At 69.5% G+C, this 55,741-nt stretch carries 56 protein-coding genes and 2 tRNA genes (2 of these 58 cut by a window edge); 31 read left to right on the top strand and 27 right to left on the bottom strand.

Annotated elements, in window-relative coordinates:
• Positions 1-907: the start of a lipopolysaccharide assembly protein LapB gene (locus LMI96_RS11270; RefSeq protein ID WP_228361525.1), read on the bottom strand. It extends 2,600 nt beyond the left edge of the window; 907 of the gene's 3,507 nt are visible here — the first part of the coding sequence; it begins with the start codon at positions 905-907; its stop codon lies beyond the left edge, outside the window.
• 594 nt (positions 908-1,501) lie between these two features.
• Here LMI96_RS11270 and LMI96_RS16425 point away from each other — a divergent pair.
• Entirely contained in the window at positions 1,502-1,753 is a 252-nt protein-coding gene (locus tag LMI96_RS16425) for an addiction module protein (RefSeq protein WP_374197923.1), read from the top strand.
• A 570-nt stretch (positions 1,754-2,323) separates the two neighbouring features.
• Here the strand turns inward: LMI96_RS16425 and LMI96_RS11260 are convergent.
• Positions 2,324-2,399 (bottom strand) — tRNA-Lys (locus LMI96_RS11260).
• Between the two features lie 118 nt (positions 2,400-2,517).
• Positions 2,518-3,177, bottom strand: a complete 660-nt coding sequence (locus LMI96_RS11255) for a fasciclin domain-containing protein (RefSeq protein WP_223722944.1) — start codon at positions 3,175-3,177, stop codon at positions 2,518-2,520.
• 53 nt (positions 3,178-3,230) lie between these two features.
• On the opposite strand from LMI96_RS11255, the gene LMI96_RS11250 reads away from it, so the two are divergent.
• The 6 genes from LMI96_RS11250 to LMI96_RS11225 all read left to right on the top strand — a co-directional run bounded on the left by LMI96_RS11250 (position 3,231) and on the right by LMI96_RS11225 (position 8,022).
• On the top strand, positions 3,231-3,446 hold the full coding sequence (locus LMI96_RS11250; RefSeq protein ID WP_228361523.1) for a hypothetical protein: 216 nt from the start codon (positions 3,231-3,233) through the stop codon (positions 3,444-3,446).
• A complete protein-coding gene (gene sigK, locus LMI96_RS11245) occupies positions 3,427-4,017 on the top strand; it encodes an ECF RNA polymerase sigma factor SigK (protein WP_223722945.1) in 591 nt (196 codons plus the stop codon). The genes LMI96_RS11250 and sigK overlap by 20 nt, the downstream gene beginning before the upstream one ends.
• A complete protein-coding gene (locus LMI96_RS11240) occupies positions 4,014-4,778 on the top strand; it encodes an anti-sigma factor domain-containing protein (RefSeq protein ID WP_228361522.1) in 765 nt (254 codons plus the stop codon). The genes sigK and LMI96_RS11240 overlap by 4 nt, the downstream gene beginning before the upstream one ends.
• Positions 4,779-4,821: 43 nt before the next feature.
• Positions 4,822-5,460, top strand: a complete 639-nt coding sequence (locus tag LMI96_RS11235; RefSeq protein WP_223722947.1) for a DNA-directed RNA polymerase subunit beta — start codon at positions 4,822-4,824, stop codon at positions 5,458-5,460.
• A gap of 176 nt (positions 5,461-5,636) precedes the next feature.
• Positions 5,637-6,521 (top strand): aminotransferase class IV, encoded by an 885-nt coding sequence (locus LMI96_RS11230; protein ID WP_228361521.1) that lies wholly within the window; start codon positions 5,637-5,639, stop codon positions 6,519-6,521.
• Between the two features lie 79 nt (positions 6,522-6,600).
• Positions 6,601-8,022 (top strand): amidase, encoded by a 1,422-nt coding sequence (locus LMI96_RS11225; protein WP_228361520.1) that lies wholly within the window; start codon positions 6,601-6,603, stop codon positions 8,020-8,022.
• A 75-nt stretch (positions 8,023-8,097) separates the two neighbouring features.
• On the opposite strand, the gene pstB is transcribed toward LMI96_RS11225, so the two are convergent.
• The 4 genes from pstB to LMI96_RS11205 all read right to left on the bottom strand — a co-directional run bounded on the left by pstB (position 8,098) and on the right by LMI96_RS11205 (position 12,140).
• Positions 8,098-8,877, bottom strand: a complete 780-nt coding sequence (gene pstB / locus LMI96_RS11220; protein ID WP_223722950.1) for a phosphate ABC transporter ATP-binding protein PstB — start codon at positions 8,875-8,877, stop codon at positions 8,098-8,100.
• Between the two features lie 22 nt (positions 8,878-8,899).
• Complete coding sequence (gene pstA, locus LMI96_RS11215; RefSeq protein WP_228361519.1) at positions 8,900-10,000, bottom strand: phosphate ABC transporter permease PstA; 1,101 nt, start codon at positions 9,998-10,000, stop codon at positions 8,900-8,902.
• A gap of 1 nt (position 10,001) precedes the next feature.
• Positions 10,002-10,955 (bottom strand): phosphate ABC transporter permease subunit PstC, encoded by a 954-nt coding sequence (gene pstC / locus LMI96_RS11210; protein WP_223722952.1) that lies wholly within the window; start codon positions 10,953-10,955, stop codon positions 10,002-10,004.
• 84 nt (positions 10,956-11,039) lie between these two features.
• Positions 11,040-12,140 carry a phosphate ABC transporter substrate-binding protein PstS gene (locus tag LMI96_RS11205; RefSeq protein ID WP_223722953.1) on the bottom strand — a complete coding sequence of 367 codons (1,101 nt, stop codon included), beginning with the start codon at positions 12,138-12,140 and terminating at the stop codon, positions 11,040-11,042.
• A 180-nt stretch (positions 12,141-12,320) separates the two neighbouring features.
• Between LMI96_RS11205 and LMI96_RS11200 the strand changes: the two genes are divergently transcribed.
• Together LMI96_RS11200 and LMI96_RS11195 are read left to right on the top strand one after the other, a co-directional pair.
• Entirely contained in the window at positions 12,321-16,304 is a 3,984-nt protein-coding gene (locus LMI96_RS11200) for a Pls/PosA family non-ribosomal peptide synthetase (protein ID WP_228361518.1), read from the top strand.
• Positions 16,301-17,602, top strand: a complete 1,302-nt coding sequence (locus LMI96_RS11195) for a M1 family metallopeptidase (protein WP_228361517.1) — start codon at positions 16,301-16,303, stop codon at positions 17,600-17,602. Before LMI96_RS11200 ends, LMI96_RS11195 begins: the two co-directional genes overlap by 4 nt.
• On the opposite strand, the gene LMI96_RS11190 is transcribed toward LMI96_RS11195, so the two are convergent.
• The 4 genes from LMI96_RS11190 to LMI96_RS11175 form a co-directional block, all read right to left on the bottom strand.
• Positions 17,547-18,092: a 4-phosphopantetheinyl transferase gene (locus LMI96_RS11190; RefSeq protein WP_228361516.1), complete on the bottom strand. Its 546-nt coding sequence runs from the start codon at positions 18,090-18,092 to the stop codon at positions 17,547-17,549. The genes LMI96_RS11195 and LMI96_RS11190 overlap by 56 nt on opposite strands.
• A 1-nt stretch (position 18,093) precedes the next feature.
• Entirely contained in the window at positions 18,094-19,032 is a 939-nt protein-coding gene (locus LMI96_RS11185; RefSeq protein ID WP_228361515.1) for an NUDIX domain-containing protein, read from the bottom strand.
• Complete coding sequence (locus tag LMI96_RS11180) at positions 19,029-21,197, bottom strand: RNA degradosome polyphosphate kinase (RefSeq protein WP_223722958.1); 2,169 nt, start codon at positions 21,195-21,197, stop codon at positions 19,029-19,031. The genes LMI96_RS11185 and LMI96_RS11180 overlap by 4 nt, the downstream gene beginning before the upstream one ends.
• Positions 21,198-21,266: 69 nt before the next feature.
• A complete protein-coding gene (locus tag LMI96_RS11175; protein WP_223722959.1) occupies positions 21,267-21,962 on the bottom strand; it encodes a response regulator transcription factor in 696 nt (231 codons plus the stop codon).
• A gap of 124 nt (positions 21,963-22,086) precedes the next feature.
• Between LMI96_RS11175 and LMI96_RS11170 the strand changes: the two genes are divergently transcribed.
• From LMI96_RS11170 to LMI96_RS11155, 4 genes are all read left to right on the top strand, one after another.
• Positions 22,087-22,383 (top strand): hypothetical protein, encoded by a 297-nt coding sequence (locus LMI96_RS11170; RefSeq protein WP_223722960.1) that lies wholly within the window; start codon positions 22,087-22,089, stop codon positions 22,381-22,383.
• Between the two features lie 158 nt (positions 22,384-22,541).
• Positions 22,542-23,141 carry an FABP family protein gene (locus LMI96_RS11165; RefSeq protein ID WP_228361514.1) on the top strand — a complete coding sequence of 200 codons (600 nt, stop codon included), beginning with the start codon at positions 22,542-22,544 and terminating at the stop codon, positions 23,139-23,141.
• Entirely contained in the window at positions 23,141-24,238 is a 1,098-nt protein-coding gene (locus tag LMI96_RS11160) for a folate-binding protein YgfZ (protein ID WP_228361513.1), read from the top strand. The genes LMI96_RS11165 and LMI96_RS11160 overlap by 1 nt, the downstream gene beginning before the upstream one ends.
• 5 nt (positions 24,239-24,243) lie before the next feature.
• Positions 24,244-25,356: an aromatic acid exporter family protein gene (locus LMI96_RS11155; RefSeq protein WP_228361512.1), complete on the top strand. Its 1,113-nt coding sequence runs from the start codon at positions 24,244-24,246 to the stop codon at positions 25,354-25,356.
• A 15-nt stretch (positions 25,357-25,371) separates the two neighbouring features.
• Here LMI96_RS11155 and LMI96_RS11150 read toward each other — a convergent pair whose 3' ends face one another.
• Positions 25,372-26,190: a class I SAM-dependent methyltransferase gene (locus LMI96_RS11150; protein ID WP_228361511.1), complete on the bottom strand. Its 819-nt coding sequence runs from the start codon at positions 26,188-26,190 to the stop codon at positions 25,372-25,374.
• Between the two features lie 49 nt (positions 26,191-26,239).
• Between LMI96_RS11150 and LMI96_RS11145 the strand changes: the two genes are divergently transcribed.
• On the top strand, positions 26,240-26,989 hold the full coding sequence (locus LMI96_RS11145; protein WP_223722965.1) for a phosphoglyceromutase: 750 nt from the start codon (positions 26,240-26,242) through the stop codon (positions 26,987-26,989).
• Between the two features lie 66 nt (positions 26,990-27,055).
• Here LMI96_RS11145 and phoU read toward each other — a convergent pair whose 3' ends face one another.
• Entirely contained in the window at positions 27,056-27,718 is a 663-nt protein-coding gene (gene phoU, locus LMI96_RS11140) for a phosphate signaling complex protein PhoU (protein ID WP_223722966.1), read from the bottom strand.
• Positions 27,719-27,884: 166 nt separating this feature from the next.
• Between phoU and LMI96_RS11135 the strand changes: the two genes are divergently transcribed.
• Positions 27,885-29,171 carry a cell wall metabolism sensor histidine kinase WalK gene (locus LMI96_RS11135; protein ID WP_228361510.1) on the top strand — a complete coding sequence of 429 codons (1,287 nt, stop codon included), beginning with the start codon at positions 27,885-27,887 and terminating at the stop codon, positions 29,169-29,171.
• Positions 29,168-29,851, top strand: coding sequence for a response regulator transcription factor (locus tag LMI96_RS11130; protein WP_223722968.1), 684 nt, complete (start codon positions 29,168-29,170; stop codon positions 29,849-29,851). The genes LMI96_RS11135 and LMI96_RS11130 overlap by 4 nt, the downstream gene beginning before the upstream one ends.
• A 59-nt stretch (positions 29,852-29,910) precedes the next feature.
• Here the strand turns inward: LMI96_RS11130 and LMI96_RS11125 are convergent, their stop codons facing one another.
• Positions 29,911-30,387 carry a DNA modification methylase gene (locus LMI96_RS11125; protein ID WP_223722969.1) on the bottom strand — a complete coding sequence of 159 codons (477 nt, stop codon included), beginning with the start codon at positions 30,385-30,387 and terminating at the stop codon, positions 29,911-29,913.
• 176 nt (positions 30,388-30,563) lie between these two features.
• On the opposite strand from LMI96_RS11125, the gene LMI96_RS11120 reads away from it, so the two are divergent.
• Both LMI96_RS11120 and ispD read left to right on the top strand, forming a co-directional pair.
• Positions 30,564-31,046, top strand: coding sequence for a CarD family transcriptional regulator (locus LMI96_RS11120; protein WP_047547577.1), 483 nt, complete (start codon positions 30,564-30,566; stop codon positions 31,044-31,046).
• A gap of 15 nt (positions 31,047-31,061) precedes the next feature.
• Positions 31,062-32,279, top strand: a complete 1,218-nt coding sequence (gene ispD / locus LMI96_RS11115; RefSeq protein WP_228361509.1) for a 2-C-methyl-D-erythritol 4-phosphate cytidylyltransferase — start codon at positions 31,062-31,064, stop codon at positions 32,277-32,279.
• A 213-nt stretch (positions 32,280-32,492) separates the two neighbouring features.
• On the opposite strand, the gene LMI96_RS11110 is transcribed toward ispD, so the two are convergent.
• Both LMI96_RS11110 and LMI96_RS11105 read right to left on the bottom strand, forming a co-directional pair.
• Complete coding sequence (locus tag LMI96_RS11110; RefSeq protein WP_228361508.1) at positions 32,493-32,951, bottom strand: GNAT family N-acetyltransferase; 459 nt, start codon at positions 32,949-32,951, stop codon at positions 32,493-32,495.
• Between the two features lie 3 nt (positions 32,952-32,954).
• On the bottom strand, positions 32,955-33,878 hold the full coding sequence (locus tag LMI96_RS11105; protein WP_228361507.1) for a DMT family transporter: 924 nt from the start codon (positions 33,876-33,878) through the stop codon (positions 32,955-32,957).
• Positions 33,879-33,940: 62 nt separating this feature from the next.
• On the opposite strand from LMI96_RS11105, the gene cysS reads away from it, so the two are divergent.
• From cysS to LMI96_RS11090, 3 genes are read left to right on the top strand one after another with little or no spacing between them, the layout of a single operon-like run.
• Positions 33,941-35,353 (top strand): cysteine--tRNA ligase, encoded by a 1,413-nt coding sequence (cysS, locus tag LMI96_RS11100; RefSeq protein ID WP_228361506.1) that lies wholly within the window; start codon positions 33,941-33,943, stop codon positions 35,351-35,353.
• Positions 35,343-36,347 (top strand): 23S rRNA (guanosine(2251)-2'-O)-methyltransferase RlmB, encoded by a 1,005-nt coding sequence (gene rlmB / locus LMI96_RS11095; RefSeq protein WP_228361505.1) that lies wholly within the window; start codon positions 35,343-35,345, stop codon positions 36,345-36,347. The genes cysS and rlmB overlap by 11 nt, the downstream gene beginning before the upstream one ends.
• Positions 36,348-36,362: 15 nt before the next feature.
• The gene (locus tag LMI96_RS11090) at positions 36,363-37,004 is read left to right on the top strand and encodes an NAD(P)-dependent oxidoreductase (protein ID WP_223722975.1); all 642 of its coding nucleotides are present in this window, start codon (positions 36,363-36,365) and stop codon (positions 37,002-37,004) included.
• A gap of 69 nt (positions 37,005-37,073) precedes the next feature.
• Here LMI96_RS11090 and LMI96_RS11085 read toward each other — a convergent pair whose 3' ends face one another.
• Positions 37,074-38,390, bottom strand: coding sequence for a DUF4032 domain-containing protein (locus LMI96_RS11085; RefSeq protein ID WP_223722976.1), 1,317 nt, complete (start codon positions 38,388-38,390; stop codon positions 37,074-37,076).
• 67 nt (positions 38,391-38,457) lie between these two features.
• Positions 38,458-39,561: an ABC transporter ATP-binding protein gene (locus tag LMI96_RS11080; protein ID WP_223722977.1), complete on the bottom strand. Its 1,104-nt coding sequence runs from the start codon at positions 39,559-39,561 to the stop codon at positions 38,458-38,460.
• 209 nt (positions 39,562-39,770) lie between these two features.
• Between LMI96_RS11080 and LMI96_RS11075 the strand changes: the two genes are divergently transcribed.
• The 3 genes from LMI96_RS11075 (at position 39,771) to LMI96_RS11065 (ending at position 41,878) form a co-directional block, all read left to right on the top strand.
• Complete coding sequence (locus LMI96_RS11075) at positions 39,771-40,706, top strand: thioredoxin domain-containing protein (protein WP_223722978.1); 936 nt, start codon at positions 39,771-39,773, stop codon at positions 40,704-40,706.
• A gap of 80 nt (positions 40,707-40,786) precedes the next feature.
• A tRNA-Thr gene (locus tag LMI96_RS11070) sits at positions 40,787-40,859 on the top strand.
• A 56-nt stretch (positions 40,860-40,915) separates the two neighbouring features.
• The gene (locus LMI96_RS11065) at positions 40,916-41,878 is read left to right on the top strand and encodes a DMT family transporter (RefSeq protein WP_228361504.1); all 963 of its coding nucleotides are present in this window, start codon (positions 40,916-40,918) and stop codon (positions 41,876-41,878) included.
• A gap of 113 nt (positions 41,879-41,991) precedes the next feature.
• Here LMI96_RS11065 and LMI96_RS11060 read toward each other — a convergent pair whose 3' ends face one another.
• Positions 41,992-42,510 (bottom strand): nitroreductase family protein, encoded by a 519-nt coding sequence (locus LMI96_RS11060; protein WP_228361670.1) that lies wholly within the window; start codon positions 42,508-42,510, stop codon positions 41,992-41,994.
• A gap of 20 nt (positions 42,511-42,530) precedes the next feature.
• On the bottom strand, positions 42,531-42,941 hold the full coding sequence (msrB, locus tag LMI96_RS11055; protein ID WP_223722980.1) for a peptide-methionine (R)-S-oxide reductase MsrB: 411 nt from the start codon (positions 42,939-42,941) through the stop codon (positions 42,531-42,533).
• 96 nt (positions 42,942-43,037) lie between these two features.
• Between msrB and LMI96_RS11050 the strand changes: the two genes are divergently transcribed.
• The 5 genes from LMI96_RS11050 (at position 43,038) to groL (ending at position 47,424) form a co-directional block, all read left to right on the top strand.
• The gene (locus LMI96_RS11050) at positions 43,038-44,057 is read left to right on the top strand and encodes a DUF2332 family protein (protein WP_228361503.1); all 1,020 of its coding nucleotides are present in this window, start codon (positions 43,038-43,040) and stop codon (positions 44,055-44,057) included.
• A 9-nt stretch (positions 44,058-44,066) separates the two neighbouring features.
• Positions 44,067-44,384, top strand: coding sequence for a DUF3263 domain-containing protein (locus LMI96_RS11045; protein ID WP_374197922.1), 318 nt, complete (start codon positions 44,067-44,069; stop codon positions 44,382-44,384).
• A gap of 107 nt (positions 44,385-44,491) precedes the next feature.
• Complete coding sequence (locus LMI96_RS11040; protein WP_228361502.1) at positions 44,492-45,037, top strand: LytR C-terminal domain-containing protein; 546 nt, start codon at positions 44,492-44,494, stop codon at positions 45,035-45,037.
• A gap of 192 nt (positions 45,038-45,229) precedes the next feature.
• Positions 45,230-45,433 carry a cold-shock protein gene (locus LMI96_RS11035; protein WP_223722983.1) on the top strand — a complete coding sequence of 68 codons (204 nt, stop codon included), beginning with the start codon at positions 45,230-45,232 and terminating at the stop codon, positions 45,431-45,433.
• 371 nt (positions 45,434-45,804) lie between these two features.
• Entirely contained in the window at positions 45,805-47,424 is a 1,620-nt protein-coding gene (gene groL, locus LMI96_RS11030) for a chaperonin GroEL (RefSeq protein ID WP_223722984.1), read from the top strand.
• Positions 47,425-47,484: 60 nt separating this feature from the next.
• On the opposite strand, the gene LMI96_RS11025 is transcribed toward groL, so the two are convergent.
• From LMI96_RS11025 to LMI96_RS11000, 6 genes are all read right to left on the bottom strand, one after another.
• Positions 47,485-47,772 carry a WXG100 family type VII secretion target gene (locus LMI96_RS11025; RefSeq protein WP_223722985.1) on the bottom strand — a complete coding sequence of 96 codons (288 nt, stop codon included), beginning with the start codon at positions 47,770-47,772 and terminating at the stop codon, positions 47,485-47,487.
• A gap of 114 nt (positions 47,773-47,886) precedes the next feature.
• Positions 47,887-49,521 carry a cell wall metabolism sensor histidine kinase WalK gene (locus tag LMI96_RS11020; RefSeq protein WP_228361501.1) on the bottom strand — a complete coding sequence of 545 codons (1,635 nt, stop codon included), beginning with the start codon at positions 49,519-49,521 and terminating at the stop codon, positions 47,887-47,889.
• A gap of 131 nt (positions 49,522-49,652) precedes the next feature.
• Positions 49,653-50,345 (bottom strand): response regulator transcription factor, encoded by a 693-nt coding sequence (locus LMI96_RS11015; RefSeq protein WP_223722986.1) that lies wholly within the window; start codon positions 50,343-50,345, stop codon positions 49,653-49,655.
• Positions 50,346-50,482: 137 nt separating this feature from the next.
• Entirely contained in the window at positions 50,483-52,138 is a 1,656-nt protein-coding gene (locus tag LMI96_RS11010; protein ID WP_223722987.1) for a DNA repair helicase XPB, read from the bottom strand.
• Between the two features lie 55 nt (positions 52,139-52,193).
• Positions 52,194-53,921, bottom strand: coding sequence for a helicase-associated domain-containing protein (locus tag LMI96_RS11005; RefSeq protein ID WP_228361500.1), 1,728 nt, complete (start codon positions 53,919-53,921; stop codon positions 52,194-52,196).
• 3 nt (positions 53,922-53,924) lie between these two features.
• Positions 53,925-54,200 (bottom strand): multidrug ABC transporter ATPase, encoded by a 276-nt coding sequence (locus tag LMI96_RS11000; RefSeq protein ID WP_223722989.1) that lies wholly within the window; start codon positions 54,198-54,200, stop codon positions 53,925-53,927.
• 109 nt (positions 54,201-54,309) lie between these two features.
• Here LMI96_RS11000 and LMI96_RS10995 point away from each other — a divergent pair, with 109 nt between their 5' ends.
• Together LMI96_RS10995 and LMI96_RS10990 are read left to right on the top strand one after the other, a co-directional pair.
• Positions 54,310-54,693 (top strand): cold-shock protein, encoded by a 384-nt coding sequence (locus tag LMI96_RS10995; RefSeq protein WP_223722990.1) that lies wholly within the window; start codon positions 54,310-54,312, stop codon positions 54,691-54,693.
• Entirely contained in the window at positions 54,677-55,459 is a 783-nt protein-coding gene (locus LMI96_RS10990; protein ID WP_267059705.1) for a DUF3027 domain-containing protein, read from the top strand. Before LMI96_RS10995 ends, LMI96_RS10990 begins: the two co-directional genes overlap by 17 nt.
• A 102-nt stretch (positions 55,460-55,561) precedes the next feature.
• On the opposite strand, the gene serC is transcribed toward LMI96_RS10990, so the two are convergent.
• Positions 55,562-55,741, bottom strand: partial view of a phosphoserine transaminase gene (gene serC / locus LMI96_RS10985; protein ID WP_228361499.1) — the final stretch only. 933 nt of this gene lie beyond the right edge of the window; only the last 180 of its 1,113 coding nucleotides appear in the window; its start codon lies beyond the right edge, outside the window — the gene reads right to left on this strand; the stop codon is at positions 55,562-55,564.

Raw genomic sequence — 55,741 nt, 5'->3', positions numbered from 1 at the left:
TCGCGATAGCGCCGTCCAGGTCGCGGGCCTCCAGCAGCTGCTGGGCATTGATGTTCGCTTTGAGTGATCGCTGCAAATCGGAGGAGGGGGTCCACTCGCTCAGGAATTTCCGCCGAGCGGCGAGATCATGCTCCGACAGCACCGATTCCACGAGCGGATGGCCACGGACATCGCTCAACGCTGCGAGCCCTTCGTCGTCCCGGCGACTGGTAACGATCCTCACTTTCAGGTACGGGCGAGGCGTCGCCCCTCCCCCCAGTGCTCGATGCAGCCAGGAACGGCCAAGGTCACCGAGATCGCTGTCGAGAGCAAGCTCGCCAAGCCATGCATCTACGAGCTCACTTTCGGCGAGCCACGACGGTCGCGACGACAGCCAATCCTCGAGCGTGTGTGCCCGGCTCGTTGCCGGGGCCACGGACCGAATCAGCCGCGCAATCGTCTGCTGGCCCACTATGTCAGCGATCCTCTGCGAGTCCTGAAATAACGGGGGGGACAACGCCGGGGCTTCAGAACCCGCTGAATCCAGGAGAGCAGCAATTCTCGCCACCGGTGCTGCCACTTCCCGGTATAGAAAGGCTTGCGATTCGGCGGCGCTCATCTGCCGCGCGACGGCCTCCCTCAGTAACGGCAGCAGGAACCCTGATCCGCCACGGACCCCGTCACACTCGATCTCGTCTAGTCGGGCGCGAACGTGGGAGGCGGGCTCCTGCAAGTTCTGGAGAGCCGATAGTACGTCGGGCATATATAGTGCGAGCTTCAACTGCTTCTGGTTTACATTCACCCCGCGTCGCTTTGCCGACGCGGTGACATTCCTCGCCACACGCCATTCCAAAGTGACTTCTTTTGCCCCGGCGGTCGCCGCGCGACCGCCCAGCGACCATGCCGCCCCTGATATCGGATCTGTCATGTTCCCCACCTCGCTGAGATGGTACCGAGCAGGGCCGACATGAAGTCCCGACGAGGCACCGCTCTGCACATCGATGACGCATCCGCCAGATCGCTCTGAGCGGCACGATAGCGATGAACGGGTCTGGTGAACGGGGATGACAGGAGCAATGCACGCAGGTACTTGCCGTGGGCACTGCGATTCTTGCGCCATTACAGGTCTCGTGTGTAAACCATGTTGCATGGCCAGATCCAGGTGTGGAACCGAGGACAGCCGAGCCAATGCCCACTCTCGTCATCGCGAACGGAACGAGCGGGCGGCGGCAGAATGGGCGGCCGTCGCCGCCCCCTACGCTGCGTCTCAACGCCTCGGCGGCGGCACGATCTCCGGCCGGCAATCGCTGGGCGAGCTCTCGGCCAGGCCTGACAGCTTCACTCCGAGGAGAGCGACATCCTCCGCGAACGCGATCAATTGATCGACGATCTTCGGCTGCTCGATATCTCCTGGAACCTCATCGCCCTCCCGAGCGGCATAAGCCGACAGGCTCTGAGCAAACGCGCCCGGTGAGGGTCTTCGCCACGGTCGGCTCCGGTCGTTGAGTCGTACACTCGGCGCATGGCGCTGGACCTCAACGAGTACATCGCGGCGGGCTTCGCTCTGACGCCCGCCGAACGGCTCGAGGCTGCCCGCGTCCTGCGACTCAGCGTGGACCGGGATACGGATGAGCGTCAGACAGAGATCGACGCGGCTTGGGAAGACGAGATCGATCGACGTCTGGCTGATGTCACGAGCGGCGGCGCCGAGCTGGTCGACGGTCACGAAGGTCTCGCTGCAATCCTCGCTGAGCTGGCGGCGCGCGTTCGGTGATTCGCCGGTGGCGCGAGCACACTCCGTGAAGCGGTCCTGTTCCTTGAAGACCAGCGCGAGGGGTGGGGTGAACGGTTTGCGGATGCTGTCGAGGCAGCCATCGCCAGCATCCTGGAATCCCCGCACAGCGGGGGGTTCCACCGGGGCCGGCCGCGCGTGCCGGCGGTACGTTCTCGAAGCATTGCCGGGTTCCGATACGACATCAAGTACGTCGTTATCGATGATGAGGTGATCGTTCTCGCCCACGCGCACGAGCGCCGCAGGCCCGACTACTGGTCCGACCGGCACTGACTCCCAGCGGGCTTGTCGTATGACGACGGATCACGCCATTTCCCCCTAGGCCCTCCAGGCGGACTTCCGCCGCAACCTCCGCGAGCGATTGAGGACTCTCAAGACTGAAACCAGGTCCGTGGCTTCAGACATGAAGCGCGCCTCTAGACAGCGAACAACGCCGGCTGGCGGACAGGTAAAGCTCCGCTGGTGTTGTCAGATTGTTGTCACGCCGCCCCTTCGGCGAGGCGTGAACCGCTGCGATCCCAGTCGGGAGTAGAGATCGCGCCGGTCAATACCTGGTGGGCCCCGTGGGGCTCGAACCCACGACCCGCGGATTAAAAGTCCGATGCTCTACCGACTGAGCTAGAGGCCCTCGGTGTCCAGCCTAATAGTTCGCGCGGTGCGCGGACGAACGCGCCGGCACCCCGCATCCGGACAGACGGAAAGGCCGCCGACGGGAGAACCCGTCAGCGGCCTTTCGCGAGGCGTGATTACTCAGCCGGCGGCATCAGCACCGTGTCGATGAGGTACACGGTTGCGTTGGCGGTCTGGACGCCACCGCAGATGACTGCGGACTCGCCGTTGACGGTGATCGAGTCGCCGCTGCCCTCGACGGTCAGGTCCTGACCCTCGACGGTGGTGTGGGTTCCGTCGATCTCGTCGGGGGAGAGCTGACCCTGCACCACGTGGTACGTGAGGATCTTGGTCAGCAGAGCCGAGTCGGTCTTCAGGGTGTCGATCGTGGCAGCGTCGATCTTCGCGAAGGCGTCGTCGACCGGGGCGAAGACGGTGAACTCACCGCTGTTGAGCGTGTCGACGAGGTTGACGTCGGGGTTCAGCTGGCCACTGACCGACGCGACGAGCGTGGTGAGGAGCGGGTTGTTCGACGCGGCGGTGGCCACCGGGTCCTGAGCCATTCCCTCAACCGAACCGGCACCGCTCGGCACTGCGGCGGCGTAGTCGGCGCAACCGGGGCCGACGAGGTCGGATGCGGTCTCCATGCTGGGGCTGGCGGACTCCGACGTCATCGGCGCCGACGAGGTCTCCTCCGTCATGGTCGAACCTGAGCCACCGCTACACGCCGAGAGTGCGAATGCACCGACGAAAGCGAGCGAGACGGCTGCCGTGATCTTGGACTTCTTGGTGAGCATGAGTTCCTCCGGTGTGCAGGCCCGGTGCGGGCCGATCCGATAAGGATTCGGCGGTGAGCCTCATCCCCGCCGCGGTGCGACGTCGATATGCATTCGGCCTCGCCCCCGAATCGGATTGGATCGGATCGGGAAATCGGATGCAGACGCATGCGGTTTTCGCCGTCCACGCCCGTGAACTCGCGGAAAATCGGCAGGAAAAACCGCTGTCCATTGACGGCAAGTTCAGGTCGCGTCAGGCATGCTGGAGGGATGGTGATCGACGGCGTTGACGTCCCCGATGAGGGGGGTGCATCCGTCGACCACGCCGGAGAGCTCATTCAGCTCGTGGCGGCAGGTGATCAGGCCGCGTTCGCGCGCCTGTACGACATGCTGTCCTCGCGGGTGTTCGGACTCATCCTTCGCGTTCTGGTCGATCGTTCGCAGAGCGAAGAGGTGCTGCAGGAGGTTTTCCTCGAGGTGTGGCAATCCGCCGCACGGTTCGCTCCGAACAAGGGGCAAGGAAGATCGTGGGTACTGACGATGGCGCATCGGCGAGCGGTAGACCGCGTGCGGTCGTCGCAGTCGAGCACCGATCGTGACGTACGTGCAGGAATCCGCGACCTGGGTGTGCCGTATGACGGCGTCGCCGAGCAGGTTGAGTTGAGAATAGAGGGACAACGGGTAGCCGCAGCCCTTGCGGAACTCCCCGACGCGCAGCGCGAAGCCATCACGCTCGCGTACTTCGGTGGGTATTCGCAGAGCGAGATCGCGGCTCTGGTGGGTGCGCCACTCGGAACAGTGAAGACCAGGATGCGGGACGCCCTGTCCCGCCTACGAGTGAGTATGGGGGTGGCATCATGAACGACCGCGAATTCGACGAACTGTCTGCGGGCGACGCCGTCCACGCGCTCACTCCGGACGACCAGCGGATGTTGGCTCGCGCTCTCGAGGCTGATCCTCAGCGCCGCGCGACACTGGACGAGGATGCGACCATGGCCGCGAGACTTGCGGACGGCGTATCCGAGGTCGTCCCCCCACCCGCCATCCGCGCGGAACTTCTCGCTCGCATCGCCGTGACACCGCAGGTGGCGGCGCCGGCATCCGCAGAGCCGGTCGGGACCCCCGCAGCCGCTGCCCCCGAGCCGGCGCCCGCTGCGCGCGGCGGCTGGGGAATGCGCTCCTGGTTCGCGCTCGCCGCGAGCCTCGTTCTCATCCTCGGCATCGGCGGAGCCGTCGTCGTGGTCTCGCAGCAGGTGACCCCGCCCGCATCCGTCGTGGCGCTCGAACGCATCACGGATGCGCCCGACGCGCAATCCGCAGCCGGCTCTGTGACGGGCGGCGGCGAAGCGACGCTGCACTGGTCGGAGAGCGTCGGTTCGGCCGTGCTGGTGTCCGAGGGCTTGCCGAGCATCGACGAGGGCAAGGAGTTCGAGCTCTGGTACGTCCGCGACGGTCAGCCGATCGCCGCCGGCGTCTTCTCGGCCGACGGCGGCGACGCGACCGCCGTCCTGGACGGATCGATGCAACCCGGCGACGTCATCGCGGTCACCGTCGAAGACGCGGGCGGGTCGCCGAACGGCGTTCCCACGTCCGACGCCGTCCTCGCCATCGCCACCGCCTGACCGACACGCGCCGAAGCCCGCACGCGCCGGTACCCTGGATCGAGTGACGGACGATTCGCGGCACTTCCACAAACCCGTTCGACGCCCGGCGGAGCTGTTCGACCGCCTCTTCTCGGCCGAGGATCCGGCGGAGGTGTCGCGCGTGGCGCACTCGACCGCATCCGCGTTGCTGACGCGTGTGCGCGCGGATCCGGATGCGGGCACGGTCGACCGTCTCGTATCGTTCACCGACCAGCACGGCATCGACGACATCGCCGAACTCTGGTCGCGTTCGCCGGCGCGGTCGCTGCCCGGCGCGCTGTGGCGGCTGTACCTGCTGCAGGTCATGATTCACGACGACCCGCACACGGCCGCGCTCCTGTACGAACGCGGGCGCACCGAGCTCGCGTCTGCCGACGAGATCGTCGCGGGCGCACCTGTGCCCGCAGGACCGGACGAGCTCGTGGCGCTGATCGACACGATCATGCGCGGGCTGTTCCAGGGCGACTTCGCGGTCGCGCTCGAGCGTGCGGCGGCATTCTGTCGTGTCGTCGCCTCCGGGGCGACGCACCTCGCCGATGACTACGACCAGACCGAGCCGGAACGTGCCTCGGGTCTCACCACTCGGGCGCTCCGCCTGTCGACGTATGCCGACGACCTCACCGCGGCGGCCGGACTCTGGCGGCGCGACACCCTCACCTGAGGGCGAGCGGCGGGTGAATCGCCCGCCGCAAAAAGTAAGTGCCAGGCCGCAGAAACGCCTCTCGGCGCAAGGCCGCTCGGAGCGGCAAATTTTGGAGCCCGGGGTTACTGCGGCCCGGCTGTTCCAGTGTAACGGCACTCGCGCGCGGGGTATTCCGCACCGCGTAGGCTGCGGGCATGGCATGGCGTCACGCGCTCATCATCGACCCGGCAGCATCCGATGACCCTCGGACGGACTACGCCTCGACACTTCGGCCGATCGACCCGGCCGCCCCCGCGCTCAGCATCGGCGAACTCAGCACGCAGCGCGGTGACGGCATCTTCGAGTCCATCGGTGTGGTCGACGGGCACCCGCAGGAGGTAGAGGCCCATCTCGAGCGCCTCGCGCACTCGGCGCGGCTCTGCGACCTGCCCGCACCGAACCTCGGTCAGTGGGCGCAGGCGGTAGCCGCCGCATCCGCCGAGTGCCCTCCGGGGGAGAGCGTCATCAAGCTCATCCTCAGCCGGGGCGTCGAGCACGGACCGGCGCCGACCGCCTGGGTGACGGCAGCGACCGCGCCCGACAACACCGCGGTGCGCCGCGACGGCGTGCGCGTCGTGGTGCTCGATCGCGGGTTCGACAGCGGTGCGCCGGCGCGCGCGCCCTGGCTGCTGCTCGGCGCGAAAACCCTGTCGTACGCGACCAACATGGCGGCGATCCGGGAAGCGCGGCGCCGCGGGGCCGACGACGCGGTGTTCGTCGCGAGCGACGGCGTTCTGCTCGAAGGCCCGACGTCGTCTCTCGTCCTGCGCTTCGGCGACCGGTTCGTGACCCCCGCGCCTGGCGCCGGCATCCTGCACGGCACGACCCAGCTGAGCCTGTTCGCCCACCTCGAGGGCCGTGGATTCGAGACCGCGTACGAGACGCTGCCGGCGTCCGCACTCGGTGAGGCGGATGCCGCCTGGCTCGTTTCCAGCGTCCGGCTCGCCGCGGGCATCACCGCTGTCGACGGCTCGCCGCTCGCCTACGACGCAGACGTCACGGCGGAGCTCAACGCGTACCTCCTCTCACCGCGCGACTGATCGGCGCGACGGAGGGCGGAGGAGTGCGGGGCCGGGCGTGTCGCGCGGCCGCTTCGGGGACGACGAAAGGGAGCACCATATGCCGGAACTTCTGTACAGCACCGTCATCGAGCAGGCCGGGTGGGTGGCCGCGGGAGAGATCAGCGCGCGAGAGCTCGTCGAACACTCGATCGCCCGCATCGATGCGCTCAACCCCGTACTGAACGCGTTCGCGCACGTCTTCACCGAGGAGGCCCGCGCGCACGCCGACGCCCTCGACGCGGAGCGCGCCGCCGGGGCGCTCCGCGGCCCCCTGCACGGCGTGCCGATCGCCATCAAGGAGGAGAACGACGTCGCGGGGATCCCGACCCGCTTCGGAAGCTCCGCGTTCACCACCCCGGCGACGGCCGACAGTGCGGTGGTGCAGCGACTGCGGGATGCGGGCGCGATCATCGTCGGCACGACGCGGATGCCGGAATTCGGCATCTGGCCGTTCACGGAGTCCGACTCGTTCGGCTGGACCCGGAACCCGTGGAACACCGGTCGGTCGACGGCGGGCTCCAGCGGCGGCACCGCGGCCGCCATCGCATCCGGCATGGTCGCGGCGGGCATCGGCGGTGACGGCGGCGGCTCCATCCGGCTTCCGGCGAGTTGGTGCGGACTCTTCGGCCTGAAGCCGCAGCGCGGTCGCGTCAGCCTCGCCCCGAACACAGACCTCTGGCGCGCGTTGGGTGTGATCGGCCCGCTCACACGATCGGTCGCCGACAGCGCCCTCATCCACGACGTGATCGGAGGCGCAGCCTCGGCCGACCGATTCTCAGCAGAGGCGTTGCCCGCCCCGATGCTGCGCAGCGCCACGGAACCACTCGACCGGCCCCTGCGGATCATGGTGTCGCTGAAGAACCCGATGGGCGGACAGGCGGCAGACCCCGACACCGCATCGGCCGTGCGGCGTACGGCCGACCTCTTGCGGGGCCTCGGACACGAGGTGATCGAGGCGGACCCGGACTATCCGCGGCTCGCGCTGCCGTTCCAGGTGCAGCTGGCGGCGGGGATCAGCGACGAGGCCGCGCGGGCCGACCATCCCGAGCTCTTGGAGCGGCGCACGAGGGCCATGCTCCGACTCGCTCGACCGCTGTCGCGATTCGGCGCCTGGGCCGAGCGTGCGGCAGCGGAGCGGGGCGAGCCTTTCCTGACGCGACTGTTCGGGGGAGTGGACCTGCTGATCACCCCGACGACACCGACCGCCGCACTGCCGGTCGGCCAGCTCGACGGTGCCGGCGCCATCGCCGCTGTGCAGAAGGCGGGTCCGGTGAGTTCGTTCACGTCGGTCTGGAACGCGCTCGGCAACCCTGCGGCCGCGGTTCCCGCCGGGTTCACGGATGCCGGCCTGCCGCTCAGCGTGCAGGTGATCGGTCCCCGAAACGACGAGCCGACGGTCCTCGCTCTCTCCGCACAGCTCGAGAGCGCGCGTCCGTGGGCCGATCGCCGTCCGCCGCTCGCCGAGGCGAACGCGGGGTGAGGACGAAGAAGGGGGCGGATGCTGTCTGCATCCGCCCCCTTCTTGTACGTTCCCGGCCGGAGCCGGGAGCGCGGGTCACCCGAAGCGGCCGGAGACGTAGTCCTCGGTGGCCTGCACGGTCGGGGTGGTGAAGATCGTCGAGGTGTTGTCGTATTCGATGAGCTTGCCGGGCTTGCCGGTGCCGGCGATGTTGAAGAACGCCGTCTTGTCGCTGACGCGCGATGCCTGCTGCATGTTGTGCGTCACGATCACGATCGTGTACTCGCTCTTCAGCTCGTCGATCAGCTCTTCGATCGCGTAGGTCGAGATCGGGTCGAGGGCCGAGCAGGGCTCGTCCATCAGCAGCACGTCGGGCGACACGGCGATCGCGCGCGCGATGCACAGACGCTGCTGCTGCCCGCCCGACAGGCCGGAGCCGGGCTTGTCGAGGCGGTCCTTGACCTCGTTCCAGAGGTTGGCGCCCTGCAGGGACTGCTCGACGAGCGCGTCGGAGTCGGACTTCGAGATGCGCTTGTTGTTGAGCTTCACGCCCGCCAGCACGTTCTCGCGGATCGACATCGTCGGGAACGGGTTCGGGCGCTGGAACACCATTCCGATCTGGCGACGCACGAGCACCGGGTCGACACCCGGGCCGTACAGGTCGTCGCCATCGAGCAGCACTTCGCCCTCGACGCGGGCGCGGGGGATGACCTCGTGCATGCGGTTCAGGGTGCGCAGGAAGGTGGACTTGCCGCATCCGGACGGGCCGATGAAGGCGGTCACGCTGCGCGGCTCGATCTGGAGGGATACGCCCTCGACGGCGAGGAAGTCGCCGTAGTAGACGTTGAGGTCTTTGACTTCGATGCTCTTGGACACGGAGGTTCTTTCTCTCGGGAGCTCAGCGGCCGGACTTGGGCGCGAAGATCTTCGCGACCGCCCGGGCGACAAGGTTGAGGACCATGACGATGACGATGAGGGTGAGCGCGGACGCCCAGGCCCGTCCGATGTAGGCCTCGGCCGGAATGCCCTGGTTCATGTACTGGGTGTAGGTGAAGACCGGCAGGGTCGCCATCCGGCCGCTGAAGAGGTCGTAGTTCATGGATGCGGTCATACCGGCCGTGATCAGCAGAGGCGCGGTCTCGCCGATGACGCGGGCGATGGCGAGCATGACGCCCGTGGTGATACCCGCGATGGCCGTCGGGAGGACGACCTTCCAGATCGTCAGCCACTTCGGCACGCCGAGCGCGTAGGCGGCTTCCCGCAGCTCGTTCGGCACGAGGCGCAGCATCTCTTCGGAAGATCGGACGACGACCGGCACCATCAGCACCGCGAGCGCGATGGCGCCCACGATTCCGAGGCGGACGCCGGGTCCGAGGAAGATCGCGAACAGGGCGTAAGCGAACAGACCCGCGACGATCGAGGGGATGCCCGTCATGACGTCGACGAGGAACGTGATGCCCCGGGCCAGGCGGTTGTCCTTGCCGTACTCGATCAGGTAGATCGCGGTGAACAGGCCGATCGGGACGGAGATGATCGCCGCGGCGAGCGTGATGAGCAGCGTGCCGATGATGGCGTGCAGCGCACCGCCGCCCTCGCCGACGACGTTGCGCATCGAGCTCGAGAAGAACTCGGCGCTCCAGTTCGGGGCTCCCAAACTGACGACGGTGATCGCCACCGAGATGAGCGGCACCATCGCGAGCACGAACGCCACCGTCACGACGCCCGTGACGAGGCGGTCGACGGCCTTCCGGCGGCCCTCGATGATCGCGGAGATGGCGAAGATCAGCACGAGGTAGAGAAGGGAGCCGGTCACCAGCCAGCCGGCGATGTTGAGTCCTTCGCCGGTGGCGGCAGCCATGACGGCGAAGACCGCGAGCATCACCGCGAGGGAGGCGACGAGCAGGACCCAGGGGGTCCAGCGCGGGAGCCGGCCGGTCGTGAGGCTCGGAGAGGAGGAAGATGCGCTCTGCACGCGCGGGGGAGTGGCCGTAGCGGTCATGTCAGTTGGCCCCCGAGAATTCCTTGCGCCGGCTCACGATGTAGCGGGCGAGTGCGTTGACGGCGAATGTCACGACGAACAGGATGAGGCCGGTGGCGATCAGCACGTTCACGTTCAGCCCGTAGGCCTCGGGGAAGCTCAGTGCGATGTTGGCGGCGATCGTGTTCGGGTTGTCGGACGTGAAGAGGGCGAAGGTCACGCCGCCCGAGACGGAGAGCACCATCGCGACGGCCATGGTCTCGCCGAGTGCACGGCCGAGGCCGAGCATCGAGGCGGAGACGATGCCGCTGCGGGCGAAGGGGAAGACGGCCATCCGCACCATCTCCCAGCGGGTCGACCCGAGGGCGAGCGCCGCTTCTTCGTGGAGGGTCGGGGTCTGCAGGAAGATCTCGCGGCAGATCGCCGTGATGATCGGGGTGACCATGACCGCAAGCACGAGCGAGGCGGTGAAGATCGTGCGGCCGGTGCTCGAGACCGGGCCGGAGAAGAGCGGGAACCAGCTCGCGTTGGTGACGAACCAGTCGTAGATCGGCTGAGCGGCCGGGGCGAGGACGCCGATACCCCAGAGGCCGAAGACGACCGAGGGAACCGCGGCCAGCAGGTCGACGACATAGCCGAGTGCCTGTGCCAGGCGGCGCGGGGCGTAGTGCGAGATGAAGAGCGCGACACCGATCGAGAGCGGAACCGCCATCAGCAGCGCCAGGAACGCGGCCCAGACAGTACCGAACACCAGCGGTCCGACGTAGGACCAGAAGTTGTCGGGCAGGATCGATGCCTGCTCGTTCGTGGCGGTGAGAGCCGGCACCGACTGGACGATCAAGAAGATCGCCACCGCCGCGAGCATGACCAGGATCATGGACCCGGCGAACAGTGCGGCTCCGGAGAACCATCGATCGCCCGGTCGTTGTTTAACCTTCTTCGTCTCCGGAGGAGACACCGCGGGTGTGGTGGTCATGGCTCGATTCTCTCGATGAGAAAGGGTGATGTCACGATGATGCCCGGTTCCGGCGCAAGGCCGGAACCGGGCATCGAAGGGGAATTACTTGATCGCCTCGATGGCGGTCGTGATCTGGTCGCGCAGCGTGTCGGTGATCGGAGCGCTGCCCGAAGCCGCAGCGGCCTCGGCCTGGCCCTCTTCGCTCGCGGCGTACGAGAAGAAGCCCTTCACGTTCGCGGCGACATCGGCGTCCTCGTACTCGGCGCAGCCGATGAGGTAGCTGACGAGAACGAGCGGGTACACGTCCTTCTCGGTGCTGGTGCGGTCGATCGCGATCGCGATGTCGGTCGCAGCGCGGCCTTCTTCTTCGGGAGACGCGTCGACGACCGCGGCGGCAGCCTCGGGCGAGTAGGAGACGAAGTCCTCGCCGACCTGGATGGCGACCGTGCCGAGCTCACCGGCGCGCGAAGCGTCGGCGTAACCGATGGTGCCCTGGCCGCCCTGGACGGCGGAGATGACGCCGGAGGTGCCGTTGGCAGCCTCGCCGCCGGAGACCGGCCACTCCTCGACCGAGCCGTAGGTCCACACGGACTCAGCGGTCTTGGCGAGGTAGTCGGTGAAGTTTCCGGTCGTGCCCGACTTGTCGGAGCGGTGAACCGTGTTGATGGCGGTCGACGGGAGGTCGACGCCGTCGTTGAGGGCGGTGATCGCCGGGTCGTTCCACGTGGTGATCGTGCCCGCGAAGATGCCGGCCAGGGTGGCGGCGTCGAGGTTCAGCGAGTCCACACCGTCGAGGTTGAACACGACAGCGATGGGGGAGATGTAGGTCGGGATCTCGACGATGTCGGAGCCGTCGACGCAACCGGCCCACGGGCCGGCCTCGATCTCGTCGGTCTTGAACGCGCGGTCGGAGCCGGCGAACTGGAAGGCGCCCTCCTGGAAGGAGTCGCGACCGGCACCGGATCCACCGGCGTCGTAGGTGACCGTCAGGTCGGCGTTGGTCTTCTGGATGCCGGCGGTCCACGTCTGGATGGCGACCTCCTGCGAGGTGGCTCCACCGCCGACCAGGTCGCCGGAGAGGTTGCCCGCGGGGGCGTCGCTGGACGACGACGTGGTGCCGCCTTCGTTCGCGGCACAGCCGGCGAGGGCGAGGGCCGCGACAGCGGCGAGGGCGCCCACCTGGGCGATGCGGTTGATCTTCACTGCGGAATCATCCTTCGGGTTGGGGACTCGTGCCCGGTGCGGGGCTCACCCGACGCTAGACATCTGTGTTGACCAGACTGCGCAGTGGCGGTGAACGGAAGGTGAACGACCGTAGGCGAGAACGCGCCGATTCCCGCGCTCCGTCACCGCCCGTTCATGTGTTCTCCCTACCCTGAGGGAATGCACCACGACCCGCAGGCCGCGCTCGATCGCGTCGGGGAGACGCCCGAACCGCGGACTCTCCTCGAGGTATTGCGCCGCACCGCCGCGCTGTTCCCGGAAGCATCCGCGATCGATGACGGCTCCACGGCCCTCAGCTACCGCGAGCTGATGGCGCATGTCGTGCGCACCGCCGCGCGATTGCACGAGGCGGGAGTGCGGCGCGGAGACCGCGTCGGGGTGCGGATGCCGTCGGGGGCGAAAGAGCTGTACATCTCGATCCTCGGCGTGATCGCGGCGGGCGCCGCGTACGTGCCGGTCGACGCGGACGACCCCGATGAGCGAGCGCGACTCGTCTTCGGCGAGGCGGCGGTTCGCGGGGTGATCGGCGCGGGCGGCGTGTACGTGCCGCGCGCCGACGACGGTGTGGACGGCGGCGGCGGCGACGGCGAGCGGGCGGATGCGGATGCCCCGGCGGCCGCATCCGAGCTCTACGTCGGGGCTCCGCCGCATCCGTCGACCCACGCGGTGCTCACGGTGCCGGAGCCGCGCGTCGAGGACGACGCCTGGATCATCTTCACGTCCGGTTCCACGGGGGTGCCCAAGGGCGTCGCGGTGTCGCACCGGTCGGCGGCGGCGTTCGTGGATGCGGAGGCGCGCATGTTCCTGCAGGCCGCGCCGCTCGGCCCCGGCGACCGGGTGTTGGCGGGTCTGTCGGTCGCATTCGACGCCTCGTGCGAAGAGATGTGGCTGGCCTGGCGGCACGGCGCGTGTCTCGTGCCCGCGCCGCGCGCGCTGGTGCGCTCGGGAGAAGATCTGGCGCCGTGGCTCATCCGGCAGGGGATCACGGTCGTCTCGACGGTTCCGACGCTCGCCGCGATGTGGCCGGCGGAGGCGATCGAGAACGTGCGCCTGCTGATCTTCGGCGGAGAGGCGTGCCCGCCCGAGCTCGCGGCGCGTCTGGCCGCCGAGGGGCGCGAGGTGTGGAACACGTACGGCCCCACCGAGGCGACGGTCGTCGCGTGCGGGGCGCTGCTCGATGGAAGCGTGCCCGTGCGGATCGGGCTGCCGCTCGACGGCTGGGCGCTCGCCGTGGTCGACGCCGACGGTTTCCGGGTGCCCGAGGGCGGCACCGGCGAACTCATCATCGGGGGCGTGGGTCTTGCCCGCTACCTCGATCCGGAGAAGGACGCCCAGAAGTACGCGCCCATGCCGACGCTCGGCTGGGAGCGCGCGTACCGGTCGGGCGACCTCGTGCGCTACGACCCCGAGGGTCTCGTCTTCCAGGGCCGTGCCGACGACCAGGTCAAGGTCGGCGGTCGCCGCATCGAGCTCGGCGAGGTCGAGACCGCTCTTCAGAACCTGCCCGGCGTGTCGGCGGCGACCGCCGCAGTGCAGACGACCGAGTCGGGTGTTGCCGTGCTGGTGGGCTACCTCGTCATGGAGCCCGGGATCGAGCTCGACCGGTCTTCTGCCCGTGCGGGGCTGACCCAGAGTCTTCCCGCCGCGATCGTCCCACTGCTCGCCACGGTCGACGAACTGCCCGTCCGCACCTCCGGCAAGGTCGACCGCGCCGCCCTGCCCTGGCCGCTCCCGGGCGTCGAGACGCCGGCCGCCGGCCTCACCCCGACCGAGGCATGGCTCGCCGAGCAATGGCAGGCCGTGCTCGGCATCGCGGTCCCGGGGCCGAAGGTCGACTTCTTCGACCTCGGCGGCGGTTCGCTCTCGGCGGCGCAGCTGGTGTCCCGCATCCGCGCCCGCGTTCCGGAGTTCGCGGTCGCCGACATCTACGACGTGCCGCGCCTGGGCGCGATGGCGAAGGCGATCGGCCCCATGCTCGCGGAGGAGACCCCGGGCGAGTACCGCCGTCCGCGCCCGACTCCGCGCTCGTCGCAGTGGGTGCAGCTGCTCGCGGGAGTGCCCCTGTTCATCCTCACCGGCGTCCGCTGGCTGCTGTACGTGCTGACCGCGGGAACCCTGCTGAACCTGGTGCCGGGATTCGATGCGCTCCCGACGGTCCACCCGCTGCCACTCATCGCCGGCTGGCTGCTGTTCGCGACCCCGTTCGGGCGGATGGCGATCTCGGCGCTCGCCGCCCGGACGCTGCTGTCCGGGGTGCGCCCGGGAGACCACCCGCGGGGCGGCTCGGTGCACCTGCGGCTCTGGCTCGCGGAGCAGATCGCCGATCAGGTCGACGCCGTGGGGCTCGCCGGGGCGCCCTGGGTGACCTACTACGCCCGCGCGCTCGGCGCGAAGATCGGCCGCGACGTCGACCTGCACACCCTGCCCCCGGTGACCGGGATGCTGGAGGTCGGCGACGGCGCGTCCATCGAGCCCGAGGTCGACCTGAAGGGGTACTGGATCGACGGCGACCTGCTGCGCCTGGGCGGCATCCGCATCGGGGCGCAGGCGACGGTCGGTGCGCGCAGCACCCTCGCGCCCGGAACGCACATCGGCCAGCGCGCCGTGGTCGCGGCCGGCTCCGCCGTGTTCGGCCGCGTGCGTGCCGACCAGACGTGGGCGGGATCGCCCGCGGTGCGCGTCGGCGGGGTCGCCCGGGAGTGGCCCGAGGGGCGCCCGGCCGCGCCGCACGGCTGGCTGTGGGCGTACGCCGCATCCGCCCTCGTTCTGGCGCTGCTGCCGGTGACGGCGTTCCTCGTGGGCGCGCTCGTCGTCGCGACCGGCATGCGCGGCGCCCCCGACCTCCTCGCGGCGTTCGGGGCCGCGCTCGTCTGGCTCGTGCCGGGCGTGCTCGTCACCGGCGTCGTCTACGCCGGCTTCGTGGTCGGCGCCGTGCGACTGCTGGCGATCGGGCTCCGCGAGGGCACCTACGGCGTACGTAGCCGGGTGGCCTGGCAGGCCTGGACGACCGAGCGGCTGCTGGACTCGGCGCGCACGGTGCTCTTCCCGCTGTACTCGAGCCTGTTCACCCCGGTGTGGCTCCGGATGCTGGGCGCCCGCGTCGGACACGACGTCGAGGCATCGACCGTGCTGCTGATCCCGTCTATGGCGCGGATCGAGGATGGCGCGTTCCTCGCCGACGACACCATGGTGGCGTCGTACGAACTGCACGCCGGATGGCTGCGGATCGGGCCGGTACGCATCGGTAAGCGCGCGTTCCTCGGCAACTCCGGCATGGCAGCGCCGGGGCACCGCGTGCCGCGCGACGGCCTGGTCGCCGTCCTCTCGGCGGCGCCGCGCAAGGCCAAGGCGGGATCATCCTGGCTCGGTTCGCCGGCGGTGCGTCTGCGCCGCGCGGTGGCGGAGGGTGATGAGAGCCGCACCTACCGCCCGACGCCCGCGCTCCGCCTCGCGCGGACGCTGTGGGAGATCTGCCGCATCCTGCCGGTCTTCGTCACCTGCGCCGTGGGACTCGGGGTGCTCTTCGCGCTCGCCGCCCTGACGGCGGCCTACGGCATGCTCGTCGCCTTCCTGCTCTCCGGGCTCGTGCTGCTCGCAGCCGGGGCGGTCGCGGCCGGCATCACGGTCGTGGCGAAGTGGCTGATCGTCGGCCCGATCCGCGCGGGCGAGCAGCCCCTCTGGTCGAGTTTCGTCTGGCGCACCGAGGTGGTCGATACGTTCACCGAGATGCTCGCCGCCCCGTGGTTCGCCCGCGGCGCGGTCGGCACCCCCGCCCTCGCGGTGTGGCTTCGGGCGATGGGCGCGCGCGTGGGGCGCGGCGTCTGGTGCGACTCCTACTGGTTGCCCGAGCCCGATCTCGTCACTCTCGGCGACGGATCCACCGTCAACCGGGGCTGCGTCGTGCAGACCCACCTCTTCCATGATCGAATCATGAGCATGGATGTCGTCGAACTCGAACCCGGAGCAACCCTGGGGCCGCACAGCGTGGTTCTTCCTGCCGCGGTGATCGGCGCCGACGCCACTGTCGGCCCCGCTTCGCTCGTGATGCGCGGCGAGTCGGTTCCCGTGGGCACGCGATGGAGCGGCAACCCGATCGGCCCGTGGCGCGCGGTCAAGGTGCGCGCGTACCAGTCGACATCGTGACGGGCGGCGACTCCTACGCGCCGCAGAGCGGCGACCCGTCGTACCGCGTCGTGTCCTACGACCTCGACCTCGACTACCGCGTGCGCACGAACCGGCTCGAGGGCAAAGCACTCATCGCGGCGGTCGCGACGCAGCCGATCCGTACCGTGTCGCTCGACCTGATCGGCCTCCGCGCCTCGCGCGTGCGGGTCGATGGCGATGCGCGCACGGTGTTCCGGCAGGTTCAGCGCGCCCTGCAGGTCACTCTTCCGCGTCCGCTCGCGGTCGGCGAGTCCTTCTCCGTCGAGGTCGCCTACGCCGGGTCGCCCGCGCCGCGGCGGTCGCGGTGGGGAACGATCGGCTGGGAAGAACTGACCGACGGCGCGCTCGTCGCGAACCAGCCGACGGGCGCCGCGACGTGGTTCCCCTGCAACGACCGTCCGGCCGATCGTGCGCGGTACCGGATGCGGATCACCACCGACCGCGAGTACGCGGCGGTCGCCACCGGCACGCGGGTCGCCGAACGCACGGAGGGGCGGCGGAGCGTCGCCGAGTACGTCTCCGACGTGCCGACCGCCACGTACCTCGCCGCCGTGCAGATCGGGCGTTACGTCCGCACCGAGCTGCCGCCGCTGGACGGGGCGACCGTCGAGCTCTGGGCGCCGGCTCCGCTTCGCGCCGCATCCGTCCGCGCGTTCGAGAAGGTCGCGGCGATGGGGGCGGTGTTCTCGCGAGCGTTCGGGGAGTACCCGCAGCCGCAGTACACGATCGTGGTGGCCGCGGATGTGCTCGAGATCCCGCTCGAAGCGCAGGGGATGGGCGTCTTCGGGGCCAACCACCTCGCCGCAGACTCCGAACGACTCGTCGCGCACGAACTCGCGCACCAGTGGTTCGGCAACAGTGTCGGCATCTCGCGCTGGTGCGATATCTGGCTGAACGAGGGCTTCGCCTGCTACGCCGAGTGGCTCTGGTCGGAGGCTTCCGGAGGGCCGACGGCGCAGGAATGTGCGTCCGCGCACGAGGCGGTGCTACGCGTCGAACCGCAGGATCTGCTGCTGGCCGACCCGGGCCCGGAGCTGATGTTCGACGACCGCGTCTACAAGCGCGGCGCGCTCACGCTGCATGCCCTCCGCGGGCACCTGGGCGATGACCGGTTCTTCGCGCTGCTGCGGGACTGGGCGACGCGGCACCGGCACGGGCTGGTCACCGGCGACGACTTCCGCGCGATCGTCCGCGAGGTCGATCCGGCAGCGGTCGTGCTTCTCAGCCGGTGGCTCGACGAGCCGCGGCTGCCTCCGCGGGCACGATCGCGACGCTGAGCACGACGCCGGCCGGCCCGTCGAGATCTCGGCCGACGATCGGTGCGCTCCGGCCGGGCACGAATGCGGTCCACCCGTCCGCGGCGGTGCGGATGCGGACGAGCGCGGGGTCGAGCGTCAGGCCGCGACCATCCGCCTTCAGGGCGGCTTCAATGCGCGTCCACTCCCGCAGGGTGGTCTCCGGCCGCATCCGGTCGATCCGCGCCGGTGCATCCGGTGCGCCTGCTTCCGCATCGATGCCCACGGCCGTGGCGACCGAGCGCGAAACGGCGGCGACGAAGGCTCGGCCGGCCGCGTAGGCGACCGACACCTCGTCGAGGCCGCCCTCGACGTGCGGGCGACCGTGCGCTCCGCCGCAGCGCGCGCACGGTCCCGCGCGGACGACGGCGCCCGGCAGCAGGTCGCCGAGCAGGAGGCGCGAGGTGCCGCGCCGGTCACCCGGATCCGCGTCGGCCCACCGGATGCGGACCGCGTCGAGCCCGCTGTGCACGTCAGACCTTCGGCAGATGCGTTTCGATGGCGGCGATCCCCGAACCCGGGTTCGTGCGGGAGAGATGCACCACCGAGAACGCACCCACCTCGAGGGCCGACGCGCTGCCCAGGTACGAACCGCGGAGGGTGCCGGTCGCCAGCGCGAGCTCGTTCATGATGTCGGGGAGCACGGGGCCGTGGCTGCAGATGACCGCGGGCTTGCGCGAGCGCACGCGCTTGCCGACGATCGTGCGGGAGTCGTGCTTTCCCTCTTCCCAGGCATCCTGGCTGATCAGCTCGCTCGTGCGCACGACGCGCCCGAGCGCTTTCGCGAGCGGCTCGACGGTCGAGACGCAGCGCACCGCGTCGCTCGAGATGATGCGGCGTACCCCGAAGGCGCGGAGCGGCGCGACGATCGACGCCGCCTGACGGAACCCGCGGCGCGCCAGCGGGCGCGATGCGTCCGACTTCTCCCAGTCCGTGCGCGACATCGCTTTCGCGTGACGCAGCACGATGATCGGGAACGTCTCGAGCACGCCGTCGTCGACGAACCGCAGGAAGTTCTCGACGATCTCGACGTCGACGGGATAACTCAGGTACGACAGCGCGTGCTTGGGGGTGACCCATTCGAGCGCCGCGATCTCCTTGTTCGGTACGAACTTCGAGTCCCGGACAGCGTCTTCGGTCACCTCGGCCGACCAGTAGTGCACGATCTTCTCGCGCCCCTTCGGCATGTGGTACCGCGAGACGCCGACCGGGAGGCCGAGGGCGACGTGGATGCCGGTCTCCTCGAAGATCTCGCGGATCGCCGTCTCGACGAGGGTCTCGCCGGGGTCGACCTTGCCCTTGGGCAGGGTGACATCGCGGTACTGGGTGCGGTGGATGAGCAGGATGTGCAGCTTTCCGTCCACCTGACGCCAGAGCACACCCCCCGCCGCGTAGACGGCTGTCGCCGTCATCGCACCGCCCGCGAACGTCGGCGCCGCTGGACGGCGGCCATCGTCTTGTCCTGGATGTCGATCAGGGGCTTGCCGTCGGCATCCGTGGAATGCCGGGTCCACACCCCGTCGCCGTCGAGCCACCACGAACTCGTCTCGTCGCTCATCGCGAGCGAGAAGAGGTCGGTGAGCTCGGCGACCTGCGCCGGTGCCACGATGCGCACGAGTGCCTCGACGCGGCGGTCGAGGTTGCGGTGCATCATGTCGGCGCTGCCGATGTACACATCGGGTGCGCCGTCGTTCTGGAACGCGAAGATGCGCGAGTGCTCGAGGTAGCGGCCGAGGATCGACCGCACCGTGATGTTCTCGCTCATGCCGGGCACGCCGGGACGGATGCTGCAGATGCCGCGCACCCAGACCTCGACCGGAACGCCCGCCTGGCTCGCGCGGTACAGCGCGTCGATGATCTGCTCGTCGACCATCGAGTTGACCTTGATCCGGATGCCGGCGGGGCGCCCATCGAGGGCGTGCCGGCGTTCGCGATCGATCAGCCGCAGCAGGCCCTTCCGCAGGTGCAACGGGGCGACGAGCAGACGCTTGAACTTCTTCTCGATCGCGTAACCACTGAGCTCGTTGAATAGGCGGGTGAGGTCTTTGCCGACCTCGGGGTTGACCGTGAACAGGCCGAAGTCCTCGTAGATGCGGCTGGTCTTCGGGTTGTAGTTGCCGGTTCCGACGTGGCTGTAGCTGCGGAGCACGCCGTTCTCCTGGCGGATGACGAGGGCGAGCTTGCAGTGCGTCTTCAGACCGACCAGGCCGTAGACGACGTGCACGCCGGCCTTCTCGAGCTTCCGCGCCCAGACGATGTTGTTCGCCTCGTCGAAGCGCGCCTTGACCTCCACGAGCGCCAGCACCTGCTTGCCCGATTCGGCGGCGTCGATGAGCGCCTGCACGATGGGGCTATCGCCGGAGGTGCGGTACAGCGTCTGCTTGATCGCGAGCACGTGCGGGTCTTTCGCCGCCTGCTCGAGGAACGCCTGCACGCTCGTCGCGAAGGATTCGTACGGGTGGTGCACCAGCACGTCGCCCTTGCGGATGGAGGCGAAGATGTCGGGACGCTCGTTGTTGTCACCCGGCTGGAACGCGGTCGCCGTCGTCGGCACGTGCGGGGGGTAGTGCAGGTCGGGGCGATCGATGCGCGACAGGTCGAACAGGCCGCGGAGGTCGAGGGTTCCGGGCAGCCGGTAGACCTCCTCATCCGTGATGTCGAGCTCCTTGAGGAGCAGATCGAGCGTCAGGTCGTCCATGTCGTCGGTGATCTCGAGGCGGATCGGCGGCCCGAAACGGCGACGCAGCAGCTCGGCCTCGAGGGCCTGGATGAGGTTCTCGGTCTCGTCCTCTTCGATCGCCACGTCTTCGTTGCGGGTGAGGCGGAACGCGTGATGGTCGAGGATCTCCATCCCGGGGAACAGATCGCCGAGGTTGTTGGAGATGAGCTCTTCGAGGGGCAGGTAGCGCACCTGATCGCCCTCGCGCGAGACGCGCACGAACCGGGGGAGCATGGGCGGCACCTTGAGGCGTGCGAACTCCTGGCGTCCGGTCTTGGCGTTTCGCACCCGGATCGCGAGATTCAGCGAGAGGCCGGAGATGTACGGGAACGGATGCGCCGGGTCGACGGCCAGCGGCATGAGCACCGGGAACACCTGGGTCTGGAAGTACTCGTAGAGCCGCGCGCGGTCGTCGTCGGTGAGCTCCGACCATCCCAGCACCTCGATACCGGCGTCGGCGAGGGCGGGGCGCACGAGGTTCTGCCACGCCTGGGCGTGCCGCAGCTGGAGCGCGTGGGCGTCGTGGGAGATGTCGGCGAGGACGTCTTGCGCCGCGCGTCCGACGTTGGTCGGCAGAGCGAGGCCGGTCAGGATGCGGCGCTTGAGCCCGGCGACGCGCACCATGAAGAATTCGTCGAGGTTGCTGCCGAAGATCGCGAGGAAGTTCGCCCGCTCGAGGGTGGGGACATTCGGGTCTTCAGCGAGTTCGAGCACCCTCTGGTTGAACGAGAGCCAGCTGACCTCGCGGTCGAGGTAGCGGTTCTCGGGCAGTTCGCCGTCGGCCGCGCCCGTTCCCGAGTCGAAGTCGTCGTCATCCGCGTCACCCAAACCGGCATCGAGCATCTCGTCTGCGATCATCCCCTCATCATTGCAGGGGGAAGTGACCTGCGTGTGAACGGCCCCTACCGCCTCGCGGACGGCGACGCGTCAGACGCCCGATCGCTCCTTGGCCGGCGGGATCTGCTCGTCCTCGTAGACGTTGAAGCGGTAGCCGACGTTGCGCACCGTGCCGATGAGCTGCTCGAGGTCACCGAGCTTCGCGCGGAGGCGGCGCACGTGCACATCGACCGTGCGGGTGCCGCCGAAGTAGTCGTAGCCCCATACCTCGCTGAGCAGCTGTTCGCGGGTGAACACTCGGGAGGGGTGAGTCGCGAAGAAGTGCAGGAGTTGGAACTCCTTGTACGTGAGGTCGAGCGGCTTGCCGTGCACCTTCGCGGAGTACGAGGACTCGTCGATCGTGATGCCGGAGGTCTGGATGCGGGTGGAAACCTGCTCCTTCGACATGCGTCCGACGGCGAGTCGGATGCGGGCGTCGACCTCCGCCGGACCGGCGGTGACGAGGATGACGTCGTCGACGCCCCAGTCGGTGGAGACGGCGGTGAGGCCGCCCTCCGTGACGATCAGAAGAAGGGGAGCGTCGGCGCCGGTCGTGGTGAGGATCTTGCACAGCGACTTCGCGCCGACGAGGTCGTGGCGGGCGTCGACGAAGATGATGTCGGCGCTCGGGGCGTTCACGAGCTGCGCGGGCTCGGCGGGAATCTGCCGGACACGGTGGCTCAACAGTTCGAGCGCCGGCAGCGCGGGCGCGCCACCAGCGGAGCTCAGAACGAGAAGCTGTGCCAAAAGGACCCTCCCGGGCGAGGTCGGCGGTGTGGGCCTCATCTTATGGGGTGGCGCGCGTCACGCCGACCCCACGGCGCGCGGCGGGGTGCGTGCGCGAGCGCCACGGGTGAGTGAGAATGATCGTATGTCCACCCCGGAACTCGTGCCGCGTCGGTCGATCGGCGGCATCGCCGGCGTCTGGATCGTGGCTCTCGTCGCGGGTATCGCCGTGGCCGTCGCCGTCCCGGAGGAGGGACGAGCGGTGTGGATGGCGTTGACGCTCGGCCTCTGCCTCATCCTCGCGTTCACCGTGCAGCTCTTCTACGGTCGGGCGCAGCGCTTCATCCAGCGGGTCGCGATCAGCACGCTCGGCGCGCTCCTCATCCTCGGCGTCATCAGTGCGGCGTTCGGACTCGGCGCGCTCGCGACGGCGATCGCGTAACGCCGCGCCGGCCGGGGTCGGCACGGTCTAGAGTGTGAGCATGGACCTCGTCGCTCTCGAACTCTTCTTCGTGGGTCTGCTGGCCCTCGCGTCGCTCGCGATCGTGTTCGTCTCCGGAGTCGTGATCAAGAACCTCTACCGCGGCCAGCGCTGAGCCCGTGATTGAGATTCCGACAGACCTGCCCGCCGACCTCGGGCCCCTCTCCTGGTTGCTCGGAGTGTGGGAAGGCAGCGGTGTCATCGATTACACCGCGGGCGATGAACGCTTCACTGGCGAGTTCTCGCAGCGAGTGAGTTTCAGTCACGACGGTGGCGACGCGATGAACTACTCCGCATCCGCGTGGGTCGAAGACGGCGATCGTCGCGTTCCGCTGGTGTCCGAAGTCGGCTTCTGGCGACTCGTCCGACCCGCGACCGACGCCGACGCCGGACCCGCACTTCTTCCCGGGCGGGGCACGGCGCCGCAGCGTACGGCCGACGACGTCGAAGCGCTCCGCACCGCGGAGGGCGGCTTCGAGATCGAAGCGGCGATCGTGCACGCCGACGGCGTCAGCGAGCTCTACCTCGGGCAGATCCGCGGGCCGCGCATCGACCTGGCGACGGATGCGGTCGTCCGCTCCGCGAGCGCCAAGGAGTACACGGCCGCGACGCGCATGTACGGTCTGGTCGACGGCCATCTGCTGTGGGCGTGGGACATCGCCGCCCTCGGCGCCGAACTCGCGTCGCACGCATCCGCTCGACTCGCGAAGGCCTCCTGATGGCGCTCGATCTGGGTCTCGTGCCGGGGGCCGTCGTCGATGACGGCGTGCTGCAGCACACCGGCCAACCCGTGATCGAACAGCGTCGGCTGGTGGCGGGCACCGCCGTCGCACCCCGCGCCGATCGGCGCGTGCTGGCGGTCGCGGGCGAGGACCGCCTCTCCTGGTTGGACTCCGTCAGCTCGCAGGCGCTCACGGCGCTCGAACCGGGACGCGCCACCGAACTCCTCATCCTCGACCCGCAGGGCCGCGTCGAGCACGCCGCGGCGGTGCTCGACGACGGTGAGACGACGTGGCTCATCGTCGATCGTGGCGATGCCGACGCGCTGCTGGCGTGGCTGATGCGGATGCGGTTCCGCCTCCGCGTCGCCCCTCGCGACGCGAGCGATGAACTCACGGTGATCGGGGTGACCGAGGCGGGTCTCTCGAACGTGACGCCCGCCGCGCCGAACGGTGTGCCGCTCGCGTGGCGCGACCCGTGGCCCGAGATCGGGCCGGGCGGCATCGGATACGCGCCGGTCGACGGTCATCCGGGTGCCGAGCGCCGCTGGTCCGAACTGCTCGTCGACGGCGACGAAGCGCAGCGATTGGTGGATGCGGCCGCGGTCGGCGGTCTCACCCTCGCGGGTGCGCTCGCGGTCGATGCGCTGCGTGTCGCGGCCTGGCGGCCCGGGTGGGCCACTGAGGTCGACGAGCGCACCATCCCGCACGAGGTGGACTGGATGCGCACGGCGGTGCACCTCGACAAGGGGTGCTATCGCGGTCAGGAGACCGTCGCGAAGGTGCACAACCTCGGGCATCCTCCCCGTCGCATCGTGGCACTCGACCTCGACGGCAGCGACGATCTGCTGCCGCGACGCGGTGACGTCGTTCGCGTCGGCGACACCGAGGTCGGCCGCATCACCTCGGTCGCCCGTCACCACGAGGACGGCCCCATCGCGCTGGCCGTGGTGAAGCGGTCCGCCGCAACCGACGGCACCCTCATCGTCGTCACCGAGGGCGGCGACATCACCGCGTCGGCCACTCCGATCGTTCCGGCGGATGCCGGCGCGACGGCGGCCATCCCGCGTCTGACGCGCCTGTCCCGCCGCGTTTGACCGCGGTGGAGGAGCCGACGCCGGACACCCGCGCCGTCCCGCTGCGAGTGCGGGACCGCCTGGATCCGCGGCCGCGTCTGGTCCGCGCCGCCGAATCCTGGCCCGCGATCGCCCAGATCGTCGTCGCGTCGGCGGGCGCCTTCGCCTTCGCCCACTTCGTGCTGGGCCACGCCTCGCCCGTGCTGGCCGGAACCGTCGCCGTCTCGAGCCTCGGACTCGTCCGCGACGCCCGCCCGCGGCGCGTGGCGGAGACCGTGGCCGGCATGCTGCTCGGCATTCTCGTCGCCGAGCTTCTGCTGTGGGCGATCGGTCCCGGATGGTGGCAACTCGCGGTCACGCTCGCCGTCGTGCTGTTCTTGGCCCGGGTGTTCTCTCCGCAGGCGAGTTTCGCGATCGCGGCGGCCATCCAGGGCTTGATCGTCCTGCTCTTCCCTCTCGCCAGCACGGACGCCGCGTGGGATCGACTGGTGGACGGCGCGATCGGCGGGATCGCGGCGCTGCTCGTGACCGCGCTGATTCCCCGAAATCCCCGTGCCGAGTTGCTGCGCGACGCGCGTGCACTGTTCGCCGGGGCGGATGCGGCCATCAACGCGATCGTGCAGGGGCTGCGCAGCGGTGATCGGGCTCGAGCCGACCGCGGGTTGGAGAAGGCGCGCGCGCTCGACCCGCTCGTCCGCGCGTGGCAGGAGTCGCTGGATTCCGCATCCGCCGTCGCCCGGATCTCGCCGTTCCTGCGCCGGCGGCGGAGCGAGCTGGATCGCTACCGACGGGTGCTCACCGCGACCGACCTCGCCGTCCGGAACCTTCGCGTGATCGGGCGGCGGGCGGCGTACCTTCTCGACGACGGCGTGCCCCGCCCGGTGTCGGCCGACGTGCTCGCGGGCCTCGGGCGCGGTCTCGCGCTCGTCGGAGAGTCGCTCGAAGACATCGGGCAGGAGTCGGTGGCGCGAGAGGGCGTCCGCGCGATCGCCGCGCACCTGGACCCGGCCGAGATGCTGACCGATGCGACGACCGGCGAGAACAACCTCCTGGTCGCGATGCGTCCGCTCACGGTCGACCTGCTGACCGCCTGCGGTGTCGGCGACGACGATGCACGCGCGGCCATTCCCCGCCTGTGAGGCGATGCGCCGGTATCACGGGGTCGGTGCGACCCGATCCCAGGGCACCGTGATCTCGCCGAGTCGCCACCGAGAGCGCTGACGCAGCGGCCAGCCCGCATCCGCCATCGCCTGCATCGCCCCGCGCCAGCGTTGGACCGGGCCGAACGCCCCGAGCGCCGCGGCGCGCTCCCACTCGCGGTCGAGCGTCCGCAAGAAGTCGTGCACCTGCTCGCCAGGCACATTGCGGTGGATCAGCGCTTTCGGCAGGCGTTCGGCGGCGATCAGCGGCGACTCCAGGTCGGCGAGCCGGAGCGACACCGTGAGCGTCCGGGGGAGGGCGTCCGCGCCCACCTCGACCCAGGTCGCCACCCGCCCGACCTCGTTGCAGGTGCCCTCGACCAGGATGCCGCCGGGCGCGAGCCGAGCCGCCATCCGCTCCCACGCGGCGGTGACCTCGGTCTCGTCGTACTGGCGGAGCACATTGAACGCGCGGATGACGACCGGCCGCCGCGACGCCGGGACCTCGAAGCCGCCGCGCGCGAACGCCACGCGCGCGTCCGGGCGGAAGGGAGACGCGCCCGCCCGCACCTGCGCGAGCTGCGCCGTCGCGGTGGCGACGCGCTCCGGCGCGATCTCGAGTCCGAGCACCGTGACGTCCGGGCGGGTCGTGTGCAGCCGCGCCTCGAGCTCGAGCGCCGTCACCCCGCTCGCGCCGTACCCGAGATCGACGACGAGCGGCTCGCGTTCGGCCCGGCGGAGGACCGGATGGCGAGCGATCCAGCGATCGATCCGGCGGAGCCGGTTCGTGCCGGTGGTGCCGCGTGTCACGCGTCCGAGCGGCACCGAGTTCATACGGCCATGATGCCAGCGCGAGTGAAGAGCCGGTCGATATCATGAAGGCATGACCACCCCTCATACCCTGATCCTGCTCCGCCACGGCCAGAGCCAGTGGAACGAGCTGAACCTGTTCACCGGCTGGGTCGACGTGCGCCTGACCGAGCAGGGCAAAGCCGAAGCCCAGCGCGGTGGCGAGCTTCTCGCCGAGGCCGGCCTGCTGCCGGACGTCGTGCACACCTCGCTCCTCAGCCGGGCGATCCAGACCGCGAACATCGCGCTCGACGCCGCCGACCGCCTGTGGATCCCGGTGACCCGCTCGTGGCGACTCAACGAGCGCCACTACGGCGCCCTGCAGGGCAAGGACAAGGCCGAGACCCTCGCCGAGTTCGGCCAGGAGCAGTTCATGCTGTGGCGCCGTTCGTTCGACGTGCCGCCGCCCGAGCTCGACGACGCGTCGGAGTACAGCCAGATCGGCGACCCGCGCTACGTCGGGATCGACGGCGACGTTCCCCGCACCGAGTCGCTCAAGCTCGTGATCGACCGACTGCTCCCGTACTGGGACGACGCGATCGTGCCCGACCTCACGGCCGGGAAGACCGTTCTCGTGGCCGCCCACGGCAACTCGCTGCGCGGACTCGTGAAGCACCTCGAGGGCATTAGCGACGACGACATCGCCGAGCTGAACATCCCGACGGGCATTCCGCTCGTCTACCGCCTCGACGAGAACCTCGTGCCGCTCGGCCCGGGCGAGTACCTCGACCCCGAGGCCGCCGCGGCCGGTGCGGCCGCGGTCGCGAACCAGGGCAGCAAGTAACTCGAACGAAAGAAGAGGGGCGGATGCAGCTGCATCCGCCCCTCTTCTTCGTTCTGTGCGAGGCGCTCAGGCCTCGTCGGCGTTGACCGGTGCCCAGTCGCCCGTGGCGAGGTACACGATCTTCTTCGCCACCGACACCGCGTGGTCACCGAAGCGCTCGTGGTACCGGCTCGCGAGGGTGGCGTCGACCGTCTGCGATGTCTCGCCCTGCCAGCTGTCGCTGAGCACCTTCTCGAAGACGCTGACGTGGAGTTCGTCGAGGCGGTCGTCGGCGTTGCGGATCTCTTCCGCGAGCTCGAGGTCGCGGGTGCGCAGCAGCTCGGTGAGCTGCCGGGCGAGCTCGACGTCGATCTGGCCCATCTTCGTGAACGTGCTCTTCAGGCCGCGCGGGATGGCGCGGTCGGGGAAGCGCATGCGGGTGAGCTGAGCGATGTGCTCGGCGATGTCACCCATCCGCTCGAGCGACGCGCTGATCCGGAGCGCCGAGACGACCGTCCGCAGGTCGCTCGCGACCGGCTGCTGGCGGGCGAGGATGTCGATCGCGAGCTCGTCGAGGGCGATGGCCTTCTCGTCGATCACGTTGTCATTCTCGATGACCTCCTCCGCGAGCGCGACATCGCTCGTACCGAACGCGGTGGTCGCTTTCTCGATGGCCTCGGTGACGAGCTCGGAGATCTCGACGAGGCGCACGCGCACTTCGTCGAGAGACTGCTGGAATACCTCGCGCATGGACGGGCACCTTCCTGGGGTCGATGAGCAGCACGTGGCCGCAACCTTCGCGATTGTCGCTGCCGAAGGTTAACGAACGGTGCCCCAGGAGTGAATAGTACCTGGGTGGGGCCTGCAGACCCGGGGCTTGAACGGTCCAGGTTCATCATCCATTTACGCTGGAGCCATGAACTCCTCGCAGCTCGCGCTGCTGGCACTGCTCCTCGGTGCTCTGATCGGGGCGGCGGTGTCGATCCTGATCGTGGTGGCATTCCGTGCCCGCGATCGCGCGGTGGCGCGAAACTCGGAGGCCGTTCCCGACGGTGTCAGCGACGTTCTCGCGGCGATGGATGACAGCGCGGTGGTGGTGGATGCATCCGGCACCGTGCGTGCGTCGTCGGCCAGTGGTGAGGCGTTCGGGATGGCGATCGGCGAAGTGCTGCCCGATGACCGGCTGCGCGAACTCGCCCGTTCGGTGCGCGCCGGCGGCGGCATGGGGAGCGCGAGTCTGACGCTTCGCCGGGCGGCGACGCCGGCCGAACCCCGGCTCGTCTCCGCGCGGGCGACGGTGCTCTCGCCCCGGCTCGTGCTGCTCGTCATCCGCGACATCACCGAGCGGGAGCGCGTCGAGCAGATGCGTCGCGACTTCGTTGCGAACACGTCCCACGAGCTGAAGACCCCGGTCGGCGCGATCAGCCTGCTGTCGGAGGCGATCGAGTCGGCTGCCGACGACCCCGCGCAGGTGCGGATCTTCGCGGCGCGGTTGAACGCGGAGGCCGCTCGCCTCGGCTCTCTGACCTCGCGTGTCATGAACCTCTCGCGCCTACAGTCCGCCGATGAGCTCGCCGAGGTGCGCGACATCTCGATCGATGCGGTCGTGACCTCCGCGATCGAGGCGCACGGGCTGGCGGCGGACTCGTCGGGCGTCACCTTGGTTCGCGGCGGCGCGCGCGGCCTGTACGTGCGCGGCGACCAGCAGATCCTGACCGAGGCGGTCGGCAACCTGGTGGCGAACGCCATCGCGTACTCGCCGCGCGCTTCCAGCGTCGGCATCGGGGTCAAGCAGGTGCACAACGCGGTGGAGATCACCGTCACCGACCGCGGGATCGGGATCTCCGAAGAAGATCAGCAGCGCGTGTTCGAGCGTTTCTATCGCTCCGATCAGGCGCGGTCCCGCCGCACCGGCGGCACCGGGCTCGGCCTGGCGATCGTCAAGCACGCCGTGCAGCGGCACGGGGGAGAGGTGCGGATCTGGTCGAAGGTGGGGCGGGGTTCGACCTTCACGATCCAGCTCCCGATCGCCGCCGCGCCCGCTCCGCTCGATAACGTCAAGGATGCGCGTCCCAAGCGTCGAGCCAAGAAGGCCAAGAAGGCCTCCGGCGCCGACGCGATGCCCGCGCCCGCATCTTCTGCCCCCATATCTTCTGCCCCTGCACAGATCAACGCTGAACCGATGAACGGAGTCACCGAATGACCCGAGTCTTGATTGTCGAGGACGAACCCGACCTGGCCGACCCGCTCGCCTACCTGCTGCGGCGGGAAGGATTCGAGGTCGAGATCGCCGAGGACGGACCCACCGCCCTCACCGCGTTCCGGGAGCGGGGTGCCGACATCGTACTGCTCGATCTGATGCTGCCGGGGATGCCGGGCACCGAGGTCTGCCGCCAGATCCGCGCTTCCTCGGCCGTGCCGGTCATCATGCTCACGGCGAAGGACAGCGAGGTGGACATCGTCGTCGGACTCGAACTCGGTGCCGACGACTACGTCACGAAGCCCTATTCGACCCGGGAGCTTCTGGCGCGGATGCGGGCGGTGCTGCGCCGTTTCGCGCAGGTGGAAGCGGACCTCGACGAGCGTGTGCTCGCGGGCGGCCGGGTCGTGCTCGACATCGACCGGCACACGGTCTCGGTCGACAATGCCGAGATCAACATGCCCCTGAAGGAGTTCGAGCTCCTCGAGGTGCTGATGCGCAACGCCGGTCGCGTGCTGACCCGCGGCCAGCTGATCGACCGCGTGTGGGGCACGGACTACTTCGGTGACACGAAGACCCTCGACGTGCACATCAAACGCATCCGCTCACGGATCGAGCAGAACCCCGGCGACCCGGTGATGCTCGTCACCGTTCGGGGTCTCGGGTACCGCTTCGAGGCGTGACGGTCTGAAACGAGAAGAGGGCATCCCGATCGGGATGCCCTCTTCTCGTTCGGTGCGGCTCAGGGAGCGAGCGGCGCCAGGTAGTCGAGCGAACCGTCGAGGACGGGAACGTCGATGCGGACGCCCTCGCTGTCGCCCGACTGGAAGTACAGGGAGACCGTCGAGCCCGGAACGGCGTCGAGGTCTTCGATCAGCAGCGGGTCGGTCTCGCCGTCGCCGAGGCTCTTGGTCGTTGCGGCCGGCATCCGCACGGTCAGCGGGATGGCGGAGCTTCCCTCGCCGACCTGGATGTTCAGCACCTCGGGGCTGTCGCCCGGGTTCACGATCGCGGCGACGAGGTTGCCCTCGGTGCCGTCTTCGTTCGCGACGATGAGCGCGTTCCGCACGGCGACGGGGCCACTGCCGGCCGGCACGTTGATGCCGTCGGACGCGGAGTACTGGATCGTCGTGCTCTGCGGGGCGAGCATCGCGCATCCGCTCGTTCCGAGGACGACGGCAGCGCCCAGGGCGATGGACGCGATTAGGCGCGTTTTCACAGTTCCTCCAGAGAGCAGACGGCTTCGTGAGCATTCTACGGGGTCGGCGTGGCCGCGCCGCTTCGAGCAATTCCGGCGCGGTGTCAGGCGGCGCCCGGCCCCTCCGGGCTGCGGGAGCGAACCTTAGCGCACAATGCCCTGTGGTATCCTAGGGGCTGCCGAAAGGACATAACTCCATGCTTTTTGAGGTTGGCGAAACGGTCGTCTATCCCCACCACGGGGCCGCGACGATTATCGAGGTCAAGGAACGCGTCATCAAGGGCGAGACCAAGAAGTACTTGAAACTCAACGTCACCCAGGGCGATCTGGTGATCGAGGTACCGGCAGACAATGTCGACCTGGTCGGTGTGCGCGACGTGATCGGCAAGGACGGTCTCGAGCGGGTGTTCGAGGTGCTGCGTGCCCCCTTCACCGAAGAGCCCACCAACTGGTCCCGTCGTTACAAGGCGAACCTCGAGAAGCTGGCGTCGGGTGACGTGATCAAGGTCAGCGAGGTCGTGCGCGACCTCTGGCGCCGCGATCAGGATCGCGGCCTCTCGGCCGGCGAGAAGCGCATGCTCGCGAAGGCGAAGCAGATTCTCGTCTCCGAACTCGCGCTCGCAGAGAAGACCGACGAGGAGAAGGCCAGCACCCTCCTCGACGAGGTCCTCGCCAGCTGATCCGCTGACACCGTCATGATCGCGCCCGTCCCGCGCGTCGCCGTCATCGTCGTCGCCGGGGGCTCTGGCACCCGGCTTGGCGAACGCCTGCCCAAGGCGTTCGTCGGGCTCGACACCCATAGCATCCTGCGCCATAGCCTCGACGGCGTTTTCGCGGGTCTCGGCAACGCGCAGGTCGTCGTGGTCGTGCCGCGCGGACGCGAAGGCGAGGCGCTCACCGACGCCTACGCAGCCGCCGGCGACCGGCGGGATCTGATCTCGGTGGTGACCGGGGGCGACACCCGGCAGAAGTCTGTGCGCGCGGGGCTCGCCGGTGTGTGGGCAGACGTCGAGATCGTTCTCGTGCACGATGCTGCCCGCGCCTTGACGCCGCCGGAGCAGTTCACCCGCGTGATCGACGCCATCCGCGAAACCGGATGGGGAGCCGTCCCGGTGCTGCCGGTGATCGACACGATCAAGCGCGTCGACGGCGGCGAGATCGTCGGTGTCGTAGACCGTGCCGAGCTCGGCGCGGCACAGACCCCGCAGGGGTTCCACCGCGACATCCTCGAGTCGGCGTACGCGGTGGCGGACGCCGAGTTCACCGACGATGCGGCACTCGTCGCCGCCGCCGGACACCGGGTCGCCACCGTCGAGGGCGATCCGCTGGCGTTCAAGATCACGACGCCGACCGACCTCGAGCGCGCTCGTTCCCTCGTGGCTTCGCCTCCGGCGCCGCATCCGCTCACCGCTCCGGTCACGCTGGAGCGCCCGGCCGCCGTGCCGCGCGTGGGCGTGGGTACCGACGTGCACGCGTTCTCCGACGCGGGGGAGCTGTGGCTCGCGGGTCTCCGCTGGCCCGGAGAGGCCGCCCTGTCGGGACACTCGGATGGCGACGCCATCGCGCACGCGATCGTCGACGCGCTCCTCGCTGCGGCGGGCCTCGGCGACATCGGGACGCACTTCGGCACGGACCGACCCGAGTACGCCGGGGCGCACGCCGACGCGTTCCTCGCCCGCACGCACGCGCTCATCGGCGAGGCAGGCTGGAGCATCGCGAACGTCTCGGTGCAGGTGCAGGCGGCTCGCCCGCGGTTCGCTCCCCGGCGTGCCGAAGCCGAACAGGTGCTCTCCGCAGCGCTCGGTGGCGCACCGGTGTCGGTATCGGCGACGACGACCGACGGCCTGGGCTTCACCGGCCGCGCCGAGGGCGTGTCGGCCGTCGCCGTGGCCCTCCTCATCCCCGCCCCCTGACGCCCCGTCGGCTCCGCCGCCGGCTCCGCCGCGCCGCCCGCCGCCCGCGCTCGCCGCGCCCCGCTGATTGTGTCGCGGCGCCCGCGCACCTTACGACCGCGAAACGGGATCTGCGCGCCGAAACAGTGGGGTTACCCCTCCGTCTCGGCGCGAAGATCCCGTCTCGCGGATGGTCCGGAGGCGGATGGCGCGGACGGCGCGCGCGGGGGAGGGTCAGAGCGCGCGCGTGAAGTAGAGCGAGAACGGGTCGTCGGTGTAGTCCGCGAACGGGGCGCAGGGCACGAACCCCTCGCTGCGGTAGAGCGCCGCCGCGGGAACGAACTCGGGCGTGCTGCCCGTCTCGAGCCAGAGACTCGCCAGACCCCGCGACTGCGCGTCCGCGACGATGTGTCGGAGCATCAGGCGCCCGATGCCGCGGCCGAGGAACGCATCCGCGACGCGCATCGACTTCAGCTCGCCGCGGTCCTCCTCGAACACCTTCAGCGCACCGATGCCGGCGAGCTCCGCACCATCCCACGCAGACCACAACGTGAGGCCGGGGCCCGCGAGCGCGTCGATCCCGAGGGCGTGCACGCTCTCCGGCGGCGACGAGTCGTGCATGCCCGCCAGGTGCGCGATCACGAGTTCGCGCTCCGGCGAGGTGCGCGGGTCGCTCACGCGGATATCGATCATGGGTCAGCCCTCCAGCGCGAACGGTCGGGGTTCGCGCCGGCCGCGCGCTCCCCAGGTGAGAATTCCGAGGCCCGAGGCGAGCACGATGAGCCCGACCACGGCGAGGGGCGCGAGCTGTTCGCCGAGCACGGCGATCCCGAGGAGTGCCGCGGTGAGCGGCTCCGCGAGGGTGAGCGTGGCGGCGGTGGCCGCCGTCAGTCGTTCGAGGCCCCAGGTGAAGAGCGTGTACGCGACGGCGATCGTCGCGAGACCCAGCCACAGCGCCATCGCCGCCCCGGCGGGTTCGGCCAGCCACTCCAACGACGTGAACGGCAGCATGAACAGCGCGGATGCGGCCGAGCCGAGCCCCATCGCCCCCGCGACGGTGAACGGGTCCCAGCCGTCATCGAGCAGTTGCCGCTGGGCGTTCGCGAAGACCGCGAACGAGGCACCCGCCCCGACCGAGCCGAGGATGCCGAGGGCATCGACGCCCGCCGCACCCCCGCCCGCCGCGGCGAGCAGCGCCACTCCTGCCGTGGAGAGGGTGGTCGCCACCGCCCATGACCGACGCGGGATGCGGCGCGTGCGAGCCCATTCGATGAGTCCCGCGAGCACCGGCGCCGATCCGAGGGCGATCACGGTGCCGACGGCGACGCCCGACCGCGCCGTGCCGAGGAAGAACAGTGGCTGGTACGCCGCGAGGCAGACACCGGTCACGGCCATCAGAAGGACCGCTCGGCGGGAGAGTCGCGGGTTCCGGGGTGCATCCTCACGCCGCTGATGGCGCCGTCCGAGGAGCAGTCCGAGGATGGCCAGGCCGGTCCCGCCGATGAGCAGTCGCGCGGCTCCGACCCCGAGCGGGGTGGTCGAATCGGGGCCGAGTGCCTGCGCGGTGCCGGTCGTGCCGAACAGCACGGCCGCAGCGACGACGGCGAGCACGGGCAGCATCCCTCATTTCTATCGTCACTTCATGACGATGGCGTGACGGGGGCCGCCGGTAGGCTGGGATCGTGATGGTTCGGCTCTACGACACCCAAGCGCAGACGCTGCGCGACTTCGAGCCGACCGATCCCGCGAACGTGACGATGTACGTCTGCGGCCCGACCGTGCAGTCCGGGCCCCACATCGGGCACCTTCGCGCGGCGCTGAGCTTCGACCTGCTGCGTCGCTGGCTCGCCCACCGCTTCGGCCGCGTGACGTTCGTGCGGAACGTGACCGACATCGACGACAAGGTGCTCGCGAACGCCACGGTCGACGAACCGTGGTGGGCCCTCGCGTACCGCATGGAGCTCGAGTTCTCGCACGCCTACACCGCGATCGGCATCGACGCGCCGACCTACGAGCCTCGCGCGACGGGGTCCATCCCGCAGATGATCGAGCTCATCGATGCGCTGATCGAGCGCGGGCACGCGTATGCGGCGCCCGACGGCTCCGGTGACGTGTACTTCGACGTGCGCTCGTGGGCGTCCTACGGCGCGCTCACCCATCAGTCGTTGGACGCGATGGAGCCGGCGGCGGATGCAGACCCCCGCGGCAAACGCGACCCGCACGATTTCGCCCTCTGGAAGGGAGCGAAACCCGGAGAACCGGCGGATGCGGTCTGGACCGCGCCGTGGGGCGCCGGGCGACCGGGATGGCACATCGAGTGCTCCGCGATGTCGCGGCGCTATCTCGGCGGCGAGTTCGACATCCACGGCGGCGGCCTCGATCTGCGCTTCCCCCATCACGAGAACGAGCTCGCGCAGTCCACCGCGGCAGGCGACTCGTTCGCGCGGTACTGGGTGCACAACGGCCTGGTGACGGTCGACGGTCAGAAGATGTCGAAGTCCCTGGGCAATTTCGTGCTCGCGACCGACGCCCTCGCCGTCCGCGACCCGCTCGTGGTCCGTTACGCCCTGGGCGCCGCCCACTACCGGTCGAGCCTCGACATCTCGGAGAAGGCGTTCGACGAAGCGGATGCTGCGCTCGACCGCATCCGCTCGTTCCAGGAGCGGGCGGCACGGGTACTCGACGCCGACCGCGTCCCGGCGACCGATTTGCCGCACGAGTTCGTCGCCGCGATGGACGACGACCTCAACGTGCCCCGCGCGATCGGGGTGATCCACGAGCACGTGCGCTCGGGGAACACGGCACTGGATGCGGGCACCGACCCGACCGAGATCGCGGGCGCGGCCGATGCCGTGGCGGCCATGCTCGACATCCTCGCGCTCAACCCTCGCAGCGAACGGTGGCAGACCGCATCCGCGGGTCCGTCGGCCACCGCGCTCGACACCCTCGTGCAGACGATGATCACGCAGCGCGCCGATGCGCGCGCCGCGAAGGACTGGGCCGCAGCCGACCGCGTCAGAGACGCGATCGCCGCTGCGGGAATCACTCTGGAGGACACTCCGGACGGAACTCATTGGAGTATCGATGGCAAATAAGCCAGGGCGCCCCGGCGCCGGAAAAGGCAAGAAGGGCCCCACCAAGGGCACGGGCGGCAAGAACAAGCGTTCCCTCGAAGGACGCGGCCCGACCCCCAAGGCGGAGGACCGTGCGTGGCACCCCGCGGGCAAGCGGAAGGCGGCGCAGGAGCGCTTCACCGCGGCCGGCGGGCGGCCGTCATCGTCGGGTCCCCGCCCCTCGGGCGGCCTCGCCCGCGGCGGCCGGTCGAAGCAGGCCGACGACACCGAGACGGTCACCGGCCGCAACTCGGTGCTCGAGGCGCTCCGCACCAAGATCCCCGCGACCGCGTTCTACATCGCGCAGCGCGTGGAGATGGACGACCGCGTCAAAGAGATGCTGTCGATCGCGACGAACCGCGGCATCCCGGTGCTCGAGGTCACGCGCCCCGAGCTCGACCGCATGGCCGGCTTCGACGGCGTGCACCAGGGCGTCGCGCTCAAGGTGCCGCCGTACGAGTACGCGCACCCGCAGGACCTGCTCGAGCAGATCATCGACCGCAACGAAGTGCCGCTGCTCGTGGCTCTCGACGGCGTCACCGATCCCCGCAACCTCGGTGCGATCATCCGCTCGACGGCCGCGTTCGGCGGTCACGGCGTGCTGATCCCTCAGCGGCGGAGCGCCGGCGTCAACTCGGCCGCGTGGAAGACGAGCGCCGGTGCGGCGGCCCGTACGCCCGTCGCGATGGCCGTGAACCTGACCGCGACGCTGAAGGACCTGAAGAAGCAGGGTGTGTTCGTGCTGGGCCTGGACGGGGGCGGCGATGTGTCGCTGCCCGCTCTGAAGCTCGCCGACCGACCCGTCGTGATCGTCGTCGGCTCCGAGGGCAAGGGGCTGTCGCGCCTGGTCACCGAGACCTGCGACCAGATCGTGTCGATCCCGATCTCCGGGGCGACCGAATCGCTGAACGCCGGCATCGCGGCATCCGTCGCCCTGTACCAGGTGTCGACGCTCCGCGCGTCGCTCAACGACTGACCGAAGGAGCACATCATGACCCGCATCGTTGTTCTCGGAGGAACGGGCTACGCCGGTAGCCACATCGTCGCGGAGGCGGTGCAGCGCGGTCACACGGTGCTCTCGGTCGCGCGCACGGTGCCGGCCGAGCGCGTGCCGCACGCGACCTACATCGAGGGCACACTGCTCGATGTGCCGAGCCTCGTCACCGAACTGCAGGGCGTCGATGTGCTCGTGTCGGCCGTCGCCGCGCGCGGCGACATGCTCGGGCTCGTGCGCCCCGCGATGGCGCAGCTGAAATCGGTGCTTCCGGATGACGTGCGGATCGGCGTCGTCGGCGGCGCGGGCGGAAGCCGCGTCGCGGAAGGCGGACCGCGCCTCATCGACACCGATGATTTCGCCGATGAGTTCAAGCCCGAGGCCCGCGAGGCTGTCGACATCCTCGAGGACCTGCAGGCCGACACTTCGGGCCGCGACTGGTTCTACGTGCACCCGGCCGGCGGCTTCGGCGCGTGGGCACCGGGGGAGCGCACCGGGTCGTACCGCGACGGCGGCGAGGCGCTCGTCGTGGACGCGGAGGGCGAGTCCTTCATCTCGGGGGCCGACCTCGCGGTCGCCGTGCTCGATGAGATCGAGAACCCCCGCCACTCGCGCGAGAACTTCGCCGTCGGCTACTGACGCCGAGGCCCTCTCGCGGGACCTTCTGGTGGGGTCCCGCGGGAGGGCCGCGGTGATGCCGGTCTGCCGTCAGACGAGGTCGCGCCAGTCGATCTCTTCGTCGACGTCGTCGCTCGTGACGTCGTCATCGGATGCTGTGGTCAGCACGGGAATCGTCATGGTCTCGGTCGTGGGTCCCATGACGGTCGCCTCGTCGCGACGGTGGCGCAGCACGTCGTCGATGTAACTCGTCAGCACCTCGGCGAGCGGCACGGCACGGCCCCGTGCCTGCGACATGTACCAGCGGTGTTCGAGCACCTGGTGGAACACCTCGGCGGGCTCGAGCTTCGCGCGCAGGTCGTAGGGGATCGCCTTCACGACCGGCTCGAACACGCGCGTCAGCCACTCGTGCGCGACCATCTCCTCATCCGACCCGATGCGGGAGATCCGGGCCCGGAACTCGTCGAGGTCGTTAAGCAGACGCCGGGCCTGGTTCTCCTCCACGTCGAGACCGGTCAGGCGCAGCAGACGGCGCTGATGGTGGCCGGCGTCGACGACCTTCGGCTGGATCGACACGCGCGTGCCGTCCGGTGCGGTCTCCATCGACATCTCGCCGATATCGAAGCCCAGCGTGTTCAGACGCTGCACGCGTTCGGTGATGCGCCACGACTCGTCGACCGAGAACGTCTCCTGATCGGTGAGGGCCTTCCAAAGCGAGTAGTACGACGAGACGATGCCGTCGGCAACCTCGAGGGCGTTGACGCCGCCCTCGAGCCGCCCGCCCGCCTCGAGGTCCATGATCTCGCCGGCGATGTTGATGCGGGCGATGTCGAGGTCGTGCTCGCGCTGCCCGCGCGTGAGGCCGCGGTCGTGCAGCTCGCCTGTTTCGGCGTCGACGAGGTACGCGGCGAACGCTCCGGCGTCGCGGCGGAAGAGGGTGTTGGAGAGGGAGACGTCGCCCCAGAAGAATCCGACGTTGTGCAGCCGGACGAGGAGCACCGCGAGCGCATCGACGAGTCGGGCGGCGGTGTTCGGGCGAAGTACCTGAGTGAAGAGCGCGCGGTAGGGGAGCGAGAACTTGAGGTGCGCGGTGACGAGTGCCGCCGGGAGCGGGTTGCCGTCCGCATCCGCTCGCCCGCCGATGACGGCGAAGCGCTCCACGCACGGCACATCGAGCTTCGCGAGGTTGCCGAGCATGTCGTACTCGCGACGCGCCATCTCGGCGGTGGTCTCTTTCACCGCGATCACGCGTCCGGAGAGGGTCGCGAATCGCACGAGGTGGCGGGAGATGCCCTTGGGGAGGTAGACGATGTCTGAGCTCGACCAGTCCGACAGGGGCGTCGACCAGGGCAGCGCGAGCAGTCCGGGGTCGACGGAGCTCGCAGTGATGGTCAGAGATTCAGACATGTTCCTCCGTGGAAAGAAGGGCGGCGCGGAAGATCCGAGGATCCACCGCGCCGCCCCCGAGGTGCGATCAGGCCGAAGCGATGGCCTTGTCGTTCAGGCGCTCGCCCGATTCGATGTCGAACGCGTGCACGTGGCCCGGCTTGGCGGCCAGGGTCACGGTCTCGCCCGCGTTCGGGTGGTTGCGGCCGTCGACGCGGGCCACGATGTCGGAGCGCTTGCCGCCGATCTCGGTGTGACCGTAGAGGTAGCCGTCGGCGCCGAGCTCTTCGACCAGGTCGACCTGAACCGTGAGGCCCTGACCGTCGACCGGTCCGACCTCGATGTCTTCGGGGCGAACGCCCACGGTGACCTGGCTGCCATTGGCGCGGCCGACGGTGTCGCGGTCGAGCGGGACGATTTCGGTGCCGAAGCGGACGCCGCCGTCGGCGAGGTCGGCCGGGAAGAGGTTCATGGCAGGGGAGCCGATGAAGCCGGCGACGAACACGTTGTTCGGCTTCTCGTACAGGTCGCGGGGCGAGCCGACCTGCTGCAGCACGCCGTCCTTCAGAACGGCGATGCGGTCGCCCATCGTGAGGGCCTCGGTCTGGTCGTGCGTGACGTAGACCGTGGTGACACCGAGGCGGCGCTGGAGCGACGCGATCTGGGTACGGGTCTGCACACGGAGCTTCGCGTCGAGGTTCGACAGCGGCTCGTCCATGAGGAACACCTGCGGCTGACGGACGATCGCGCGGCCCATCGCGACACGCTGACGCTGACCACCCGAGAGTGCCTTGGGCTTGCGGGTCAGGTACTGCTCGAGGTCGAGGAGCTTGGCGGCTTCGAGCACGCGGGTGGCGCGCTCATCCTTGCCGACGCCCGCGATCTTCAGCGCGAAGCCCATGTTCTCGGCGACGGTCATATGCGGGTACAGCGCGTAGTTCTGGAAGACCATCGCGATGTCGCGGTCCTTCGGCGGAACGTCGGTGACGTCGCGCTCACCGATGCGGATGTGGCCGGCGTTGACCTCTTCGAGGCCCGCGAGCATGCGGAGCGAGGTGGACTTACCGCAACCGGAGGGGCCGACCAGGACGAGGAACTCGCCATCGCCCACTTCAAGGTTCAGCTTGTCGACGGCGGGGCGGGTGCCTCCGGGGTACAGACGGGTTGCGTTGTCGAACGTGACGGACGCCATTGTTTCTTCTCCTTCACCGGCAGGTACGTGCCGGACGATCCGTAGTGATGGAATATGCGGGGGCTTGGCCCGCACGCCCTTCATTGGGCGCAGTGCCAGTATGGCACGCGCGTCTGGGCATTTCCCAGGTGCGCTGATTAGCATCGACAGGGCCGTTCACCCGTGCGGCCGCGCCGGCGAGGCCGGTCTCGTGCGTTATCAGAGGTTCCATGTCCAACGACGATTCGAACGTTCCGGCTCAGCGCGACCGCCGTGAGGCCGTGCGCGAGAAGGCGCAGCAGGTGCGGGCTCGCCATACGCGGCTCAGCCGCATCCGGCTCGGCGTTCTCGTCATCGGTGCCGTCGTGATGGTCGGTGCCGTCGTCGGAGCCGTCGTTTTCGCGGTGGGCTCGTCCACGGGCCCGTCGCAGGCAGCACCCGTCGGTGAGGACCACGGCGGATTCGCGATCACTTCGGTTGCCGGTGTCGCTCTCGGGTCGGCGACGATTCCGGATGCGGCCGCCACTGCGCAGGGCGAGGATGCCCCCGCGGCCACTCCCACACCCACGGCGTCGGATGCGGCGACCGCCGACATCCGCGTGTACGTCGACTACCTGGCGCCGGGCGCAAAGCAGTTCGAACTCGCCAACGCCCCGCAGCTCTCCGGCTGGGTCACCGAGGGTGCGGCGACTCTCACGTACTACCCGGTCGCGATGCTGACCGCGAAGTCGAACGGCACGAAGTACTCGCTGCGGGCGGCCGGCGCTGCCGCGTGTGTGGCCTCGCACTCACCCGACAAGGTGTTCGCGTTCAACCACGCCCTGCTCGACGCGCAGCCCGACGCCAACTCGGACGGCCTCTCGGACGCCGACCTGGCGACGCTCGCGCAGACCTCCGGTGTCACCGACCCGAAGGGTGTTCGCGCCTGCATCGAGGGCGGTGAGTACATGGCCTGGGCAAAGACAGCGACCGACCAGGCCGTCGCCGGAATCCCCGGCACCGACGGACTCACCCTGACCGGTGCGCCGATGATCCTCGTCAACGGCGAGCCGTACCTCGGCCAGCTCGACGACCCGAAGGAATTCGCGCAGTTCGTGCTGACGACCTCGAGCGAGTCGTACTACAAGAGCCCGACCGCGACGCCGACCCCGACGCCCTCGTCCTGAGCCCTCGCGGCGCAGGGACGGATGCTGTCCCGCGACCGGGGAACGGCCGGTCGGGCGAGCGCCGGTAGACTGGCGGCATTGCCGGCTTGGCGCAATTGGTAGCGCACCGTACTTGTAATACGGGGGTTGCAGGTTCAAGTCCTGTAGCCGGCACCGAATCGGATCCTGCCGCCGCGAGCGGGGCGTTCTGCGCCGCGTAGCATCGTGCGGTGACGTCTCGTTCCGCATCCGCCGCTCCCCGTCGGCTTCCGCTCGCGGTGGCGCTCGGCGGCGCGGTGCTGGTCGGAGTGCTGACGAGCGTGCAGGCGCAGATCAACGGCGCACTCGGTGCGGCGATCGGCGACGGTTTCGTCGCGGCCGTGATCTCGTTCGGTTCGGGCCTGGCGATTCTGATCGTGCTCTCGGCGACCGTGCCGTCCGGCCGAGCAGGGTTCGGCCGTCTGGTGCGCGGGGTGCGCGAGCGGCGCATCCCGTTCTGGATGCTGATCGGCGGACTCGCGGGGGCGTTCACGGTCGCGAGTCAGGGCCTGACCGTCGCGGTCATCGGCGTCGCCACGTTCACGGTCGGCGTCGTGGCGGGTCAGACGGTGAACGGCGTCGTGCTCGACCGCGCCGGATACGGGCCCGCGGGAGTCGTGCCGGTGACCGTCGGACGCCTGCTCGGCGGCGGCTTGGCCGTGGTGGCCGTGGTCATCTCGCTGCTCGGGGAGGGGCCCTCCGGAGTACCGGCGTGGATGCTGTTTCTCCCCTTCCTCGCCGGAGCCGGCATCGCTTGGCAGCAGGCGACGAATGGGCGGCTGCGCCACGTCGTGGAGAGTCCGCTCATTGCGACCCTCGTGAACTTCATCGGGGGAACGCTCGCGCTCCTGGTGGCCGCCGGCATCCGGATCGCCTTCGTGGGTCTGCCCGCCTCACTCCCCGCAGATCCGTGGGTGTACTTCGGCGGCGCGATCGGCGTCGTCTACATCTTCCTGTCGGCGGCGCTCGTGCGGCACACGGGCGTTCTGCAACTCGGGCTCGGCTCCGTCGTCGGCCTGCTGCTGACGTCGGTGGTCATCGACGCGATCTGGCCGGCGCACTCCGGCCCTCCGCTCGCACTGGCGTTGACGGCCGTCGCACTCGCGCTCGTCGGCGTCGTGATCGCCGTCGTGCCGCGCTGGCGTCGCCGCTGAACGCGTCGCCCCGGTCGTGGGGCGCCCGTACTCCGCAGAATCGCGCCGAGGTCGCAGATTTCCGGACGGATTCTGCGCGGATGACGCGATCCTGCGACGGTGGTGCCGCCGCGTCAGCGGGGCATGGCAGAGAGGAACGACTCCGGGTCGATCGTCTTGCGCCGGGTCTCGCGCTCGCGCACCGGCTTGCCGCCGACGTAGAGCCAACCGAGCAGCCGCTCGTTCTTCGCGAGCTTGTGCGCCTTGGCGACAGCCTTGCTGCGCGTGTACTCGCCGGTGCGCCAGAAGACGCCCCAACCCTGCTCGTCGAGCGCGAGGCTGAGCATGTGGGCGACCCCGGAGGCCACGGCCTCCTGCTCCCAGTCGGGCACCTTGCCGCTCTTGCGCACCGAGGCGACAACGGCGATCAGCAGCGGTGCGCGCAGCGGCTTGGTCGACCGACCGCGCTTGTGCTCGGCCTTGTGGATGGCGCGACCCAGGCGTTCGCGGTCGTCGCCGCGCAGTTCGATCAGCCGCCACGGCCGCATCGACGAGTGGTCGGCGACGCGTCCGGCCGCAGCGATCGCGGCGAGCAGCTGCTCGCGGGTGGGGGCCTCGTCGGTCACCCGTGACATCGACCGCCGGGCGAGCATCGCCTCCGCGGCGGTCGCGGTCACTTGTCGTCCGCCTCGGGGGTGAACTCGAGGGCGAGGGAGTTCATGCAGTAGCGGTCACCCGTGGGGGTGCCGAAACCGTCGGGGAACACGTGGCCGAGGTGGGACCCGCAGCTCGCGCAGCGCACCTCGGTGCGCACCATCCCGTGGGCGTTGTCTTCGATGAGCTCGACCGCCTCGGGGCGCACCGACTCGTAGAAGCTCGGCCATCCGCAGTGCGAGTCGAACTTCGTTCCGCTCTGGAAGAGTTCTGCCCCGCAGGCGGCACAGGCGTAGAGGCCGGCGCGGCTCTCATCGAGCAGTTCGCCCGTCCAGGCGCGCTCGGTGGCGGACTCGCGCAGCACGGCGAACTTCTCGTCGCCCAGCTCGTCGCGCCATTGTTCGTCGGACTTGTTCACCGCGTAGCTCACAGTTTTCCCTTCGTCGGTTCTATTCAACCCCGTTCCGCGCGCACCTGTTCCGGGTGTTACCGACGAGTTCGCCCGCACAGCGCCCACAATGGTTCGGTGAGTGCGGCAACCGAGGGCGAGTGGGTCGCCGTGATCGACCGCTACGAGCGGTTCGCCCGTCTCGAAGCTCCGGGCCGTTCGGCGCTGTACGGCGCGTGGGCGGAGACCGTGCGGGATGACGCCGGTGTCGCACGTGTGCTCGCACAGATCCCGGACACGCACCGGCAGCCTCCGCTCGTGTTCGCGGTGAGTCGGATGCTGGGCGCTCCCGAAGATCCGCCGACCGCATGGCGTGCGTGGGTGCTGGCGCACGCGGATGCGCTGGTCGCGGAGTGCCGCATCCGCAGCATCCAGACCAACGAGCCCCTGCGCTGCGCGGCGCTCCTGCCGGCGCTGGATCTCATCGACGGCCCGATCGCTCTTCTCGAAGTGGGGGCGAGCGCCGGCCTGTGCCTTTACCCGGACCGGTTCTCGTACCGGTACCGGATGCCGGACGGTCACGTCCACGCGATCGATCCCGTGAGCGGGCCGAGCACCGTGACGCTCGAATCGACCTGGATCGGCGGTGAACCCCCCACCGGCCTTCCCGAGATCGTCTGGCGTGCGGGCATCGACCTCGCCCCGCTCGATGTGCGCCGACCGGCCGACCGGGCGTGGCTCACGGATCTGGTCTGGCCGGGCGAAACGGGTCGCCGCGAGCGGATCGACGCCGCGGCCGACATCGCTGCGGCGGATCCTCCGCACCTCGAGACGGCCGATGCGACGGATGCCGACGCGCTCGACGCGCTCGCCGCATCCGCTCCCGCCGGCGCCACGCTCGTCGTCACGACCCCGGGCGTCCTCGCGCACGTGCCCGGCCGCCGGCGGCACGCCGCCATCGCCGCCGCACGCGGAGCGGGACGATGGGTGACGCTGGACGCTCCCGCGCTGCACAACGGATGGACGACGCCGATCGACGCGGCGAGCTGGCCCGCATCCCGCTTCGCGCTCGCACTCGACGGCGAAGTCCTGGCCGCCGTGGACCCGCTCGGCGCTTCCGTGGAGTGGCGTCGCGGCATCGACGCCGACCGCGGCTAGCGTGAGATCGTGCCCCTGACCGACTCCGATCCGACGACCGCGCGCCCGGCGCTCGAGGAGTCTGCGGTCGACGTGCAGGGCTTGAGTGATCGGGATGCGGGCATCCTCGCGTTCGAGTCCCGCTGGGGCGCGCACGGGGGAGCGAAGGAAGAGGCGATCCGGTCGGAGCTCGGCCTCGCCCCGGCACGCTACTACCAACTGCTCGGGCGCCTCATCGACACGGAGGCCGCGCTCGCGCACGAGCCCATGCTGGTCGCGCGACTGCGCCGCATCCGGGACGAACGGCGCCGGGAACGATCCACCCGCGGCGTACGCGCTGCCGGCTGACGGCCCGTCGCGTCGGATCCCCACGCTCGCCCGGGTAGCATCGGGGGGTGCCGCGTGAGACCTATTCCCGAGATCGCTTCGACGATCTCCCGGAAGGATCCGGGCGCGTGGGCGCTCACCGGGCCGAGAATCCCCGTCTGCGCTCGGGTGTCATCATCCTCTGGGCGCTCGTGGCGACCATCCTGCTCGTCGGGATCGGAATCTTCGGCAGCCTGATCGTCTCGGGGCGCATCACGCTGGTTCCCGCGTCCACACCGACCCCCACCGCGACGGCCGAGCCGGAGGCGACCATCGACACGTCGTTCGCGGTCAACGTGCTGAACGCCACGGGTGAGTCGGGCCTCGCGACCACCATGAAGGATCAGATCGTCGCCGCCGGCTGGAACGCCGACACGGTGTTGCCGAGCCAGGCCAGCACGTCGGACTTCGCGGAGACGACCGTCTACTACGCGTTCCCCGCCGACGAAGCGGCGGCCCGCGGGCTCGCCGGCGTCATCGGCGGCGCGGCCGTCGCGCTCAGCGAGGTCTATCAGCCGATCGACGACCCCGGAACGGCCGACCTCGACGAGAGCCAGAACAAGCTGCTCACCGTCGTGATCGGCCTGGATCGCACGGCCGCGGGGGCGACTCCGTCCACGACGCCCGCGTCCTGACGGCATCCCGCCGGCTGTCGGCGAATTCGACGCTCGGCCGCGGCGCGGGGCTGTCGGCGCCCCCGCCGAGAGGCCTGTGTTTCGGCCGCGTAAACGTTGTGCGCCACGGGTGTCAACACTGCCGGATCGGGCCTTTCCGGCCATTCCCGGCTCCATACGATGAAGTGGTATTCAACGCTTCAGGAGATTCGCATGGCACAGGGCACCGTCAAATGGTTCAACGCCGAAAAGGGCTTCGGGTTCATCACGTCGGGTGACGGCCAGGACGTCTTCGTGCACTACTCGAACATCGACATGACCGGCTTCCGTGTTCTGGAAGAGGGCCAGGCCGTCGAGTTCACCGTCGGCAGCGGCCAGAAAGGCCCGCAGGCCGAGTCGGTGCGCGTTCTCGCCTGACCCTTCCGCATCCGCGACCCCCGCTGCCCCTCGGGCGCCGGGGGTCGCTGCGCGTCCCCGCCGCGTCCCCACTCCACTCACCCTCCCGCGAGACGGGATCGGGGCGCCGAGACAGCGGGGTAACCCCCCTGTCTCGGCGCGAAGATCCCGTCTCGCGGATGGAAGAGAGGCGGGGGGAGGGGAGCGGGAGAAGGCGGGGCGGATGCGGCGGCGCGGGGGCGACCGCATCCGGAATCGTGTTCGCCGTGGGCGAGGCGGGACGCCCCGCGGCAGCTTGCACTCCCCGGGGGTGAGTGCCAGAATGAGTTAGCACTCACGTTTGATGAGTGCTAACTGACGGTAAGCCCAACGTCCGGGAGGGACGACCACACATGGCAAAAATCATCGCTTTCGATGAGGAGGCCCGTCGCGGCCTCGAGCGCGGCCTCAACATTCTGGCCGACGCGGTCAAGGTGACTCTGGGACCCCGCGGTCGCAACGTCGTTCTCGAGAAGAAGTGGGGCGCCCCCACGATCACGAACGACGGTGTCTCGATCGCCAAGGAGATCGAGCTCGACGACCCGTACGAGAAGATCGGTGCGGAGCTCGTCAAGGAGGTCGCCAAGAAGACCGACGACGTCGCCGGTGACGGCACGACCACCGCGACCGTCCTCGCTCAGGCACTCGTTCGCGAGGGCCTTCGCAACGTCGCCGCAGGCGCCGACCCCATCTCGCTCAAGCGCGGCATCGAGAAAGCCGTCGCGGCCGTGACAGAGGCGCTCCTGTCCGACGCCAAGGAGATCGAGTCCAAGGAGCAGATCGCCGCCACCGCGTCGATCTCCGCCGCAGACCCGGCCATCGGCGCGCTCATCGCCGAGGCGATCGACAAGGTCGGCAAGGAGGGTGTGGTCACCGTTGAGGAGTCCAACACCTTCGGCACCGAGCTCGAGCTCACCGAGGGCATGCGCTTCGACAAGGGTTACCTCAACCCCTACTTCGTGACCGACCCGGAGCGTCAGGAAGCGGTCTTCGAAGACCCGTACATCCTGATCGCGAACCAGAAGATCTCGAACATCAAGGACCTGCTGCCGATCGTCGACAAGGTGATCCAGGACGGCAAGGAACTCCTCATCATCGCCGAGGACGTCGAGGGCGAAGCTCTCGCGACCCTGGTGCTGAACAAGATCCGTGGCATCTTCAAGTCGGTCGCCGTCAAGGCTCCCGGCTTCGGTGACCGTCGCAAGGCGCAGCTGCAGGACATCGCCATCCTCACCGGTGGCCAGGTCATCACCGAGGAAGTCGGTCTCAAGCTCGAGAACGCGACGCTCGACCTGCTCGGCCGCGCACGCAAGGTCATCATCACCAAGGACGAGACCACCATCGTCGAAGGTGCGGGCGACTCGGCTCAGATCGAGGGTCGCGTGACCCAGATCCGTCGCGAGATCGAGAACACCGACAGCGACTACGACCGCGAGAAGCTCCAGGAGCGTCTCGCGAAGCTCGCCGGTGGCGTCGCCGTCATCAAGGCGGGTGCCGCGACCGAGGTCGAGCTCAAGGAGCGCAAGCACCGCATCGAGGACGCCGTTCGCAACGCGAAGGCGGCCGTCGAAGAGGGTGTCGTCCCCGGTGGTGGCGTGGCCCTCATCCAGGCCGGCAAGAAGGCGTTCGCGACCCTCGAGCTCACGGGCGACGAGGCAACCGGTGCGAACATCGTCAAGGTCGCCATCGAGGCCCCACTCAAGCAGATCGCGCTGAACGCCGGTCTCGAGCCCGGTGTCGTCGCGAACAAGGTCGCAGACCTGCCCGTCGGACACGGCCTGAACGCCGCGACCGGCGAGTACGGTGACCTGTTCGCACAGGGCATCATCGACCCCGCCAAGGTGACGCGCTCCGCGCTGCAGAACGCCGCCTCCATCGCGGCGCTCTTCCTCACCACCGAGGTCGTCGTCGCTGACAAGCCCGAGAAGGCGTCGGCTCCGGCCGGCGACCCGACGGGTGGCATGGACTTCTAAAGCCCACAGAACGAAACGGATGCCCCGGTCCTCGGACCGGGGCATCCGTCGTTCGTGCGGTCAGCGGAACAGGCTCATGTTGGCCTGTTCTGCTTCGGCGTACTGCTGGCCGGCGGCCGACAGTGCGAGGTTGATCGACGCCAGGGCATCCTCGACGCCCCGCTGCGCGCCGCGCCACTGCTCGATGCTGCCCTGGAACATGCCGGATGCGGTGCCCGTCCACGACGCCTGCAGCGCGTGCAACTGCGCCATGAGCGACGCGGACTCGCTCTGCAAACGATCGACGGTTCCGCGAATCGCGGTGGTGGCGGTGAGAACGGCGTCGCTGTCGACGGCGAAGACGGCCATGGGTTTCCTCCTCTGCTCGGAAACCCTCACGGTACGGACCCGGATGCGGCGGCCGTTGGCGTTCCGTGCACACCGTGGACAGTCCCGCCCGGGCCGGTGCCTGGGGAGGAACGGTCAGCGGTCGGAGTCGTCGCCCTGTGTGGGACGCAGTGCACTGGGGAGCGGTTCGACCGGCTGCGTCTCGATCAGCAGGTGCGCCGCCGCCTCGCGGTCGGCCGCGAGCGGCAGCGACACCCGGAAGGTCGCGCCGCCGCCGGGCGTGTCCGTCACGGCGACCGATCCGTGCAGCGTCTCCACGATCGAGGCGACGATGGAAAGGCCGAGACCTGACCCGCCGGTCTCGCGCGCACGTGAGGTGTCGGCGCGCCAGAAGCGCTGGAAGATCTGCTCGCGGATCGGTTCGGGAACGCCCTCGCCGTGATCGATGATCTCGATCCACCCGGTACGTGCCGCGTCGTCGGTGCCGACCCGCAGTTCGATGGGGGAGTCGGCGGCGGAGAAGCGCTGCGCGTTGCCGAGCAGATTCGCGACCACCTGCCGGATGCGGTTCTCATCGCCCAGGACCACGGGGGGCATCGTGGCGCGCACCTCTTCGAAGGTCACCGGCAGCGCGGCGATCTCGCCGGTCTCGCCGCGCGGACGGCGCCGGAGCCGCGAGGCCAGCCCGATCGCCGCGGTCGGTACCGATCCCCGACGTTTCTGGGAGGACTCCGCGCCGAGCGCCGTCATCGAGACGGGCGGGGTCTGCAGCGTCCCGTCGCGCTCGCTGTGGGCGTCGAGCACCGTTATCGCGCGCTGAGGAGCAGCGGCGCTGACGTCGAGGGCCGCGTCCCGGGCGATGGGGCGCAGGTCGATCGGGCTGAGCACGACGTCGCGACGCTCGTCGAGTCGCGCCAGGGCGAGCAGATCCTCGACCATCGACGTCATGCGCATGGCCTCCTTCTCGATGCGTCCCATGGCCTGGCCGGTGGCCTCGGCGTCCGGGATCGCCCCGATCCGGTACAGCTCGGCATATCCGCGGACGGTCACGAGCGGAGTGCGCAGTTCGTGGCTCGCGTCGCCGATGAAGCGACGCATCTGGCGCACGGTCGCGTCGCGCTCCGAGAGGGATGCGTCCACGCGCCCCAGCATCGCGTTGATCGCGCGCTTGAGCCGCCCGACCTCGGTGGTCTCGGGCTCGATGTCGGTCATCCGCTGGCTGAAGTCGCCGCCGGCGATCGCCTCGGCGGTGCGTTCGACCTGGCCGAGGCTGCGGAAAGTAAGCGTGACGACCCAGCGCACGAGGAACGCACTCGCGATCACCGTCACGAGCGCGAGCAACGTGTAGATGCCGAGATAGGTTGCGACGACCCGCTCGGTCTGGGTCGTGGGAATGGCGACGAGTTGCGTGAACGACTGCGTGGTACCCGAAACGGGCGTGATCACGTAGGTCGCGTGGAACTCGGTGCCCGCGGCGTTCGTCAACTCGAACACCTGCAGCTGCGTCGCGTACGCGAGGTCGAAGCGTACGGATTCCGGGTAGTCCGGCCCTTCCTCGCCATCGTCTCCGCCGCCGCTGATCAGCGGATTCCCCTCCGCGTCGTAGATCGCGAGGAAGTACTCGGTGCTCGGCGCACCGTCCTTCTCGGTGAACTCCACGTCACCGTCGTCGACGGTCACATCGAACAGGGTGTTCGCGACCGGCCCGCGCGAGAGCTGCGTGAGCGTCGTATCGAGGTTCGCGAGCAGGGTGGTGCGCAGGAACACCATCGTGCCGAGCCCCGCGGCAACGAGGCCGATCGCGAGAACGGCGACAGTGACCCCGGTGACCTTCGCGCGGAGGCTGATGCCGCGCCACCAGCGCGTGAGACCGTCGTTGTCGCCCAGGATGATGCCTCCGCTCAGGCGGACTTGCCGGCCTTGAGCATGTAACCGAAGCCGCGCTTGGTCTGGATGAGCGCGTCGGTGGAGTGCGGGTCGATCTTGCGGCGGAGATACGAGATGTAGCTCTCGACGATGCCGGCGTCGCCGTTGAAGTCGTACTCCCAGACGTGGTCGAGGATCTGCGCCTTCGACAGCACGCGGTTCGGGTTCAGCATGAGGTACCGGAGCAGTTTGAACTCGGTCGGGCTGAGTTCGATCTGCGCGTCGCCGACGAAGACGTCGTGCGTGTCCTGGTCCATCGTGAGCTCACCGGCGCGGATGACGGACTCTTCGTCGGCCTGCATGGTGCGGCGGAGGATGGCCTGGATGCGGGCGACGATCTCGTCGAGCGAGAACGGCTTGGTCACGTAGTCGTCGCCGCCGGCGTTCAGTCCGGTGATCTTGTCTTCCGTGTCGTCCTTCGCCGTCAGGAAGAGGATCGGCGCCGTGTAGCCGGCCTCTCGCAGGCGCTTGGTGACGCTGAACCCGTTCATGTCGGGCAGCATCACATCGAGCACGATGAGGTCGGGCTCTTCTTCCAGGACGGCCGAGATCGTCTGTGCGCCGTTCGAGACGGCGCGGACCTGGAACCCGGCGAACTTCAGGCTCGTGATGAGCAGGTCGCGGATGTTCGGTTCGTCGTCGACGACGAGGATGCGCGGTGCGGTCATGTGTTCATTATGGTGACCTCGTCGATGCGCTGGCTGGAGAATCGCCCGCACGAGGGGTCTGTCCGCTGATGGTGAACATGAGAATTGCCGTGCCACCGGCGCATTCGAGAGTCGCCGAGGGCGCCGTCACGTGCCTCTCATGCGGCGGCGAGGGCGTCCGCATCCAGGATCGTGTAGCTGTATCCCTGTTCGGCGAGGAATCGCTGCCGGTTCTGCGCGAAGTCCTGATCGACCGTGTCGCGGGCGATGAGCGTGTAGAAACTCGCCGTGTGGCCGTTCGTCTTCGGGCGGAGCAGCCGCCCGAGGCGCTGGGCCTCCTCTTGTCGGGAGCCGAACGATCCCGACACCTGGATGGCGACGGATGCCTCGGGCAGATCGACCGAGAAGTTCGCCACCTTCGACACCACGAGCAGGGGCACTTCGCCCACGCGGAACGCCTGGTAGAGCCGTTCGCGCTCGTCGACGGGGGTGGCGCCCGTGATCTTCGGCGCGTTCAGCGCTTCGGCGAGCGTGTCGATCTGGTCGAGGTACTGCCCGATCACGAGGATCTGCTCGCCGGCGTGCCGCTCGGCGAGCGAGCGGACGACGCTGATCTTCGCGGATGCGGTGGCCGCCAGCCGGTAGCGGTCCTCATCGGCCGAGGCGGCGTACTCGAGACGGTCGTCGGCGGGGAGGTCGACACGCACCTCGTAGCAGGCGGCGGGGGAGATGAAGCCCTGAGCCTCGATCTCCTTCCAGGGCGCGTCGAAGCGCTTGGGCCCGATCAGGCTGAAGACGTCGCCTTCGCGACCGTCTTCGCGCACGAGCGTCGCGGTGAGGCCGAGTCGGCGGCGCGCCTGCAGGTCGGCGGTCAGCTTGAACACGGGGGCGGGCAGCAGGTGCACCTCGTCGTAGACCACGAGGCCCCAGTCGAGCGCGTCGAGCAGGGCGAGGTGGGCGTACTCGCCCTTCCTCTTCGCGGTGAGGATCTGGTAGGTCGCGATCGTGACCGGCTTGACCTCTTTCACCTGCCCCGAGTACTCGCCGATCTCTTCGGCGGTGAGCGTCGTGCGCTTGAGGAGCTCGTCGCGCCACTGCCGCGCGCTGACCGCGTTGGTGACGAGGATCAGCGTGGTGGTCTTCGTGTCGGCCATCGCCGCCGCGCCCACGAGGGTCTTGCCGGCGCCACAGGGCAGCACGACGACCCCGGATCCGCCATCGGTGAAGATGTCGACGGCCTTCCGCTGGTACGGACGCAGCGTCCACCCGTCTTCCTGGAGTTCGATCGGATGGGGCGTGCCGGGCGTGTATCCGGCGAGGTCTTCGGCCGGCCACCCGATCTTCAGCAGCTCCTGCTTGATGTGACCGCGGGCCCACGGGTCGATGACGTACGTGTCGGGGCTCGGGTGCGCGATCAGGAGCGGCTGGATGCGCTTGTTGCGAGCGACCTCCGCGAGGACGGGAGCGTCGGTGGAGCGGAGGATGAGCGCCGACTCCTCGTCGCCGTACGGGCCCCGTTCGATCACGAGACGCCCGTAACGGGTCACGGTCTCGCGGATGTCCGTCGACACCGACGGCGGCACCGGGAAACGCGACCAACGGTCGAGCGTGGCGAGCATGTCTTCTGCGGCATGTCCGGCGGCCCGCGCATTCCACAGGCCCAGGCGCGTGATGCGGTACGTGTGGATGTGCTCGGGCGCGCGCTCGAGCTCCGCGAAAACGGCCAGTTCGTGCCGCGCGTCCTCCGCGCGCGGATGCGCGACTTCGAGGAGCACCGTGCGGTCGCTCTGGACGATGAGGGGTCCGTCAGCCATAACGCGCCAGTCTACCGGCGAGAGCTATGCCCGAAGGCCGTGTCGCCACGTGTCGTCACGCGCGGCGGACCCCGGCGATGCTCTTGAGGGGCAGGGTGCGTTCCACATCCGCCGCGCGGTCCAGGCCGCGCAGGCGTCCGCCGCCGATTCCGGTCGCTTCGAGCACGAACGTACGGGTCGAGGCATCCGGCAACCGCACGTCCACCTCGATGAGGGTCCGCCCCCGGACGGCCTGTTCGAGCTCGCGCTCCAGCCAGGCGGCGTCGGCGTCGGGGCCGTGCGCCAGGCGCAGGGTCTGAATGAGGCGCGCGTAGCGTTCGGCCGCGTCGGCCGAGGTCGACATATCTCGCGAACTGCGACGGGAGAGTCGCTGCACGCCGTCGTCGTCGCCGACGGCGACCACCGGGTAGCGCGCGTCGAACAGCGACCAGTAGACGGTGTCGCGCGAGGCGCGGGAGACGAGCGTCGCGCCGTCGTGCACGAGTCCGACCGGGCGGAGCGCCTGGTCGACGGCGATCGTCGCGAGCAGCTGCGGGTCGGCGCTGCGAACCACCGTGCGCCCGGACGCCGGGTCGGTCGACACGCGCAGCAGGCCGTGTCGGGACGCCGTCGTCTCGATCAAGTAGTCGAGCGGCTGCGGGATGCCGGTGAGCGACAGCTCGCCGAGGAACGCGCGGATGGTGTCGGGGGTCTCGCCGGCGCTGACCGCCGCGGTGAGCGACTCCGCCGTGAACCGGTAGGTCGTCGCCTGCGCGCGGGTCTCGCGGACCGCCATCGAACGCAGCCGCTGCTCCGCGGCCGGAACGAGGGGACCGGGGGAGATCGCCGTGAGATCGGCCTGCAGGTAGACGCGATCCACCTCGGGGGGCAGATGAGCGCTGAGCGCCTCGATGTCGGGTTCGCCGTGGCGACGCAGCGCGGTCGTCCAGGCGGGCTCGCTGCCGTTCTCGGTGAGGATGCCCCAGCGGCGCCCTCGCCGCATGAGCGCGGTCGCGCGTGCGGGCCAATCGGGATCGAGCGGATACGACGCGGGCCAGGCGTCCGGCGGAAGGAACCCGCCGTCGACCGTCCGCACCGCAGAGGGCAGACGTGCGGCGTAGCTGCGCGCGACTTCCGCCCAGCGCGACGCCGTCGATTCGCTCAGCCAGGCCGCAGCATCGTCGGTCGCGCTCCAGAGGCGCTCACCGTCATCGAGGAGTCCCGCATCCGCCCCGAGCGCGAGGAGGTCGTCGAGTTCGTCTCCGTCGGCGACGGCACCGTCATCGACGAGGCGTCGACGTTCCGCCACGCTCACCGTGCCCGAACCGGTGCGGCCGAGCGGCGCCGACAGTGCGGCGACCACGACATCGGCGAGGGCCGCGACCGCCGAGAACGCGCGCTCACCCGCGGCAGCGGTGACCCGCTCGTCGGACGGCTCGGGTTCGGTGGCAGGACCGTGCGCGGTCGGCAGCGGAGCGCTCTGCAGCGCCCGGAGGCGCGCGGCCACGACGTGGAAGGGGCGACCGTCTGCGTCGACGAGCGCGAGTTCGTTGAGAGCGGGGCGATCGGATGCGGCGACACCCGCGTCATCGGCATCCGCCAACGCACGCAGCAGGGAGCCGGGAAGGCGGATCAGAGCCTTGTCGATCGCGTTCTCCGCGAGAAGCGCCGCGGAGATGTCGAAGAAGTCGTGCGCCGGGTTCGGCACGGGCACGCGGCGTGCGGCGAACAGGTCCGCGAGCGCAGCATCATCGGAGGCCGCCAGCATCGTTGCCAGCGCGCGTTCGTCGGAGGAGTCGCCCACCGGTTAGTTCCCTCGGTTGGCCCGAGCCCTTCGGGTGAAAGCCATGATGATCAGCGCGACCATGGCGACGAAGGCGAGCGGGGGAGCGATGTAGACGATCACGCCGACCACCGGCCAAATTCCGGTACCGAAATCTTCGTGGTCCGAACCCGTCGCGGTCGCGATCATGATCGCCAGAAAGCAGGCGACCGACAGAATGAGCAGACCGAGAGAGATGAACGCCAGGATGCGGTCGATACGACGAACTGGCACATCGTCGGTCGGAGTGGGTGTACTCATCGGCCTCAGCCTAGTGCCTCGTGCCCGTGACGTAGTCTGGTCAAGGGGTCTTCCGATCCCGGTTCCGTCGTGCCCGCATTTCGTGGGCGCATGATTCAGCGAGGTTCGCATGCCCACCGGCAAGGTCAGGTTCTACGACGAGGAGAAGGGCTTCGGCTTCATCACCACCGATGACGGCCAGGATGTCTTCCTGCACGCCACGGCCCTACCGCAGGGCGCGACGGCTCTGAAGGCGGGTGCCCGGCTCGAGTTCGGCGTCGCCGACGGCAAGCGCGGACTGCAGGCGCTTTCGGTGCGGGTGCTCGAAGCGCCGGTGAGCCTCGCCAAGCGCGCGCGGAAGCCCGCCGACGACATGGCGATCATCATCGAAGACCTCGTGAAGCTTCTCGACGACATGGGCGGCGACCTGCGTCGCGGCCGGTACCCCAGTGCGGCGCACGCCAAGAAGATCGCGGCCGTGCTGCGCAAGGTAGCCGATGACCTCGACGCCTGATTCCGATGCGCCCGAGGGCGTGCAGGGTGACTCTCTGAACGAGGGCGACGCTCTGAACGAGACCGCCGACGTCTCGGCGTCCGAAGCGGATGCGGAGATCGCCGAGGACGTCGTCGAGGTGCTCGAGGCTGCCGGCGAGATCGTCGAGACGGCCGAGGCCGAAGAAGAACTCGAGGCCGCCGAGGTGGTCGAGGACGCCGAGGCGATCGTGCAGACGCCCGCCGAGCCCGATCCGCGGCTCCTCGCTGCGCATGATCTCGCGCTCGCGGCGCTGCACGAGATCACTCCCGCCGCGACCGTCGGCCCTGCCGCGGATTACGCGGTCGAGCCGGGCGGCGCCGTCTCCCTCCGCTTCCACAACCGGCTTCCCGGGTACCCGGGCTGGTACTGGACCGTGACGCTCGCCGTCGTCGAAGGCTCCGAGCCGACCGTGCTCGAGGTCGAGCTGATGCCCGGCGCGGGCGCGCTCCTGGCTCCCGAGTGGGTGCCGTGGGCCACGCGTCTGGCCGAGTACCACGTGCAGCAGGCCGCTCTGGCCGAAGCCGCGGGCGCCGCCGATGACGAGAGCGACGACTCCGAGAGCGACGACGACTCCGACGAGGAGTCGGACGACCTCGACGACTTCGACGACACGGATGCATCCGACTTCGACGAGGACGGATCGTCGATCCTGCACGCCGGCGATGTCGACGGTGTCGACATCGACGAGCTCGACGAAGACGCAGACGACGAGGACGACGAGGACGACGAGGACGACGCGCGCTAGCGAGTTCCCGCTCCGCCGACCCACCCCTTTATCCGCGAGCCACCCCGGTGTGCGCGCGGCATATCGGGGTGGCTCGGCGGCACAGGGGTGGTTCGGCGCGGGTCAGCTGTTCTCGAGAGTGAAGTCGATGCAGCGGATCAGCTGACGCACGTCTTCGGGATCGATCGAGGTGAACGTCGCGACGCGCAGCTGGTTGCGGCCGAGCTTGCGGTACGGCTCCGTGTCGACGATGCCGTTCTGGCGAAGGCTCGCGGCGAGGGCGGCCGCATCCACCGTCTCATC

The sequence above is a fragment of the Microbacterium sp. cx-59 genome (assembly GCF_020805625.1).
Classification (GTDB): Bacteria; Actinomycetota; Actinomycetes; order Actinomycetales; family Microbacteriaceae; genus Microbacterium.
Note: the sequence above shows the minus strand (reverse complement) of the source record. Positions and strands in the feature narration are given on the sequence as shown.

What these genes read in the sequence shown, in the direction of transcription:
- LMI96_RS11200 (WP_228361518.1), top strand. Translation starts at nt 12,321, where the DNA reads ATGCACCACGACCCGCAGGCCGCGCTCGATCGCGTCGGGGAGACGCCC.
- LMI96_RS10995 (WP_223722990.1), top strand. Translation starts at nt 54,310, where the DNA reads ATGCCCACCGGCAAGGTCAGGTTCTACGACGAGGAGAAGGGCTTCGGC.
- LMI96_RS11105 (WP_228361507.1), bottom strand. Translation starts at nt 33,878, where the DNA reads ATGCTGCCCGTGCTCGCCGTCGTCGCTGCGGCCGTGCTGTTCGGCACG.
- LMI96_RS11000 (WP_223722989.1), bottom strand. Translation starts at nt 54,200, where the DNA reads ATGAGTACACCCACTCCGACCGACGATGTGCCAGTTCGTCGTATCGAC.
- LMI96_RS11240 (WP_228361522.1), top strand. Translation starts at nt 4,014, where the DNA reads ATGAACGACCGCGAATTCGACGAACTGTCTGCGGGCGACGCCGTCCAC.
- LMI96_RS11185 (WP_228361515.1), bottom strand. Translation starts at nt 19,032, where the DNA reads ATGACGGCGACAGCCGTCTACGCGGCGGGGGGTGTGCTCTGGCGTCAG.
- LMI96_RS16425 (WP_374197923.1), top strand. Translation starts at nt 1,502, where the DNA reads ATGGCGCTGGACCTCAACGAGTACATCGCGGCGGGCTTCGCTCTGACG.
- LMI96_RS11225 (WP_228361520.1), top strand. Translation starts at nt 6,601, where the DNA reads ATGCCGGAACTTCTGTACAGCACCGTCATCGAGCAGGCCGGGTGGGTG.
- LMI96_RS11160 (WP_228361513.1), top strand. Translation starts at nt 23,141, where the DNA reads ATGGCGCTCGATCTGGGTCTCGTGCCGGGGGCCGTCGTCGATGACGGC.
- LMI96_RS11080 (WP_223722977.1), bottom strand. Translation starts at nt 39,561, where the DNA reads ATGGCGTCCGTCACGTTCGACAACGCAACCCGTCTGTACCCCGGAGGC.
- LMI96_RS11145 (WP_223722965.1), top strand. Translation starts at nt 26,240, where the DNA reads ATGACCACCCCTCATACCCTGATCCTGCTCCGCCACGGCCAGAGCCAG.
- LMI96_RS11010 (WP_223722987.1), bottom strand. Translation starts at nt 52,138, where the DNA reads ATGGCTGACGGACCCCTCATCGTCCAGAGCGACCGCACGGTGCTCCTC.
- LMI96_RS11060 (WP_228361670.1), bottom strand. Translation starts at nt 42,510, where the DNA reads ATGCTCGCCCGGCGGTCGATGTCACGGGTGACCGACGAGGCCCCCACC.
- LMI96_RS11150 (WP_228361511.1), bottom strand. Translation starts at nt 26,190, where the DNA reads ATGAACTCGGTGCCGCTCGGACGCGTGACACGCGGCACCACCGGCACG.
- LMI96_RS11025 (WP_223722985.1), bottom strand. Translation starts at nt 47,772, where the DNA reads ATGGCCGTCTTCGCCGTCGACAGCGACGCCGTTCTCACCGCCACCACC.
- LMI96_RS11135 (WP_228361510.1), top strand. Translation starts at nt 27,885, where the DNA reads ATGAACTCCTCGCAGCTCGCGCTGCTGGCACTGCTCCTCGGTGCTCTG.
- LMI96_RS11085 (WP_223722976.1), bottom strand. Translation starts at nt 38,390, where the DNA reads ATGTCTGAATCTCTGACCATCACTGCGAGCTCCGTCGACCCCGGACTG.
- rlmB (WP_228361505.1), top strand. Translation starts at nt 35,343, where the DNA reads ATGGCAAATAAGCCAGGGCGCCCCGGCGCCGGAAAAGGCAAGAAGGGC.
- LMI96_RS11020 (WP_228361501.1), bottom strand. Translation starts at nt 49,521, where the DNA reads ATGGTGTTCCTGCGCACCACCCTGCTCGCGAACCTCGATACGACGCTC.
- LMI96_RS11170 (WP_223722960.1), top strand. Translation starts at nt 22,087, where the DNA reads ATGTCCACCCCGGAACTCGTGCCGCGTCGGTCGATCGGCGGCATCGCC.
- LMI96_RS11255 (WP_223722944.1), bottom strand. Translation starts at nt 3,177, where the DNA reads ATGCTCACCAAGAAGTCCAAGATCACGGCAGCCGTCTCGCTCGCTTTC.
- pstA (WP_228361519.1), bottom strand. Translation starts at nt 10,000, where the DNA reads ATGACCGCTACGGCCACTCCCCCGCGCGTGCAGAGCGCATCTTCCTCC.
- sigK (WP_223722945.1), top strand. Translation starts at nt 3,427, where the DNA reads ATGGTGATCGACGGCGTTGACGTCCCCGATGAGGGGGGTGCATCCGTC.
- LMI96_RS11075 (WP_223722978.1), top strand. Translation starts at nt 39,771, where the DNA reads ATGTCCAACGACGATTCGAACGTTCCGGCTCAGCGCGACCGCCGTGAG.
- ispD (WP_228361509.1), top strand. Translation starts at nt 31,062, where the DNA reads ATGATCGCGCCCGTCCCGCGCGTCGCCGTCATCGTCGTCGCCGGGGGC.
- LMI96_RS11130 (WP_223722968.1), top strand. Translation starts at nt 29,168, where the DNA reads ATGACCCGAGTCTTGATTGTCGAGGACGAACCCGACCTGGCCGACCCG.
- phoU (WP_223722966.1), bottom strand. Translation starts at nt 27,718, where the DNA reads ATGCGCGAGGTATTCCAGCAGTCTCTCGACGAAGTGCGCGTGCGCCTC.
- LMI96_RS11120 (WP_047547577.1), top strand. Translation starts at nt 30,564, where the DNA reads ATGCTTTTTGAGGTTGGCGAAACGGTCGTCTATCCCCACCACGGGGCC.
- pstC (WP_223722952.1), bottom strand. Translation starts at nt 10,955, where the DNA reads ATGACCACCACACCCGCGGTGTCTCCTCCGGAGACGAAGAAGGTTAAA.
- LMI96_RS11090 (WP_223722975.1), top strand. Translation starts at nt 36,363, where the DNA reads ATGACCCGCATCGTTGTTCTCGGAGGAACGGGCTACGCCGGTAGCCAC.
- LMI96_RS11230 (WP_228361521.1), top strand. Translation starts at nt 5,637, where the DNA reads ATGGCATGGCGTCACGCGCTCATCATCGACCCGGCAGCATCCGATGAC.
- LMI96_RS11110 (WP_228361508.1), bottom strand. Translation starts at nt 32,951, where the DNA reads ATGATCGATATCCGCGTGAGCGACCCGCGCACCTCGCCGGAGCGCGAA.
- LMI96_RS11015 (WP_223722986.1), bottom strand. Translation starts at nt 50,345, where the DNA reads ATGACCGCACCGCGCATCCTCGTCGTCGACGACGAACCGAACATCCGC.
- LMI96_RS11035 (WP_223722983.1), top strand. Translation starts at nt 45,230, where the DNA reads ATGGCACAGGGCACCGTCAAATGGTTCAACGCCGAAAAGGGCTTCGGG.
- groL (WP_223722984.1), top strand. Translation starts at nt 45,805, where the DNA reads ATGGCAAAAATCATCGCTTTCGATGAGGAGGCCCGTCGCGGCCTCGAG.
- LMI96_RS10990 (WP_267059705.1), top strand. Translation starts at nt 54,677, where the DNA reads ATGACCTCGACGCCTGATTCCGATGCGCCCGAGGGCGTGCAGGGTGAC.
- LMI96_RS11180 (WP_223722958.1), bottom strand. Translation starts at nt 21,197, where the DNA reads ATGATCGCAGACGAGATGCTCGATGCCGGTTTGGGTGACGCGGATGAC.